This window comes from Enterobacter cloacae complex sp. R_G8 (genome assembly GCF_024599795.1).
In the GTDB taxonomy this organism is placed as follows: Bacteria; Pseudomonadota; Gammaproteobacteria; order Enterobacterales; family Enterobacteriaceae; genus Enterobacter; species Enterobacter dissolvens.
The window spans coordinates 2,292,560-2,349,513 of record NZ_CP102246.1 but is presented as its reverse complement, the minus strand read 5'-3'; the positions used below and the strand labels follow the sequence as shown (position 1 = coordinate 2,349,513).

Sequence of the window (56,954 nt, the reverse complement as noted above, 5' to 3'; positions counted from 1 at the left end):
TTGGGCGGTGATCTTTTTTCGCCGTGTTGACCTCCAGTTCATTACTGGCGGCAAAGGCTTTCGGTACGTCCGTCAACGCAACCCGATCCTGTGGACGTTTTGGCCCTGCCAGGCTTGCCTCGACGGAGCCCATATCCAGTTCAAGTGTGCTGGTAAATACCGGTTCATCGCCGGGATTGCGCCACATCCCCTGCGCTTTGGTATACGCCTCAACCAGTGCCACCTGCTCTTCGCTGCGGCCACTCAGGCGCATGTATTCGAGCGTGACATTATCGATAGGGAAAAAGCCGCAGGTAGCACCATACTCCGGCGCCATATTGGCGATGGTGGCACGGTCAGCAAGCGGCAATGAATCCAGCCCGTCACCGTAGAATTCGACAAATTTCCCTACCACGCCATGCTTACGCAGCATCTGCGTAACGGTCAGTACCAGGTCGGTGGCGGTAATGCCTTCCGACAGTTTGCCGGTAAGCTTAAAGCCCACCACATCAGGGATCAGCATCGATACCGGCTGGCCGAGCATGGCGGCTTCGGCTTCGATCCCGCCAACGCCCCAGCCCAGAACGCCCAGGCCGTTAATCATGGTGGTGTGCGAATCGGTGCCCACCAGGGTATCCGGATAGGCCACCCACTCTTTATCCTGCAATTCACTCCAGACCGCTTTGCCCAGGTATTCAAGATTCACCTGATGGCAGATCCCCGTACCGGGTGGAACGACGCTAAAGCGGCTAAAGGCCTGCTGCCCCCATTTGAGGAAGACGTAGCGTTCGTGGTTACGCTCCATCTCCAGACGCACGTTTTCGCCAAAGGCATCGTCGTCACCGAAGTGGTCCACGGTGACAGAGTGGTCGATAACGAGATCAACGGGAGAAAGCGGATTCACTTTTGCCGTATCGCCACCAAGGCGCTTCACCGCTTCACGCATTGCCGCTAAGTCAACCACGGCAGGTACCCCGGTAAAGTCCTGCATCAGGACCCTTGCTGGTCGATAGGCAATTTCTCTGTCAGCATGGGCATGCTTAAGCCATCCTGCCAGCGCCTGGATATCCTCAAGGGTGACAGAATCACCATCCTGCCAGCGTAAAAGATTTTCCAGTAAAACTTTCAAGGACTTGGGTAAACGCGAAATGTCCCCAAGCGTCCTGGCTGCCAGCGGCAGGCTGTAGTAGTGCCAGGTTTTATTTTCTGCCTGTAATGTGTCCTTACTGGCTTCGCGTAGGGTTACCGACATAAGCTCCTCCTTAATTACAGAGATGTCCTGACAATCATCAGGGCTGTAATTAAAGATAACACAAAGATGTCGTAACGTTTTGATAACAACCCGAAATGATAAATCCAGGAATGTTCCCGTTCAGGGGGTAAAACAAAAAACCCCGCCGAAGCGAGGTTTTACGATTTAGTGGAAGGCCAGCCAGATAAGCTGAGACCAGAACAGAATCGACGCGGAAAAAACGCCGAGCCATGACCAGTATTTCATAGACATCATGTTATTCATCATAGGGACACCAGGCATTATTATTAAAGGTTCCGAGGTCTGTCCTCAGTTCAATATTGCTGATGTGTATTTATTAAAGAGTACAAAAGCATTGAGCCGTTATTCAGACTATTTGCATCATTACGCAATTTACTAAATTATTGTTTTTTGGGTTCGTCTTCTGCGAACACATCAATAAACGCTTGCTGCTGCGGCGTCAGTTTCCAGGACGCGGGTACGGCAGTGGCAGGTGCTTTGCGCACTTTGTGGCCGCTGTCACGAAGCTGACACATCTGTTTAACTGTTTCTGTACGTACCGTCACTGCCATATTCAACCCCAATAGTTCCAGGCCAGGAGAGCAACCACCACCCAAAACAGGGCGGAGACGAGAAAGACCGCCAGCCAGGCTTTACGCTTGAGCGCTGGATCCCTTTGCGGTTCTTCACTTCCTGAAGGCATTGCTAACCTCATACAATCGATATCGCTTATCATTTAGAGACCAAACAATTGGTACAATTAATCATCTGTTGAGATAAATCCTAAAGAAACTTTAGCCGAAAAGCCAGTGAATTTACGTATCTATTGATGGGAAATATTCATTCTTTTGACCAGAAATAAATATTTGAAAGGAAATATTTGCGAAGCTAAAAATTAGTTCTACTTTTGTCGCCAATTCACGACATTATAACCTTACTGATTAAATGGTTAATGACATTATATGGCAGGAAACTGCAGATGATGATAATTCTAATTTAGCTTTGAGAGGTTATTTCGGTATCTTTCCTGGAGGGAAAGATACCGGGAGTGATTATTTTGCCGGAAGTTTGATGTCTTTAAACATCTCTTCGATATCTTCATTTGAACGTAATGCCACGGCCGTGTCGACGACATCACGCGTTAAATGTGGGGCAAAGCGCTGAATAAAATCATACATATAGCTACGCAGGAAGGTGCTACGGCGGAAGCCAATCTTGGTGGTGCTATGGCTGAAAATATCATGCGCATCAAGACGGACGAGGTCAGGGTCTGACACCGGATCGACTGCCATGCTGGCAATCACGCCCACCCCCAGTCCAAGCCGAACATAGGTCTTAATAACGTCAGCATCCGTTGCGGTAAAGACGATACGCGGCGTTAGTCCTGCCCGGTTAAAAGCCGTATCAAGCTCAGACCGCCCGGTGAAGCCAAAGGTATAGGTCACTAAAGGATACTGTGCCAGCTCTTCAATCGTCACCGACCCCTTGCCCGCCAGCGGGTGATCGGGCGTCACAACAATTGAGCGGTTCCAGTGGTAGCACGGGAGCATCACCAGATCGTCATACAGGTGAAGGGCTTCCGTCGCGATAGCAAAGTCCGCATTGCCCTTCGATACCGCCTCAGCGATTTGCGTTGGCGAGCCCTGATGCATATGGAGAGAAACTCGCGGATAACGTTCAATAAAGCCCTTGATGACGCCCGGTAGTGCATAACGCGCCTGGGTATGGGTGGTGGCAATATACAGCGAGCCTTTATCCGGCCAGGTATGCTCCCCCGCCACGGATTTTATGGCATCGACTTTAGAAAGGACTTCCCGCGCGATGCGGATAATCTCCTGTCCCGCGGGCGTCACCTGGGTGAGGTGTTTACCGCTACGAGCAAAAATCTGAATACCTAACTCATCTTCCAGCATGCGGACCTGCTTGCTGATGCCCGGCTGGGAGGTATATAGCCCCTCAGCGGTAGAAGAGACGTTAAGGTTGTGATTTACCACCTCAACGATATAACGAAGCTGCTGTAATTTCATGCCAGACCATCCGATTTAGCGCACGCGGTCAATCGCTTAAGACGATTTGATAATAAGAAAAGGGTTAACTATAACCACTATATCATTTATAGCCTGACTGTATAGTACGGAACAAAAAATAATAACAAGGTAATAAAAAAGGGCCGGAAGCCCGGCCCTTTAACAGGTAAGTTACGGTAAGGAAAGATTATTTCTTGCCTTCAACCCATTTGCCATCAACAAAGAATGCTGACCAGCCGGTTGCCTTACCCTCTTTCTCCGCCGCAACATACTGCTGCTTCGTTTTACGGCTAAAACGCACAACGGTTTTATTGCCTTCCGGATCCTGCTGTGGCGCATCGGCCAGATAGCGCAGTTTCTCAGGCAGGCGGTCGCGGAAACGGTACAACTCTTCCACCAGTGGCGCACGGGTTTCGCGCGATTTCGGGAAGGTGTTTGCCGCCAGGAACACGCCGGCAGCACCATCACGCAGCACGAAGTAAGCGTCGGACTTCTCGCACGGCAACTCTGGCAGCGGAACCGGATCTTCCTTCGGCGGCGCGACTTCACCGTTACGCAGGATTTTACGCGTATTCTTACACTCGTCGTTGGTACAGGCCATGTACTTACCGAAGCGCCCCATTTTCAGGTGCATTTCAGAGCCGCACTTCTCACACTCAACGATCGGGCCATCGTAGCCTTTAATGCGGAACTCACCCTCTTCGATCTCATATCCATCACAGGTCGGGTTATTACCGCAGACGTGCAATTTACGTTTTGGATCGATGAGGTAGCTGTCCATCGCGGTGCCGCATTTCTTACAGCGACGTTTGGCACGCAGGGCGTTGGTTTCCGCATCATCACCTTCCAGCACGTTGAGCACTTCGTTCTCAGGTACCAGGTTAATGGTGGTTTTGCAGCGTTCTTTCGGCGGCAGCGCGTAACCAGAACAACCCAGGAAAACGCCCGTGGTCGCAGTACGGATCCCCATTTTACGGCCGCAGGTTGGGCAGTCGATGCTGGTCAGGACCATCTGATTCGGCAGCATGCCGCCCTCTTCAGGGTCTTTTTCGGCTTTTTCAAGCTGGTTGGTAAAGTCGCTGAAGAAGCTGTCGAGAACCTTTTTCCACTCAGCCTGGTGGCTGGCAACCTGATCGAGGCTGTCCTCCATTTGCGCGGTGAAGTCGTAGTTCATCAGTTCGCGGAAGTTGGCTTCCAGGCGGTCAGTGACGATCTCGCCCATTTTTTCCGCATAGAAACGACGGTTTTCAACACGAACGTAACCGCGGTCCTGAATGGTCGAAATAATCGACGCATAGGTGGACGGACGGCCAATACCGCGTTTTTCCAGCTCTTTAACCAGAGACGCTTCGCTGAAACGCGCAGGCGGCTTGGTGAAGTGCTGGGCAGGCACGAGGTCGACCAGAGAGAGCTCATCCCCTTTGTTTACCGCAGGCAGCGTTCTGTCTTCGTCGCCTTTACGCAGGGCGGGCATCACTTTCGTCCAGCCATCGAAGCGCAGGATACGGCCACGCGCTTTCAGGCGGAAATCACCCGCGCCTACAGTCAGCGTGGTGGAGTCATACTGTGCAGGCGTCATCTGACAGGCCACGAACTGACGCCAGATGAGCTGATACAGCTTCTGGGCATCCGCTTCCATATCTTTCAGCGATTCGGCTAACACGGAGACGTCAGAAGGACGAATCGCTTCGTGCGCTTCCTGTGAGTTCTCCTTGCTGGCGTACTGGTTTTCACTCGCTGGCAGGTATTTCTTGCCGAAGTTGTCACTGATGTAGCCGCGCACCATGTTGACGGCATCCTGACTCAGGTTAGTCGAGTCAGTACGCATGTAGGTGATATAACCAGCCTCATAGAGACGCTGGGCCATCATCATGGTTTTCTTCACGCCATAACCCAGGCGCGTGCTCGCCGCCTGTTGCAGCGTAGACGTAATAAACGGCGCGCCAGGTTTGCTGCTGGTCGGTTTGTCTTCACGCTCAAGAACCTGATAGCGTGCTTTTTCCAGCAGCGCCACGGCAGCCATGGTCTGGTCACGGTTTTCTGGACGGAACGGTTTGTCATTCTGATGACTCACCTGCAGCGGCAGTGCATCTCCGCCTGGCGTGGTGACATTGGCATCCACTTCCCAGAACTCTTCCGGGACGAAGGCTTTAATTTCACGCTCACGCTCAACAACAAGACGCACGGCAACGGACTGCACACGCCCTGCGGACAGGCCGCGGGCAATCTTTTTCCACAGCAGTGGAGAAACCATGTAGCCCACAACGCGGTCCATGAAACGGCGTGCCTGCTGCGCGTTAACACGGTCAATGTTCAGTTCACCCGGCTTCTCAAACGCCTGACGAATCGCATTCTTCGTAATTTCGTTAAACACTACACGGCTGTAGCGTTTGTCATCACCCCCGATCACTTCCCGCAGGTGCCAGGCAATGGCTTCCCCTTCGCGGTCAAGGTCGGTTGCGAGATAGATGTGGTCTGCTTTTTCAGCAAGCTGCTTCAGCTCGTTAACGACTTTTTCTTTGCCGGGCAGCACTTCATAGTGTGCATCCCAGTTATGCCATGGGTTAACACCCATGCGGTTGACAAGCGCGCTACGTTCATCCTTTTTAGGCTTTTTAGCCCCTTTGGTGGAGGTAGAGTCTGCGCTCTTTTTGCTGGCTGAGCCACTGGTCGGCAAATCGCGGATGTGACCGACGCTGGACTTAACCACGTAGTCATTACCCAGATACTTATTGATCGTTTTGGCTTTTGCCGGGGACTCAACGATGACGAGAGCTTTACCCATATTCACCTTTACCTAATTTAATTCTTCCAGGAATACGCCGCATGTTGATTTCCCTTCCGCTGACGACGAGCCATTGATATTGCGACTGCGTCAGGGGATATCAACCCCTTTGTCTTACTGAACGTCAAAGCGTTAACGCCCAGGTGATTGAGTTATCGGGTATTTTTCTCACATCGGATGTAATTCGTGACGAATTCCCGCTTGAATGTCAAGCAATTCTGTTGCCAGAATGACGAAAGCGCACACTCTACCTGATAAAATTCGTTACGCAACTTTATTAGCATGCAAAAGCAAATCCCGCCAGCCAGGTCACCGCGCCTTACCCCCTCACATTACAGGGAAAATTTGCCCCCAAAGCGCCCCGGGCGTAGACTATTGTCACTGTTTAAGGAGTGGATTATGCAGAATACAACCCAACCGATTGATCGAGCCTCACTGCTTATCGAAGCAAATAAGCTGATTCGTGACCATGAAGACACCCTGGCGGGCATTGAAGCGACCGGCGTGGAACAACGTAACGGCGTGCTGGTATTCAGCGGCGAATACTTCCTTGACGAACAAGGGTTACCTACCCCGAAAAGCACCGCCGTATTCAATATGTTTAAATACCTGGCGCACACGCTTTCAGAGAAATATCACCTGGTCGATTAACGTAAAACGCGAGGCACTGGCCTCGCGTTTTTGTTTACAGCAACGGTTTTTGTCCGCGTTGCAACCAGCGGAGCAGCAGGCGATCCGCGCTTTCCGCCGCGCTATTCGTAAAGCGTTCAAGCAGTCGCTTACGCTGGGTAAAGCGCACGCCAACCAGTTCACGCCCTTCCATCAGATTCAACAGCAGGTCGTCACTGGTGCCCACTTCATCCACCAGTCCTTTTTCCTGCGCCTGCGTACCGTACCAGTGCTCACCTGTTGCCACCTGCTCAATATCAAGCGCCGGGCGCATACGGTGCACAAAGTCTTTAAAGAGGTGATGGGTTTCATTGAGATCTTCACGGAATTTCTGACGTCCTTCTTCCGTGTTCTCCCCCAGCAGCGTCAGGGTTCGTTTGTACTGACCCGCCGTATGTAATTCAATGTCGATCTCTTTGCTTTTCAGGAAGCGGTTAAAGTTCGGGATTTGCGCCACCACGCCGATGGAGCCAATAATAGAAAACGGCGCCGCGACAATTTTATCCGCCACGCAGGCCATCATATAACCGCCGCTCGCTGCGACTTTATCCACCGCAACCGTCAGCGGGATCTGTTTTTCACGCAGACGCTGTAGCTGCGAAGCCGCCAGCCCATAACCATGAACGACCCCACCCGGACTCTCGAGACGGACAACCACCTGATCCTGCGGTTTAGCCACGGCAAGCACAGCGGTGACTTCTTCACGCAGGGAGGCAACTTCATGGGCATCCATACTGCCTTTAAAATCGAGCACGTAGACGCGTGGTTTAGCCTTTTCCTGCGCTGCATTAAGCTTCGCTTTCGCTTTTGCCGCTTTGGCGTCCTGTTTATGCTTTTTCTTCTGCGCTTTGTGCCACAGTTTCTGTTGATGACTATCAAGCAGAGCCAGCGACATCTCTTCCTGCATCTCTTGATACTGTTCGCTCAGGCGGGTAATGCGTAACTCACCACGCTGACGTTTGCGCTGCGTCAGGTTGACAACCAGAACGGCAACCACCGCAATGGCAATCACCACCGTCGCGATTTTTGCCAAAAACAACCCATATTGAGAAAGTAATTCCACGCGTTCCACCTTGATTTAACCACGAATCTTTCACGGCAGTGTACAACAGCCCTGCCCATGCGTCTCGCTCGTGACATTACCTCTGCGAGCCGTCTTCAGGAATCCCCCGATTCTGGTTTAAATATTTGCAAATTGTTAATTTCACAGCAATGCGTCCTGTAGACTGATTGAATTCTCATGCTAATTCGGGCATAAAGCCGAAAAGTCATAAATGAAGGCGTCTTTAAGTTACTGTGCGCCAGGGAGTCACCGTGCATTATCAACCGCAAAAAAATCTGCTGCAGAACCGCATCATTCTTGTCACCGGTGCCAGCGATGGAATTGGCCGCGAAGCGGCACTCACGTACGCTGAATATGGCGCAAGCGTCATCCTTATTGGCCGTAACGAAGAAAAACTGAAAGGTGTGGCTCAGGAGATTGAAGCCGCAGGCGGCACTTCCGCCCGCTGGTATACGCTCGATCTGCTCACCTGCACACCCGCAACATGTCAGGAACTTGCCCAACGTATCAGCACCCACTACCCACGGCTGGATGGCGTACTGCACAATGCCGGCTTGCTTGGGGAAGTTCGCCCAATGGATGAACAGGATCCTGAGATCTGGCAGCAGGTCATGCAGGTCAATATCAACGGAACGTTTTTCCTGACCCAGGCACTGCTTCCTTTATTACTTAACTCTCATTCCGGCTCACTGGTGTTCACCTCCTCGAGCGTAGGACGCGAAGGTCGCGCAAACTGGGGGGCGTATGCCGTCTCAAAATTCGCGACCGAAGGGATGATGCAGGTGCTGGCGGAAGAGTATCAAAGCCGTCATCTGCGTGTGAACTGCATTAACCCAGGCGGAACGCGAACCAAAATGCGCGCCAGCGCCTTCCCGACGGAAGATCCACAGAAGCTTAAAACCCCGGCAGATATCATGCCACTCTATCTCTGGCTGATGGGCGATGACAGCCGCCGCAAAACCGGGATGACCTTTGATGCCCAGCCAGGCCGTAAACCCGGGATTTCGCAATGAGTGAAGAACGTCATCAGCAGCGCCAGCAGCGCCTGAAAGAACAGGTTGATGCCCGTGTTGCCGCTGCGCAGGACGAGCGCGGGATTATCATCGTGTTTACCGGCAACGGCAAAGGCAAAACCACCGCCGCGTTTGGCACGGCCACGCGCGCCGTAGGACACGGGCAGAAAGTGGGCGTGATTCAGTTCATTAAAGGCGAATGGCCCAACGGTGAACGTAATTTACTCGAACCGCTCGGGGTTGAATTCCAGGTGATGGCTACAGGATTTACGTGGGATACACAGAACCGGGAGACTGACACAGCCGCCTGTCTCGCGGTCTGGGAGCATGCCAAACGAATGCTGGCGGATCCCACGCTAAACATGGTGCTGCTGGATGAGCTCACCTACATGGTCGCCTACGACTATCTGCCGCTGGACGCCGTGCTGGAGGCGTTGAAGAACCGCCCGGCGCATCAGACGGTGATCGTCACGGGGCGAGGTTGTCATCGGGAGATTCTGGAGCTGGCAGATACCGTCAGCGAATTGCGCCCGGTGAAACATGCTTTTGATGCCGGTATCAAAGCGCAAATCGGTATTGATTACTAAGAAAAAAGCCCGGCGATGTTAGCCGGGCTTTTACTTTTTAACCGTTGTTATTACGGCTGCCAGCGCGGCGATTGTTGCTCACCTGGCTGTGACGTTTCACCGCACGGCGGATCTGGTTCGCCTTCATGCGACGACGATCTTTCTCTACCGCCACTTTTGAGGTGGTTTCTGGCGTCAGGCCAACCAGCTCACGCAAGTAGTTGGTCTGGGTCAGGTCCAGTTCGGTATACCCACCGCGTGGTAAACCTTTTGGCAGCAGAATGTCGCCATAGCGAACACGGATCAGACGGCTAACCTGCACCCCCACCGCTTCCCACAGACGACGTACCTCACGGTTACGGCCTTCGGTCAGGGTGACGTTGTACCACTGGTTGATGCCTTCGCCGCCGGTAAATTTGATCGTTTTGAACGCCGCAGGGCCGTCTTCCAGTTGGACGCCACGCGACAGGTCGCGCAGTTTGTTCTCATCAACCTGGCCAAACACGCGCACGGCGTATTCGCGTTCCACTTCACGGCTTGGGTGCATCAGACGGTTTGCCAGCTCACCATCCGTCGTGAACAACAGCAGACCGCAGGTGTTCACATCCAGACGGCCAACGGCAATCCAGCGTGCGCCACGCAGTTTAGGCAGACGGTCAAATACCGTCGGACGCCCTTCAGGGTCGTTACGCGTACACAGCTCACCTTCCGGCTTGTAGTACGCGAGCACGCGGCAGATCTGTTCAGCAGATTCTTTGACCGAGATAAGATGACCGTCGATACGGATCTTAAGCCCCGGAACGATTTCTACGCGGTCACCCAGCGTGGCGATTTTACCGTCCACACTCACGCGGCCGGCTTCAATAATGGCTTCGATTTCACGGCGTGAGCCGTGGCCGGCACGCGCCAGCACTTTCTGTAACTTCTCGCTCATTGAGCTTCCTCAGGTGTCGCCTTCACAGGCGTCGAATCAGGTCAAACCAGGGCCATGCCCCGATTTGATGGCCGCGTAGTATAGCTGCTTACACCCTTACAAGAAAGGCTTAACATCACCCACACCTTCACGAATCACTTCCGGTGCATCTTCAGTTAAGTCGACCACTGTGGTCGGCTGTTGGCCAAGATAGCCACCGTGAATAATCAGTTCAACCACCTTCTCCAGACGATCTTTAATCTCTTCCGGATCGGACTCGGTGAATTCACTGCCGGGCAGCATCAGCGAGGTCGAGAGCATCGGCTCGCCAAGGGTTTCCAGCAAGGCCTGGGCAATCGGGTTAGAGGGTACGCGCATCCCGATGGTTTTGCGCTTTTCCTGCAACAGACGGCGTGGAACTTCCTTAGTCCCTTTCAGGATGAAGGTGTAGTTGCCCGGCGTGTTATTTTTAATCAGACGAAATGCCACGTTATCAACATAAGCATAGGTCGACAATTCGGACAGGTCGCGACACATCAGGGTAAAGTTGTGGCCGTCCGGCAACTGGCGAATGCGGCAAATACGCTCCATCGCCCCTTTATCTTCAATCTTGCAGCCCAGAGCGTAACCCGAATCGGTCGGGTAGACGATAACGCCACCTTTTCGCACGATCTCCACGGCCTGATTAATCAGACGCGGCTGCGGGTTATCCGGATGAATATAGAAAAACTGACTCATACTTCCCTCTCTTCAAGTTGCTGTGGCTGTTCCCAGAGCTGCCAGACAGGATCGACGCCTGCGGGTAGCCAGAGCTTACGTCCCAGTTCGATCCACGCACAGGGCTGATGAAAATCTGAGCCTTGTGACGCCAGCAAACCGAACTGACGCGCGTAGGTCGCAAGCTGCGAACGCTCGTTGGGCGCCTGCTGACACTGGGCGACTTCCATCGCCTCGCCACCGCATTCGGCAAAATGCGCCAGCAGTCTTTTCAGCCATTTAGCAGAAAGATTATACCGCCCCGGATGGGCCAGCACGGCCTTACCGCCAGAATGATGAATCACATCAATAGCTTGTTTTATTGTACACCACTGTGGCGGAACGTATCCGGTTTTCCCGCGAGCCAGATAGCGTTTAAAGACATCCGCTATCGTCGTCGCCTTGCCCGCGTCCACCAGAAAACGGGCAAAATGGCCGCGCGTCACCGCACCACCGTTCGCCAGCTTTTGCGCACCTTCAAGTGCGCCCGGAATATGCGCCTTTTCAAGACGCTCACCGATCATTGCTGCACGCTGGTTGCGGCGCGTTTTTTGTTCTTGCAAAAACGCACACATTACCGGATGGTCTATATCGATATTCAGGCCAACAATATGAATTTCGTGATTCTCCCAGACGGTCGATATCTCGACGCCGGGAACCAGATTGAGCGCCAGACCGCTGCGGGCAATCTCAGCGCGCGCAGCCGGAATCGCATCGGTTGTATCGTGATCGGTTATGGCCAGCGTGCCGACACGCATCTCAACGGCACGATGAACCAACGCTTCGGGCGTCAGCAGACCATCAGAAGCCTGGGTATGGCTGTGTAAATCATAAATTACGGCGTAGGTGGTATCGCTCAAAGCACTTCCCGTCACAGGTTAAAGACATCTTAAAAGCCCATGATACCGACTTGCCACGAAATTCTGAAATCAAGGGTTGACAACACGCCATCGAACTAGTTAACTAGTACGCAAGTTCACACGAGAAAGGTATCTGAAAATGACTGCACATTTCACTCTGCACGGTTGGTGGCGCACTTCCTGACTTTCGGGCAGTGTCACACGTCTGCGTACAGCAAACAGATACCCGCCCGCTCACCAGCGGGCTTTTTTTTGAACAGAATAAATGAGAACAACATAATGCAAACAGCCAAACCACACCTCGAATTGCTGACCAGCGAGGCGGCCTATTGCCACAACCCAACCGCGCTGTTTCATCAGGTCTGCGGTGCGCGTCCAGCCACGTTGTTGCTGGAGTCCGCTGATATCGACAGCAAAGACGATCTCAAGAGCCTGCTGTTGGTCGACAGCGCACTGCGCATTACCGCGCTAGGTGACACTGTCACTATCAGGGCGTTGTCAGACAACGGTGCGGCCCTGCTGCCATTGCTGGATGCGAGCCTGCCTGCTGGTATCCAGAATGAACACCATCCGGAAATGCGGGTTCTGCACTTCCCGCCGGTGAGCCAGTTGCTGGACGAAGACGCGCGCCTTTGCTCTCTTTCCGTTTTTGATGCCTTCCGCCTGCTGCAAAATCTGGTCACCGTGCCGGAAGACGAGCGCGAAGCAATGTTCTTCGGCGGGCTGTTTGCCTACGACCTGGTAGCCGGCTTCGAAGATTTACCGGAGATCGAACAGGGTAACCGCTGCCCGGACTACTGCTTCTATCTGGCCGAAACCTTACTGGTGATCGACCACCAGAAAAAATACACCCGTATTCAGGCAAGCCTCTTCACGCCATCAGCAACGGAGAAAAAACGTCTTGAGCAGCGTATTGCGCAGTTACAGCTGCAAATGACTGAAGCGCCGCCTGAGTTGCCTGTACAGCGCGTCGAGAAGATGACCTGCGATGTTAATCAGAGCGACGATCAGTACGGTGCCGTGGTTCGCCAGATGCAAAAAGCGATTCGCGCCGGAGAAATTTTCCAGGTGGTTCCGTCCCGTCGTTTCTCTCTGCCCTGCCCGTCGCCGCTGGCGGCCTATGAGGTGTTGAAAAAGAGCAACCCAAGCCCGTACATGTTCTTTATGCAGGACAACGATTTCACCCTGTTTGGTGCGTCGCCAGAAAGCTCACTGAAATATGACGCTACCAGCCGCCAGATTGAGATCTACCCGATTGCCGGAACCCGTCCACGCGGCCGTCGCGCCGATGGAACACTGGATCGCGATCTCGACAGCCGTATCGAGCTGGAGATGCGTACCGACCATAAAGAGCTCTCCGAGCATCTGATGCTGGTAGACCTGGCCCGTAACGACCTGGCACGCATTTGTACCCCAGGGAGCCGCTACGTGGCGGATTTAACCAAAGTTGATCGTTACTCGTTTGTCATGCATCTGGTGTCCCGCGTGGTGGGCGAACTGCGCAGCGACCTCGACGTGCTCCACGCCTACCGCGCCTGTATGAACATGGGTACGCTGAGCGGCGCGCCGAAAGTCCGTGCTATGCAACTGATTGCTGCAGCTGAAGGACGCCGTCGCGGAAGCTACGGCGGTGCAGTGGGATATTTCACCGCCCACGGCGATCTGGATACCTGCATTGTGATCCGCTCCGCCTACGTCGAAGACGGTATCGCCACCGTGCAGGCGGGCGCAGGCATTGTTCTTGATTCTGTTCCGCAGTCTGAAGCTGACGAAACCCGCAGTAAAGCCCGCGCGGTATTGCGCGCCATTGCTACCGCACATCACGCACAGGAGATTTTCTGATGGCTGACATTCTGCTGCTCGATAACATCGACTCTTTTACCTATAACCTGGCAGATCAGCTGCGTGCGAATGGTCATAACGTCGTTATCTATCGTAACCATGTTCCGGCACAGACGCTGATAGACCGTCTGGCAACCATGCAAAACCCGGTGCTGATGCTCTCCCCTGGCCCCGGCGCCCCCAGCGAAGCAGGCTGTATGCCGGAGCTGCTGACCCGTATGCGCGGTAAACTGCCGATTATCGGCATCTGCCTGGGTCACCAGGCGATAGTGGAAGCCTATGGCGGCTACGTGGGTCAGGCAGGCGAAATTCTGCATGGCAAAGCCTCCAGCATTGAACATGACGGCCAGGCGATGTTTGCTGGGCTGCCTAATCCACTGCCGGTTGCGCGTTACCACTCGCTGGTAGGCAGTAACATCCCTGCCGGCCTGACCATTAACGCCTCGTTTGAAGGGATGGTGATGGCCGTGCGCCACGATGCGGATCGCGTCTGCGGCATGCAGTTCCATCCGGAGTCGATTCTCACGACCCACGGCGCGCGTCTGCTGGAGCAGACGCTGGACTGGGCGTTGCAGAAACTGGAGCAGACCAACACGCTGCAACCGATTCTTGAAAAACTGTATCAGGCGCAGACCCTGAGCCAGCAGGAGAGCCACCAGCTCTTCTCCGCCGTGGTTCGCGGTGAGCTGAAACCTGAACAGCTGGCGGCCGCGCTGGTAAGCATGAAAGTGCGTGGCGAAAGCCCGCAAGAAATTGCCGGTGCCGCCACGGCCCTGCTCGAAAATGCCGCCCCCTTCCCACGCCCGGATTATCAGTTCGCGGATATCGTCGGCACCGGGGGAGATGGCAGCAACAGCATCAATATCTCCACCGCCAGCGCCTTCGTGGCAGCAGCGTGTGGCCTGAAAGTGGCGAAACACGGTAACCGCAGCGTCTCCAGCCGCTCGGGGTCATCCGATTTGCTGGCTGCCTTCGGTATTAACCTGGATATGAACGCCGAACGCTCCCGTGAAGCGCTGGACGATTTGGGCGTCTGCTTCCTGTTTGCGCCGAAGTATCACACTGGTTTCCGCCACGCGATGCCGGTTCGCCAGCAGCTTAAAACGCGCACGCTGTTTAACGTGCTGGGGCCACTGATCAACCCGGCTCATCCGCCGCTGGCACTGATCGGCGTTTACAGCCCGGAGCTGGTCCTGCCGATTGCAGAAACCCTGCGCGTGCTCGGTTATCAGCGCGCGGCAGTGGTTCACAGCGGGGGGATGGATGAAGTGTCGCTTCACGCGCCAACCCTGGTCGCGGAACTGCGCGACGGCGAGATCCTGAGCTACCAGCTTGAAGCCGCTGACTTTGGTTTAACGCCATATCACCAGGAGGCACTGGCAGGCGGCACGCCAGAAGAAAACCGTGACATTCTCACGCGCTTATTACAAGGTAAGGGAGAGGTCGCCCATGAGGCTGCCGTGGCAGCCAACGTCGCCATGCTGATGCGATTGCACGGCGAGGAGGACCTCAAAGCCAACGCACAAAAAGTTCTGGACGTACTGCGCTCTGGTGCAGCTTACGATCGCGTTACCGCACTTGCGGCAAGAGGGTAAAGAATGCAGACCGTTTTAGCGAAAATCGTTGCCGATAAGGCCATCTGGGTGGAAGCCCGCAAAGCGCAGCAACCGCTTGCCAGTTTTCAGAACGACGTCGTCCCAAGCAGCCGTCGTTTCTATGATGCCCTGCAGGGCGCGCGCACCGCATTTATTCTTGAGTGCAAAAAAGCGTCCCCATCGAAAGGCGTTATCCGCGAGGATTTCGATCCGGCGCGTATTGCCGGCATTTATAAGCATCATGCGTCCGCGATCTCCGTGCTGACGGATGAGAAATATTTCCAGGGCAGCTTTGATTTTCTGCCTGTGGTCAGCGGCATCGCGCCGCAACCGATTCTGTGCAAAGACTTTATTATCGACCCGTATCAGATCTGGCTGGCGCGTTTTTACCAGGCTGACGCCTGCCTGCTGATGCTCTCAGTGCTCGACGATGAGCAGTATCGCCAGCTGGCTGCGGTAGCACACAGCCTCAACATGGGCGTGCTGACCGAGGTGAGCAACGAAGAGGAGCTGGAGCGCGCTATTGCACTGCAGGCCAAAGTGGTTGGGATCAATAACCGCGATCTGCGCGATCTGTCAATTGACCTGAACCGTACGCGCCAGCTGGCACCGCGTCTGGGTTCTGGCGTGACCGTTATCAGTGAATCCGGGATAAACAGCTACGCCCAGGTGCGCGAACTGAGCCACTTCGCCAACGGTTTCCTGATTGGCTCCGCGATGATGGCACATGACGATCTCAATGCCGCTGTGCGTCGCGTGCTGTTGGGTGAAAACAAAGTGTGCGGCTTAACCCGCGAACAGGATGCCCAGGCCGCTTATGAGGCGGGGGCTATTTACGGCGGGCTGATCTTTGTGGACTCCTCTCCTCGTGTTGTGAGCGATGAGCAGGCACGCAAGGTGATCGCGGCCGCCCCACTCAGCTATGTGGGCGTCTTCCGTAACGCTGATATTGCTGACGTGGCGGCAAAAGCCGAAGCGTTATCCCTGAGCGCAGTACAGTTGCACGGTGATGAAGATCAGGCGTACATCGATGCCCTGCGTGACGTGCTGGCTCCTCAGGTTCAGATCTGGAAAGCGCAGAGCGTCGGCAGTGTCCTCCCCGCGCGTAACCTGAATCATGTTGATAAATACGTGCTCGATAACGGCCAGGGCGGTACAGGCCAGCGTTTTGACTGGTCACTGCTGAACGGTGAAGTGCTGGACAATGTCCTGCTGGCGGGTGGACTTAGCCCGGATAACTGTGTGGAAGCAGCCAAAACCGGCTGCGCAGGCCTCGATTTCAATTCAGGCGTAGAGTCGCAACCGGGCATCAAAGATGCCAGTAAGCTGGCCTCGGTATTCAAAACTCTGCGTGCATATTAAGGAAGAAAAAATGACGACATTACTAAACCCGTATTTTGGTGAGTTCGGTGGAATGTACGTTCCGCAGATCCTGATGCCCGCGCTGCGCCAGCTGGAAGAAGCGTTTGTGAGCGCACAGAAAGACCCAGCGTTTCAGGCTGAATTTACTGACCTGCTGAAAAACTACGCGGGACGTCCAACGGCGTTGACCAAATGCCGTAACCTGACCGCTGGCACCAAAACCACGCTGTACCTCAAGCGTGAAGACCTGCTGCACGGTGGCGCGCATAAAACCAACCAGGTGTTAGGACAGGCGCTGCTGGCAAAACGGATGGGCAAAACCGAGATCATCGCCGAAACCGGTGCGGGTCAACACGGTGTGGCATCGGCACTGGCCAGCGCCCTGCTCGGCCTGAAATGCCGCATCTATATGGGAGCGAAAGACGTTGAGCGTCAGTCTCCAAACGTGTTCCGTATGCGTCTGATGGGTGCAGAAGTGATCCCGGTGCACAGTGGTTCAGCCACGCTGAAAGATGCCTGTAACGAAGCGCTGCGCGACTGGTCTGGCAGCTATGAAACCGCGCACTACATGCTTGGCACGGCCGCTGGCCCACACCCGTTCCCGACTATCGTGCGTGAATTCCAGCGCATGATTGGTGAAGAGACCAAAGCCCAGATCCTTGAAAAAGAAGGTCGTCTGCCGGATGCGGTGATCGCCTGCGTGGGCGGGGGATCAAACGCTATCGGGATGTTCGCTGATTTTATCGACGAAACCCGTGTTGGTCTGATTGGCGTGGAGCCTGCTGGTCACGGGATTGAAACCGGTGAGCACGGCGCACCGCTGAAACATGGCCGCGTGGGAATCTACTTCGGCATGAAAGCGCCGATGATGCAGACCGATGAGGGCCAGATTGAAGAGTCGTACTCTATCTCTGCCGGTCTGGACTTCCCGTCCGTCGGGCCACAGCATGCGTTCCTGAATAGCACCGGACGCGCGGACTACGTCTCCATTACCGATGACGAAGCGCTGGACGCGTTTAAGACGCTGTGTCGTAACGAAGGGATCATCCCGGCGCTGGAGTCCTCGCATGCCCTGGCGCACGCGCTGAAAATGATGAAAGCAAATCCGGAAAAAGAGCAACTGCTGGTCGTTAACCTTTCCGGTCGCGGTGACAAAGATATCTTCACCGTTCACGATATTCTGAAAGCACGAGGGGAAATCTGATGGAACGCTATGATAACGCATTTGCACAACTGAAATCCCGCCAGGAAGGCGCGTTCGTTCCCTTCGTCACCCTGGGCGATCCGGGCCCGGAGCAGTCGCTAAAAATTATCGACGCCCTGATAGAAGCCGGTGCCGATGCGCTGGAGCTGGGGATCCCTTTCTCTGATCCTCTGGCGGATGGCCCGACCATTCAAAACGCCACCCTGCGTGCCTTTGCCGCGGGTGTGACTCCAACGCAGTGTTTTGAGATGCTGGCCGCGATCCGTCAGAAGCACCCGACCATTCCGATTGGCCTGCTGATGTATGCCAACCTGGTCTTTAACCGCGGAATCGACGAATTTTATGCCGAGTGCGCGCGGGTCGGCGTTGACTCCGTGCTGGTGGCCGACGTCCCGGTTGAAGAGTCTGCACCATTCCGCCAGGCGGCTATGCGTCACAACGTAGCGCCGATTTTCATCTGCCCGCCAAACGCGGATGACGAACTGCTGCGCCAGATTGCCTCTTACGGCCGGGGTTACACCTACCTGCTCTCCCGCGCGGGCGTGACGGGTGCAGAGAACAAAGCCGCGCTGCCGCTGCACCATCTGGTAGAAAAACTGGCTGAATACCACGCAGCACCTCCGCTGCAGGGATTCGGGATTTCATCCCCGGATCAGGTTACGGCGGCAATTGACGCAAAAGCGGCAGGCGCGATCTCCGGCTCTGCTATCGTCAAAATCATTGAGAAGAACGTGGACAAGCCCGAGCAGATGCTGACTGAACTCAAAGCATTTGTTACGGCGATGAAAGCCGCAACGCGTAAAGCATGACCCTTCCACCGTCTGGCGACTCAGCCAGACGGCCTTCCTCTTATATTCCCGCTATCACTTAAGCGTTATGCCAAAATTGATCCCATCGATATTTTCGGCGTGAATGGCTTTTCAAACCTTGCCGTAAGCGTATGATTTGGTCTCTTTTCGGCTTTAAACCTTCTGAGTTCAGAGGCTTACTCATGTCATGGCAATACTTCAAACAGACTTACCTGGTTAAGTTCTGGTCACCTGTACCGGCCGTCATCGCGGCGGGGATCCTTTCCACCTACTATTTCGGCATTACCGGCACCTTCTGGGCCGTGACCGGCGAGTTCACCCGCTGGGGTGGACAACTGCTGCAACTCGCTGGCGTGCATACCGAAGAGTGGGGTTACTTTAAGCTCATTCACCTGGATGGCACACCGCTGACCCGCATCGACGGTATGATGATTATCGGCATGTTCGGGGGCTGTTTTGCCGCCGCGCTGTGGGCTAACAACGTTAAGTTGCGAATGCCTAAAAGCCGGATACGCGTTATGCAGGCGATTGTCGGCGGCATGATTGCCGGGTTCGGCGCCCGTCTGGCGATGGGGTGTAACCTGGCCGCTTTCTTTACCGGCATTCCACAGTTTTCGCTGCACGCCTGGTTTTTTGCTGTCGCCACGGCGATTGGCTCGTACTTTGGCGCTAAGTTTACCCTTCTGCCGCTGTTCCGCATTCCGGTCAAAATGGTGAAGGTCAGCGCTGCCTCGCCGCTGACGCAAAAGCCTTCGCAGGCGCGTCGTCGTTTTCGTCTCGGCATGCTGGTCTTTTTCGCCATGGTCGCCTGGGCGCTCTGTACGGCGCTCAACCAGCCTAAGCTGGGCCTGGCCATGCTGTTCGGTGTCGGTTTCGGCCTGCTGATAGAACGTGCGCAGATCTGCTTCACCTCGGCGTTTCGCGATATGTGGATCACCGGCCGTACGATGATGGCCAAAGCGATTATTGCGGGTATGGCGGTAAGCGCCATTGGCATCTTCAGCTATGTGCAGCTGGGTGTTGAGCCGAAAATCATGTGGGCTGGTCCGAACGCGGTGATTGGCGGCCTGCTGTTTGGCTTCGGAATTGTACTGGCTGGCGGGTGTGAAACCGGCTGGATGTACCGCGCAGTTGAAGGTCAGGTGCATTACTGGTGGGTAGGTCTGGGGAACGTTATCGGCTCAACCCTGCTGGCCTGGTACTGGGACGATTTGTCCCCGGTGCTGGCCACGAACTGGGACAAGGTGAATCTGCTCAGCACGTTTGGCCCGCTCGGCGGGCTGCTGGTGACCTACATCCTGCTGCTGGTCGCTTTTTTACTGGTTGTCGCGCAAGAGAAACGTTTCTTCCGCCGTGCCACGGTTAAACCTGAACCCCAGGAGAATGCAGCATGAAAGAGATTGTGCCTGACTACCGCCTTGATATGGTCGGTGAACCGTGTCCTTACCCGGCTGTCGCCACGCTTGAAGCGCTCCCGCAGCTTCAAAAAGGGGAAATTCTGGAAGTGGTGAGCGACTGCCCGCAGTCCATCAACAACATTCCTCTGGATGCCAAAAACCACGGCTACACCGTACTGGATATTCAGCAGGATGGCCCGACCATTCGCTATCTTATCCAGAAGTAAACCGCCAGGTGACGGGGGGCTTCCCCCCGTCAAAAAAGCTGCCTCACCTCCCATTTTAATGGCAAGCACAGCGCCATTAATAATGGCAGCACTACACTTAAAGTGGATAAAAAACAAACAGGAGGTGAGGTATGTTTAATTCAATTTTAGTCCCTGTCGATATCTCTGAAAGTCGTCTGACCGAACAGGTGATTCCCTATGTTCAGGCAAACGCAGCAATCGGTAACGGTAAAATCCATTTTCTGACGGTAGTGCCTTCTTTCCCTTACTATTCATCGCTTGGGCTGGCGTATTCGGTTGAAATGCCAAAGCTGGCGGAGATTCAGGAGGAAGCCCTTACGAAGCTCAAAGAGATGGTTAAGCAGTTCAATTTACCTACCGATCGTGTGGAGACACACGCCATTTCAGGTGCGCCTAAAGATCAGATCCTGAAGCTGGCTGACAGTATCAACGCTGACCTCATTATCATTGCGTCCCATCGACCGGACATCACAACCTACCTTTTAGGTTCAAACGCGGCGGTTGTGGTACGCCACGCAAAATGCCCGGTGCTGGTTGTACGCTAGAGAGTCTGGTGAGAAACTTAAGCCCCGGATTCCGGGGCTTATTTAAAACGTTGTACAATAAAATAATTTCGATAAACGGACTTAACAATGAAAAAAGTAGTGATGCTGGTATGCCTTGCCACAGCAATAACGGGCTGTGCTCCTCTCGCGCCTGAAGGTTGTCAGAAGAAAACCGCTCTCGACTCGTGCTCCTATAAGCAGTCCGGTAAAGTCTCCGATAAGGATATCTATGGTCAACAGGCTGCCGCGATAAAGCAAGCGCTGGACTCGGCGCTGGCCGATCCACACGCCTGGAATGGTAAGCGATGCAACATGCATCTCGACTTTACCGTCGACGGGCTACTGCAGAACCTGGAGATAAAAGGCGGAGACAAAGCGTATTGCCAGGCTTTAGCCGACGCGGCAAAACGAGCCACCTTCCCGCCCTTCACAGACGAGCGTGTATTTCAGGATATGGGTTCTGCCCGCTGGAACATGGAGGGGCAACCGTAGAGGTAAGCCGACAGAAAGACTGGCCATGTTCTGGCCAGTCCCGGAAGCTAGAATCAGAAACGGTAGCCCGCAGAGAACATAAACACCCACGGATCCAGACGGGTGCTGATGCTTTGTTGCTGTCCGCCCGCCTTGAAGCGCACATCGGTATCAATATCCATATACCAGACCGAGGCGTTAATTAACCAGTCGCGGTTAATGAGATAGTCCATCCCCACCTGTCCTGCCACGCCCCACGAATCTTTCAGGCTGAGATCGGTCAGTCCGGCCTCTTTACCGGTATCGTTGAATTTCTCATCGAAGAAGGTGGTGTAGTTCACGCCCGCGCCAATATAAGGACGCAGTTTGCTGCTTGAGTCACCAAAGTACCACTGCGCCATCAGCGTTGGCGGCAGATGGTGCACCGTGGCGATATCACCGGTTGGGCCTAAACCGACGCGATGACGGAATGGCGTCGCCGCAAGAAGTTCAACGCCGATGTTATCCGTCGCCATATACGTGAACGTTAAACCTAACTGGGTATTGTTGCTGACGTTAAAGCCGCCCATGCCCAGTACGTTATCAGAACCTTCTGTCGGACGTACCGTCGCCGAACCGGCACGAATAAAGAATTCACCTGCTTCATGCGCATACGCGCCGCCAGAGAGACTGCTTAAGATAAGGGCTGCCACCGCTAATTTTTTCATATCCGCTCCATCGTTGTGGTTTTAATTGCGGATGAGAATATACTCACAAAAGGGTAATAAGTGATCTGTCACAGATCACATTAAAACCAGTAAGTTAACATTCATTGATCTGGGTTAATTTTTGGTGACACACCATAAAGCGATAAGTTGTTCCTACGTCAATTTTTGGCATTTCCCGGTTACAAAATTTTCTCTTTTTCCCCTCTTGCTCTTCTGATGGCGGCTGGATAATTTAGCGCTCTCACAATGTGATTTGATGCGTTCTTTTTTGCAGGTGTGCCATGAGTGATATGAACCCGTGCATGACGTGCGGAGCCTGTTGTGCGTATTTTCGAGTCTCTTTCTACTGGGCCGAAGCCAGCGATGGCGGCGGTACTGTTCCGGTTCATCTCACTGAACCGTTATCCCCCTTTCTGCGATGCATGAGCGGTACGAATCAAAAGCAGGCCCGCTGTGTGGCGCTACACGGTGAGCCAGGCGTGTCGACCCGCTGTTCCATCTATGCGGATCGCCCCAGCCCGTGCCGGGAGTTTGCGATGTCTGGTGAAGATGGACAGGTCAACGACGCCTGTAATCGTGCCCGCGCGCGCTTCGGATTACCGCCGCTTTACAAAGATATGCTTTTCCATACAAGCCTTGATGCTGCCACGACCGCGTTATCCGGTGTACAATCGCTGGCTAATTAACACCTGCAATACTCAAGGAGAGTGCATGTCTATCACGGCGAAGTCTGTCTACCGTGACACGGGAAACTTTTTCCGCAATCAGTTCGTAACCTTTTTGCTGATCGCGTTGTTATGTGCCTTTATTACGGTGGTGCTGGGTCACGCGTTCTCTCCGAGTGAAGAACAGATAGCCAGCCTCAGCCAGGGCGACCACCTTGCAGGTAGCGTGGGGTTGTTTGAGCTGGTGCAAAACATGACGCCGGAGCAGCAACAAATTTTGCTGCGAGCGTCTGCAGCATCAACCTTCTCGGGTCTGATCGGCAATGCCATTCTGGCGGGCGGCGTCCTGCTGATGATTCAACTGGTTTCCGCCGGTCATCGTGTCAGCGCCTTACGGGCGATCGGTGCCAGTGCGCCGGTATTGCCTAAGCTGTTTATTCTTATCTTTTTAACCACCCTGCTGGTGCAAATGGGCATTATGCTCGTTGTGGTTCCGGGTGTGTTGCTGGCTATCGTCCTCGCGTTTGCTCCGGTGATGGTGGTACAGGACAAAATGGGGATCTTTACCGCGATGCGCAGCAGCGTCAGACTGGCATGGGCGAATATGCGTCTGGTTGCACCGGCCGTGATTGGCTGGCTTCTGGCCAAAACGCTCCTGCTGCTGTTTGCACCTAACTTTGCCGTACTCACGCCAAATGTAGGTGCGGTGGTGGCAAATACGCTGAGCAACCTGATATCAGCGGTACTGCTGGTCTATCTGTTCCGCCTGTATATGTTAATTCGTCAGTAATCCTGAGGCCGGGTACATCGCTGTACCAGGTCCTACACAGAAGATGGAATCACAGAATGAAGCAGTTTCTTGATTTTTTACCGCTGGTCGTGTTTTTCGCGTTTTATAAGCTGTATGACATTTATGCGGCCACGATGGCGCTGATCGTGGCTACCGCTATCGTGCTGATCTACAGCTGGGTTCGCTATCGTAAAGTCGAAAAAATGGCCCTGATTACGTTCGCGCTGGTGGCCGTGTTCGGTGGGCTGACCCTGTTCTTCCACAATGATGAATTTATCAAATGGAAGGTCACGGTGATTTACGCGCTGTTTGCGGGTGCATTACTGATCAGCCAGTGGGTAATGAAAAAGCCGCTGATCCAGCGCATGCTGGGTAAAGAGCTGACGCTGCCGCAGGAAGTGTGGTCTCGTCTGAATATTGCCTGGGCGCTGTTCTTTATTCTCTGCGGTCTGGCAAATATCTACATCGCTTTCTGGCTGCCGCAGAATATCTGGGTCAACTTCAAGGTCTTTGGCCTGACGGCGCTGACGCTTATCTTTACCCTGTTAAGCGGCGTTTATATCTACCGGCATATGCCGCAGGATGATAAGCACTGATGAATGACCGACCAGAACGTACGCGGCATGCGTTCTGGTCTATTCTCTCCAGCCGAAAATCATAGTAGCATCCCGCCTGAAGTCTTCCGTTACGAGTTTAAAACAATGACAACAAATGACGCCCCTCAGGGCGAACTGGTTTTACGCACACTGGCAATGCCCGCGGACACCAATGCCAATGGCGATATTTTTGGCGGCTGGCTGATGTCGCAGATGGATATGGGCGGCGCAATTCTGGCAAAGGAGATCGCCCATGGGCGTGTGGTCACCGTGAGAGTGGACGGCATGACCTTCCTGCGCCCGGTCGCAGTGGGTGATGTGGTTTGCTGCTACGCGCGCTGTGTTAAGCGCGGCAACACGTCGATTTCCATCAATATCGAAGTCTGGGTGAAAAAAGTCTCTTCTGAACCGATTGGACAGCGTTATAAAGCGACAGAAGCGCTGTTTATTTATGTGGCAGTCGACAGCGAGGGTAAACCCCGACAGCTGCCTCAGGCCTGATTGACAGGCAAAAAAAAGCCTCCTTTCGGAGGCTTTTCTTATTCCATCTGTGCCCCGCCGTTCAGGCGGAAAACAATATTAACGATCAACCCACTGCCCGGCTTACCTGGCTCATAACGCCATCTGCGCATCGCCGATTTCACTTCGCGCTCAAACATATTAGAAGGTTGAGCAGACAAGATTTCAACGTTATCAACCCGGCCATCCGGGGTCACGTCAAATTTAACCCGCACACGACCTTCAATGCGCAACGCCTGAGCGCGAGCCGGATATTGAGGCTGATTACGGCTTACGGCACGCGGGCCCGCTGGCGCGGTTGTCGTCGGTTTTGCGGTGGCTGGCGTGTTATTCATCACCGGCCGTGAAGGCGCTGTGTTTTCTACCGTCTGCGTGGCGCGCGGTTCAATCGGACGTTCTTCGCGTTTAGGACGTTCCTCCACCTTTTTCACCGGTTTTGGCTTCGGCTTCGGTTTTGGTTTAGGTTCAGGTTTGTGGATCACCACCGGCGCTTCTTTTGGCGGTTCCGGAACAGGCTCGGGTTCTGGCTCCGGCTCAGCAACCGGCTGTGGCGGAGGAGGTGCAACCTGCGGCGGCTCAAGATCCGCAGGCGAAACCATCGTCACTGAAATTGGCTGCGAGGGAGCTGGCATTTCAATAACCTGATGAACCGAGGTATAGAGCAAACCCGCCACAACAGCACCGTGAATCACGACAGAAAGCAACGTCGGCCAGGGAAAGCGGCGAGGTAAATCAAGGGTCATCGAAGTCATAATCATCAACGTTAAAAAACCGAACTGTGATTTTAAATGCAAATAGCAATCATATTCAATAAGACACTTTGTTCTGGCGCAATTTAAGCGCTGAAGAGGCCAAAAAAGAGGCACTCAGATCAGGGTATTAACAATGTTTTTATTTTACATTGCACGCAGTTGTCCTTTCACATAACGTTACTGACACTTTTAATGGTTAAGGAGCTTCACCGTGTTTTACGTGATTTACTCTGAAGATGTCGCAGATTCCCTGGAAAAACGCCTGTCTGTACGCCCTGCCCATCTGGCACGCTTACAGTTGCTGCAGGATGAAGGCCGTTTACTGACCGCTGGCCCAATGCCAGCTGTCGACAGCAACGATCCTGGCGCTGCCGGTTTTTCTGGATCTACGGTGATTGCCGAGTTTGAATCCCAGGAGGCCGCTCAGGCCTGGGCTGACGCCGATCCGTATGTGGCAGCAGGTGTGTACGCGAAAGTGACTGTTCGGCCGTACAAGAAAGTGTTCTGATACAAAAGCGGCTCCGAAACGGAGCCTTTTTATGGCGGTGGTTATGCATCTCTGCGCCGGGTAAATTGCTGTTCCGTGATAAGGCTTCCCCACTGGTCGCCTTCCCACTCTTTTGCCAGCGTGAAACCAAATGACTCATACAGACGTCGGGCAGTAGTCAGCTTATTGAACGTCCATAGATGCACAGCAGAAAATCCGACACTGTCGCAAAAAAGTATGGCTTCGTTCAGTAATTTTTTCCCCGCACCATGCCCCCGACAGCCGTCGTCGATAATAAACCAGCGCAGATGGGCTTCACCCTGCTCTAAATCCTCGCCATCAATGGCTACCGACCCCACGATCCTGTCGTTCAACACCGCCAGCCATATCTGATTACAGGGTTTGTCCAGTCGGCCACTAAACTCAGCCAGCCCGGAGGCCACTTTGGCCTCAAAGAAGCGACCAAAATTATGCTCGCGCGCGTAGTAACTCCCGTGCATCTCTGCGATGCGGCCAATCATGCCGGGAAGATAACCCTGCACAATTTTCAGCTCATCCGGGCGAGTGTCGACCCCCGTCTCGCGACACGCCAGCAGCGCATTGGCATACAGAGATAGCCCCTGAGATATGATCTGCTGCTGGGCAGGCTGCAGGGACTGTATTGCTGAGACAACTCGCTCGTTGCTATAGGCATTGATTTTATTGACCGTATCACGGCCCTTCCCGGTTAGCCTGAGGCTCTTCGTTCTGGCATCTTCCGTTGACACCACCTCTTCAAGTTCGCCTGCAGCAATCAGGCGAGCCAGCATACGGCTGACGCTCGATTTCTCCAGCCCCAGTAACTGCACCAGTTGACCCGCCGTCATCTCTTTGCGTAATGCGATTTCGACGAGAGTGTGGACTGCCGAGGGTGAGTAATTTGTTGAGGCCAGGGTTGAAGCCATAAAACCTAACTCTCGCACCATAAGACGCGAGGAACGACGGATGACGCTGACTACGGGGGGTTCGCTGTGCATAGTATTTCCTCACCATTTAGTTGTACTATACAACTAAATGGTGAGGGGCTGTCAAACAGAATAAAAAAGGCTCCCTCAGGAGCCTTTCATTCAATCAATGCAGCGACGCTAATCTGGCCGCAAACCCGACAAACAACAGTCCTATCAGGCCGTTCCCTAGTTTTGCCAGTTTCTTTTTCGTTTTCAGATAACGCGTGACAAAAGCGCCTGAGAAGATCAGGAAGCTCATATACATAAAGCTGATTAACTCAAGCGTGGTCGCGAGGATCAGGAAAGAGGTTCCGGTGTTTTTCGCATTCACGTCAATGAACTGAACAAAGAACGAGACGTAGAAAAGAATCGCTTTTGGATTTGTGAGGCTCAGTACCAGCGAGCGTTTCATGATCATACTGGCAGGCTCGGTACCGCTTTCCTGCGTATTATTTTGACGGTTCACCACCGACCAGAGCATTTTGGCCCCCAGCCAGAGCAGATAAAACGCCCCGAGATAGCGTACGATATTAAACAGCACCGGGGTGGTCTGGATTAACGCGGCAACGCCCGCCCAGGCAAGGAACATCAAGACGGCATCGCCAATAAACACGCCGGTGGCGGCGAGATACCCTTTTTTAACGCCATGACCAATCCCTGTTTTCAGCACAAACAAGGTATTCGGCCCTGGCACCAGTACGATAAAAAATGCGCCGACAACGTACGTCCAGAAATTCAGTACACCAAACTCCGCAAACACTTCTCCCTCCTTTTGCTCAACACAACAGGAATAGCGCGGCAAAAACGCGATTCCCAAAAAATCAGACGCCATAAAATCATTGGGCACCTTTCGGTGCCCTGATGGATCTCAGATATCCTGGACTGCGAACAGCAACGCATTGCGGTGCCGGGTCAGTCCACACTTTCTGATGGCGTGTATACGCATATTGCGGCGGGATTGAGCTTCCAGCCAACGAGCCTTACGACGACTCACCTGTCGCAACATGCGCCAGCGCCCTACTTCAGTTCTACTGCGCTTCATGTCTACAACTCTTTCTCTAACACTTTTTCTCTAAAAGAAAGGCCATTATAAACCCAACCCCGCGGCAAACCAGCGCTTTTACCTGGCGTTTTTATTTGCCAGATGATTCCTGATGCGTACACTCATAACAATACGCTTTCAAAAGGATTTTTTTACCTATGACAACCTTCTACACCGTGGTGAGTTGGCTGGTCATTCTGGGATACTGGCTGTTAATCGCGGGTGTGACATTACGCATCCTGATGAAGCGCAGAGCCGTACCCTCTGCCATGGCCTGGCTTCTGATAATCTATATCCTGCCGCTGGTGGGAATTATTGCCTATCTCTCTTTCGGTGAGCTTCATCTGGGTAAGCGCCGTGCCGAGCGAGCCCGCGCCATGTGGCCTTCGACCGCCAAATGGCTCAACGATCTTAAAGCCTGTAAACATATCTTTGCCGAGGAGAACAGCAGTGTCGCTTCCTCGTTATTTAAGCTGTGCGAACGGCGGCAAGGTATTGGAGGCGTGAAAGGCAATCAGCTACAGCTGCTAACCTCTTCCGATGATGTCATGCAGGCGTTGATCCGCGATATTCAGCTGGCCCGTCACAATATCGAGATGGTGTTCTATATCTGGCAACCCGGTGGGATGGCCGACCAGGTGGCGGAATCGCTGATGGCTGCCGCACGTCGGGGCATTCACTGCCGCCTGATGCTGGACTCCGCAGGCAGTGTCGCCTTCTTCCGCAGCCCCTGGGCCGGGATGATGCGTAATGCCGGCATCGAAGTGGTTGAGGCGCTGAAGGTTAATCTGCTACGTGTGTTTCTTCGCAGGATGGATCTTCGCCAGCACCGCAAGATGATCATGATCGATAACTATATTGCCTATACCGGCAGCATGAACATGGTTGACCCCCGCTTCTTCAAGCAGGACTCGGGAGTCGGCCAATGGGTTGATCTGATGGCGAGGATGGAAGGGCCTATCGCCACCTCCATGGGGATTGTCTATTCCTGTGACTGGGAGATAGAAACCGGCAAGCGTATTCTCCCGCCGCCACCGGATGGCAATATCATGCCGTTTGAAGAGGCCAGCGGTCATACCATCCATACCATTGCCTCCGGGCCGGGTTTCCCGGAGGATCTCATCCATCAGGCTCTGCTAACGGCCACTTACGCAGCGCGTGAGTATCTGATCATGACCACGCCCTACTTCGTACCCAGCGATGACCTGCTGCACGCAATCTGCACTGCGGCACAGCGCGGTGTTGATGTCAGCATTATTCTGCCGCGCAAAAATGACTCGCTTCTGGTGGGCTGGGCCAGCCGCGCGTTCTTTAGCGAACTGCTTGCCGCCGGGGTAAAAATCTACCAGTTTGAAGGCGGGCTCCTGCATACCAAAAGCGTCCTCGTGGACGGTGAGTTAAGTCTGGTGGGCACGGTAAACCTGGATATGCGCAGCCTGTGGTTAAACTTTGAAATCACGCTGGTCATTGATGATGCCGGATTCGGCGGTGACCTGGCCGCGGTGCAGGACGATTATATCTCCCGTTCGCGCCTGCTGGATGCCCGGCTGTGGGTAAAACGTCCGCTGTGGCAGAGAATTGCCGAACGACTGTTTTACTTCTTTAGTCCGTTGCTGTAAAACGTGCCCAACGATGTTAAACAGGTAGTCATCATGGAAATGGATCTGAACAATCGCCTGACCGAAGACGAAACGCTCGAGCAGGCTTATGACATTTTTCTCGAACTGGCGGTTGATAACCTCGATCCCGCAGACGTGATCCTCTTCAATCTGCAGTTCGAAGAGCGCGGCGGCGCCGAGTTATTCGATCCTGCTGAAGACTGGGCTGAGCACGTGGATTTCGATCTGAATCCTGACTTCTTTGCCGAAGTGGTGATTGGGCTGGCAGATGAAGATGGTGGCGAAATTAATGACATTTTCGCCCGCGTGCTGCTGTGCCGCGAGAAAGACCATAAGCTGTGCCACATCATCTGGCGCGAATAATAAAAGGCTGCGAATGCAGCTTTTTTATTTACTCCGGTAACTCGCTCCCGCAACGGTTACAGTACCGGGCGCTAAGCTCATGTTCAGCCTGGTGACAGCGCGGACATTTTCGCTGCAGTTTGCGGCTCTGAAATGCACTACTCATATGCGTGGTAATAAGCCCTGTCGGAATGGCAATCACCGAATACCCAATCAGAATCAGCACCGAAGCGACAATACGCCCAAGCGGCGTATGCGGCGTGATGTCTCCATAACCAACGGTTGTGACGGTGACAATTGCCCAGTAGACGGAGGCGTTCAGCGTCGTGAAGCCATATTTTGGCCCTTCGATCAGATACATCAGCGCGCCGAAAACAATCATGACAATGGCAATAAACGAATAAAACAGAATGAGCTGATGCCGCGCGCTCATAATTGCGCTCCAGAACACCCGTAATGACGGCATAAAACGCAGCAGTTTCAGAATACGTAATACCCGAATAACGCGCATCGCTCGCCAGGCAAATACATAGCTCAGGCTAATCTCCGGCCACAACCACATTACATAAAGCGGCAGGACGGTGGCTAAATCAATAAATCCCCAGAAACTGAAGACATATCTGGCCGGGTTGGGCCAGCAGACAACACGCAGCAGATATTCAGCTGTAAAGACCAGGGTAATGATCAGTTCGATCCAGACAAAAACATGCCATTCATCATAGGTCAGGTGATACTGCGTCCCGGCCCCCGATTCATAGAAGATAACCACCACGCTGAGCAGCGCAAACAGCCCACATAGCCCTTCGAAGCGGCGTCCGGATACCGTTTTCGGATCGAATAAAAAATGATAAAGCCGCCGACGGGCTGAGGTGAATATACTCGACACGGTAACCTCGCAAAAAATAAGGGCTGACATCATGTCAGCCCTTGCGATTATAACGGGTCTACTTTGAGGCAGGAAACCGCATGTCGGAAACTGCCCTCCAGAACCGGACGTGTTTTCGCACATTCCGGCCCGGCCAGTGGACATCGCGTACGGAATACGCAACCTGATGGCGGGTTAATCGGCGACGGCAACTCGCCTTCCAGCAGTTGGATGGTTTTATTTTTTTCCAGATCGGGATCGGGAATTGGCACCGCGGACATCAGCGCTTTGGTGTAAGGGTGCAGTGGGTTGTGGTACACCTCATCATAGGTGCCCAGCTCCACGGCATGACCCAGGTACATGACCAGTACGCGGTCAGAAATGTGTTTCACCACCGCCAGGTCGTGCGCAATGAAGATCAACGACAGCCCCATCTCGCGCTGCAGCTTCTGCAGCAGGTTTACCACCTGTGCCTGAATGGAGACGTCCAGCGCGGAAACGGGCTCATCACAGATGATCAGCTTAGGCTCAAGGATTAACGCACGGGCAATACCAATACGCTGACACTGACCGCCGGAAAACTCATGCGGATAGCGGTTGATGAGGTTTGGCAGCAGCCCCACTTTCATCATCATCGCCTTAACGCGATCGCGTACTTCCTGACGCGGCATCTTCGGATGGTAGGTCCGCAGCGGCTCGGCAATGATTTCGCCAATGGTCATACGCGGGTTTAAGGACGCCAGCGGGTCCTGGAATATCATCTGGATATCGCTGCGTACGTCGCGCCACTCATCGGGTTTCATCCCCAGCAGATCTTTACCCAGCCACGCTACTTTACCGCCGGTTGCTTTCACCAGGCCGATAATGGCACGCGCAAAGGTCGATTTGCCGCAGCCGGACTCTCCCACCACGCCCAGGGTTTCCCCTTCATACAGACGAAGCGTTACGCCATCCACCGCTTTCAGGGTCTTCGGCGGTTGCCAGAACCACTGTTTACCGTCCTTGATGTCGAAATGCACCTTCAGGTCGGCGATTTCAAGCAGCACATTTCTTTTTTCATCTAATGCGTTCATACCAGCTCCTCCTGCGGCTTAAAGCAGGCGCGCAGACGGCCTGGTGCAAACTCTTCCAGCGGCGGAGCGCTGTTACAGATTTCCATCGCATGCGGGCAGCGCGGCTGGAACGGACAGCCTTTCGGCAGACGCAGCAGGTTTGGTGGGTTGCCCGGAATGGTCAACAGGGATTCCCCTTCGGCATCAAGACGTGGCACCGCATTCAACAGACCAATCGAGTACGGATGCGCAGGCTGATAGAACACATCGCGCGCTTTGCCATATTCCATGGTCCGACCGGCATACATCACCAGCACTTTGTCACAGATGCCCGCAACCACGCCTAAGTCGTGAGTGATCATGATAATCGCCGTGTTGAACTCACGCTTAAGCTCGTTCAGCAGGGTCATGATTTGCGCCTGAACGGTCACATCCAGCGCGGTGGTGGGTTCATCGGCAATCAGCAGTTTTGGACGACACAGCAGCGCCATGGCAATCATCACACGCTGGCGCATACCGCCAGAGAACTCATGCGGGAACATGCGCATGCGCTTTCGTGCTTCCGGCATTTTGACCGCATCAAGCATTTTAACGGACTCTTCAAAGGCTTCGGCTTTGCTCAACCCTTTGTGCAGCATCAGGACTTCCATCAGTTGCTCACCGACGCGCATGTACGGGTTCAACGAGGTCATCGGATCCTGGAAAATCATCGAAATCTGCTCGGCACGGAGCTTGTTCAGCTCATGCTCAGGCAGATTGAGGATCTCACGCCCGTTAAATTTGGCGGAACCGCCAATCACACCGTTAGCCGCCAGCAGCCCCATCAGCGCGAACGCCGTCTGAGATTTACCGGAACCGGATTCGCCCACGATACCCAGCGTTTCACCCGCGCGCAGGTTGAAGTTGAGATCGTTTACGGCGGTGACATCCCCGTCCGGCGTCTTGAAGGTAACGCGGAGATCGTTTACATCCAGCAGAAGGTCGCTTCGCTGTTGCGCCTGTGGCGCAGTTGCCGTTTCAATAATTGTCATGACGGCGCTCCTTAACGGTCTTTCGGGTCGAGGGCATCACGCAGGCCATCGCCGATAAAGTTGAAACAGAACAGAGTGACGACCAGGAAGCCCGCCGGGTATAACAGCAGCCACGGTGAAACTTCCATTGAGTTTGCACCATCACTCAGCAGCGCACCCCAGCTACTCAGAGGCTCTTGCGTACCCAGACCCAGGAAGCTCAGGAATGATTCAAACAGGATCATACTTGGCACCAGCAGCGAGGCATACACCACCACCACGCCCAGCACGTTCGGAACGATGTGGCGGACAACGATATTCCCTGTCGAGACGCCACCCACCTGCGCCGCTTCGATAAACTCTTTGCGTTTAAGGCTCAGCGTCTGGCCACGAACAATACGCGCCATGTCCAGCCAGGAGACCATCCCGATGGCCACGAAGATCAACAGGATGTTCTGACCGAAGAAGGTCACCAGCAGGATCACGAAGAACATGAACGGGAAGGAGTTTAAAATTTCCAGCAGACGCATCATGACCGAGTCCACTTTCCCGCCGAGATAACCGGAGAGCGAGCCATAGAGCGTGCCGACAATCACGGCCACCAGCGCCGCAGCGATCCCCACCATCAGTGAGATACGGCCACCGATGGCGACGCGCACCAGCAGGTCGCGGCCGGATGAATCCGTACCAAAGTAGTGGCCGGACTCCATATCAGGGGCACTGGACATCATGCCCCAGTCAGTATCGAAATAGGTGAATTGCGACAGCATCGGTGCCAGGGTCACAAACAGCGCGATAAGCACCAGAACAATCAGACTGGCGACCGCCGCGCGGTTATGCATAAAGCGACGGCGGGCGTCCTGCCAGAGGCTACGACCTTCTACTTCCAGTTTTTCACTGAAGTTTTCCAGCGCCTCGCTGTTTTTCTTACTCAACATCATGGCGTGCTCCAGTTAGTAACGGATTTTCGGGTCGATAACGGCATACAGCACATCGACAACAGCGTTAAAGAGAATGGTCAACGCTCCCACGAGGATCGTCAGGCTCAGTACCAGCGAATAGTCGCGGTTGAGTGCGCCGTTAACGAACAGCTGACCAATACCCGGCAGGCCGTAGATGGTTTCAATAACCATTGAACCCGTAATGATACCGACGAACGCAGGTCCCATGTAAGAAAGCACCGGCAACAGGGCTGGCTTGAGCGCATGACGGAAAATAATCCGGCGCATCGGCAACCCTTTCGCACGCGCGGTACGGATGAAGTTAGAATGTAATACTTCAATCATCGAACCACGGGTGATACGCGCGATACTGGCGATGTACGCCAGAGAAAGTGCCACCATCGGTAAAATCATGAACTTCAGTGCCCCGCCGTTCCAGCCGCCGCCGGGCAGCCATTTCAGCGTGATGGCAAATATCATCACCAGTAATGGCGCGACAACGAAGCTGGGGATGACCACCCCGGTCATTGCGCCCCCCATTACCGTATAATCCCATTTGGTATTTTGTCTGAGCGCGGCGATAACGCCTGCGGTGACCCCGAGAACAACGGCCAATAAGAATGCTGCAGCACCCAGTTTTGCCGATACCGGGAAGCTGGACGCCACCAGGTCGTTAACGGAATAGTCTTTATATTTGAATGACGGCCCGAAATCGCCATGCGCCAGTTGCTTCAGATAGTTGAAGTATTGCGTGGAGATAGGATCGTTTAAATGATATTTCGCTTCGATGTTCGCCATCACTTCAGGTGGCAGCGTACGTTCACCCGTGAATGGACTTCCCGGCGCGAGACGCATCATAAAGAAGGAAATTGTAATTAGAATAAATAACGTTGGTATCGCTTCTAAACAGCGACGCAGGATAAATTTCAACATTGCCCGTACCTTCTGGCGTGTGCCTGATGAATGTTACAAAGTAGACACAGTGGGGCAAGCCACGCCCGCCCCACGTATTGCCATTAATGCTTGATAATATAAAGATTCTTAACGGAAATATTATCCAACGGGTCTTTACCGGTATAACCCCCAACCCACGGTTTCACCAGACGGGCGTTCACGTAGTAGTAAACCGGTACAATTGCCGAGTCTTTATCGAGCTGTTGTTCTGATTTAGCGTACAGGTCTGCACGTTTTGCATCGTCAGTAACCTGCAGCGTTTCAGCGATCAGCTTATCGAATGCCGGGCTCTTATAGTGCGCGGTGTTGTTCGAGCTGTCGCTGAGCATGGTATTCAGGAAGGATGTCGGTTCATTATAGTCCGCACACCAGCCTGCACGCGCAACATCAAAGGTGCCCTGATGGCGGGTATCCAGGAAGGTTTTCCACTCCTGGTTTTCCAGCTTAACGTTGGCACCCAGGTTTTTCTTCCAGATAGAGGCAACGGCAATAGCCAGTTTTTTGTGCAGATCGGACGTGTTGTACAGCAGGTTAAACGTCAGTGGCTTATCTGCGGTATATCCCGCTTCGGCCAGCAGCTTTTTCGCTTCTTCGTTACGTTTTTCCTGTGACCACTTGAACCACTCAGGCTCAACCAGTTTCATGCCATCGGTATACGGCGGGGTGTAGCTGTACGCTGGCAGATCGCCCTGGTTTTTCACTTTGTTAACGATAATATCGCGATCCAGTGCCAGCTTCAGCGCAGTTCGGACACGTACGTCGGTGAACGGTGCTTTCTGGTTGTTAATTTCGTAGTAGTAGGTGCACAGATACGGATCGACATGTACTTCTTTCGGGATCTCTTTTTTCAGTTTCTGGAACAGTTCAATCGGCATGTTGTTATAGGTCATGTCGATCTCGCCGCTGCGGTAGCGGTTAACGTCAGTCACTTCTGAAGAGATTGGCAGGTAGGTTACCTGATTAATCACGGTTTTCGCGTTATCCCAGTATTGCGGGTTACGCTCCAGAACCATACGTTCGTTGACCACCCAGTCTTTCAGTTTATAAGCACCGTTGGTCACGATATTGGCAGGCTGGGTCCATTTTTCACCGAATTTTTCCACTGCGGATTTTGGTACCGGGGAGACGGACGGGTGGACAAGCAGCTTATAGAAGTACGGAACAGGTTCGCTCAACGTCACTTCAAACGTATTCGCATCGATCGCTTTTACACCCAGATCGGTGACCGGTTTTTTACCAGCGATGATGTCATCGATATTGGCGATATGGCCATACTGCAGGTAGCTCGCATACGGAGAGGCGGTATTTGGATTCGCCAGACGCTGCCAGCTATAGACGAAATCTTCGGCGGTAACCGGCGTACCGTCGGACCATTTCGCATCTTTACGCAGATGGAAGGTCCAGACTTTGAAATCTTTGTTTTCCCACTTTTCGGCGACGCCCGGTGCCGGGTGGCCTTCTACGTCAGTCACCAGCAGCCCTTCAAACAGGTCGCGGTTGACGTTTGACTCAGGAACGCCCTCAATTTTATGCGGGTCAAGAGACTGAACTTCCGCCCCGTTGTTACGTACCAGCGTCTGCTTCTCAGCCAGCTGTACCCCTGCAGGGACGTCCGCAGCCATTGCAGCGTTGCCCGCGATTAGCGCAGTTAAAATCCCCGCCGCTACCAGATTTTTTTTTGTGATGATGGACATTGTGTTGGTACTCCACTCATTATAATTACTGGCCTTCGCCAGCTGTGTAATCCCCTGTTGGGGCCTGTACAGCGCAGGAGTTTTTTTTGCTGCTGTCAGGTTCTTTTTTTTACTTCTTGCTATCACCGACTTCTTTATTACTGACCGCTCGTATGGCCGTCTTGCGTCGATTCTTGACACGTCTCCCCTGTCTGAGACATGTACTGGATATTCGCGAAGATGACTTTATGAAAATAATTCTCATCTTCTTGTTTTATGCTGCAAAATATTAGGCCGGAAAGTATCAAAAGGCGTAAACGCACGCCAATACATTTTGCAAATTTGTTAAGCAATTCTCTTTTACGACGAGTCCCAAATCTTTGAGGGCAGCCTTGCCTGACATTGAATAACGAAAAAGGCTCAATTATTCAATATGATAGAGAAAACGTTCTCTGCGAGCGCGTCGCTGCGCTATCATCGAGTGGTTTTGTACAAAAACTTAACAATTGGTTATTATTTAGCACATTCCTCTAAGGGAGCGTTGAAATTACTAATATCATTTCGGTTATCTCTCAGCAAGCCCAAGAGTATCATGTGAGTAAAATAACAGAGTGATTGAAGAATTTCTGTGCAGGCGGGTAACGGTAAAATATATAACTTCTTGAAATGCAAGGAATGAACATTATTAGTAGAATTTATTATGACATGTAAGCATTTCAACTTTATTTATATGATTTGCTGATATTCACGTAAAAAAACGGAGCCGTTGGCTCCGTTCTTTCATATGAAATGTCAGTGCAAAAGTCCCGGAAAAATGCTCTTAATACCGGTGACGATGAATTCTATGCCCAGCGCCATCAATAGCAGACCCATGATACGGGTAATGACGTTGATACCCGTCTGCCCCAGCAAGCGCACCAGCCAGGGCGCCATGCGGAACACTCCCCAACAGCAGAGAGCAAAAACAGCGATGGCGACAGAAAAGCCAACCAGGTGCATCCAGTTGTGGTAGCGCGTTCCCCAGACAATCGTCGAACTGATCGCGCCGGGACCGGCCATCAGAGGCAACGCCAGCGGGACCACCCCAATGCTCTCGCGGATGGCGGTTTCTGACTTCTCCTGTTTGTTCTGCTTATCTTCCCCCAGCTTACCGCTGATCATCGACATGGCGATAGTCACCACCAGGATCCCACCCGCAATCCGGAAAGAATCAATTGAGATACCGAACACCTGAAGGATGGCATCCCCAAGATAAAGGGAGGTCAACAGAATAATCGCGACCGACAGGTTTGCGGTGAGATTGGTTTTGTTCCTTGCCGCCGCCGTCTGGTAACTGGTCATACTAATGAAGACAGGTATGATCCCCACCGGGTTAACCAATGCAAACAAACCAATAAAAAACTTAAAATATGTAGGAAAATCAAAGAGCGATAAGATCACATTTTGCTCCGCTTTTGCGTATGCCCCGGGGCTGACAGGAGTCAGTCAAAATCGCGCTGAAGATACGCTTTTTATGCGCATACTTCACCAGAAATCTGCGCCAAAACGTTATCATTTCATGATGTTAAATATTTGTATAAGCAATGATAGCGCCACTTCCAATAGTTACTTAATTATTTAACACTGGAATAATCTCAAAGAAATAACCCTGCTGAAAGGTATCAGCTTGGGGGAAAATTGACGCAGATCATGATTTCCGTACTCAGAAGTGAGTAATCTTGCTTACGCCCCCAGGGAGATCACCTGTCAAAAAGGGATGATGCTAAGGTAAGGCTCTTTTAGTAAATTAGTGTACTGGAGCAGGAAGTAACCCATTGTTTTACTGTGTGTTACGCAAGTCGTATCGGCTCTGTCTATACTGTGTGACGTATCGAGCGCTGGTTTACTAAAAGAGTTTAAACATTATCAGGAGAGCATTATGGCTGTTACCAATATCGCTGAACTGAACGCCCTCGTCGAGCGCGTTAAAAAAGCCCAGCGTGAATATGCCAATTTCACCCAAGAACAGGTTGATAAAATCTTCCGCGCGGCCGCTCTGGCTGCTGCAGATGCTCGAATCCCTCTCGCTAAAATGGCCGTAGCCGAATCCGGCATGGGTATCGTTGAAGATAAAGTGATCAAAAACCACTTCGCTTCAGAGTATATCTATAACGCCTATAAAGATGAGAAAACCTGTGGCGTACTGTCTGAAGACGACACTTTCGGTACTATCACCATTGCAGAACCTATCGGCATTATTTGCGGTATCGTTCCAACCACTAACCCAACGTCTACCGCTATCTTCAAATCTCTGATCAGCCTGAAGACCCGTAACGCAATTATCTTCTCTCCGCACCCACGTGCGAAAGACGCGACCAACAAAGCAGCAGACATTGTTCTGCAGGCTGCAATTGCTGCTGGCGCACCAAAAGATCTGATCGGCTGGATTGACCAACCGTCTGTTGAACTGTCCAACGCACTGATGCACCACCCGGACATTAACCTGATCCTGGCGACCGGTGGTCCTGGCATGGTTAAAGCTGCATACAGTTCCGGTAAACCTGCTATCGGTGTAGGCGCGGGTAATACCCCAGTGGTTATTGATGAAACAGCCGATATCAAACGTGCTGTTGCGTCTGTACTGATGTCCAAGACCTTCGACAACGGCGTTATCTGTGCTTCTGAACAGTCTGTTGTTGTCGTTGACTCCGTTTACGAAGCTGTTCGCGAACGTTTTGCCAGCCACGGCGGCTACCTGCTGCAGGGCAAAGAGCTGAAAGCGGTTCAGGATATCATCCTGAAAAATGGCGCACTGAACGCGGCTATCGTTGGCCAGCCAGCGTATAAAATCGCTGAACTTGCGGGCTTCACTGTTCCAGCGACCACCAAAATTCTGATCGGTGAAGTTAAAGTTGTCGACGAAAGCGAACCATTCGCTCACGAAAAACTGTCCCCTACTCTGGCCATGTATCGCGCGAAAGATTTCGAAGACGCGGTAGAGAAAGCAGAGAAACTGGTTGCGATGGGCGGTATCGGCCACACTTCTTGCCTGTACACTGACCAGGACAACCAGCCAGAGCGTGTTGCTCACTTCGGTCAGAAGATGAAAACCGCACGTATCCTGATTAACACCCCTGCATCTCAGGGTGGTATCGGCGACCTGTACAACTTTAAACTCGCACCTTCCCTGACTCTGGGTTGTGGTTCCTGGGGTGGTAACTCCATCTCTGAAAACGTTGGTCCAAAACACCTGATCAACAAGAAAACCGTTGCTAAGCGAGCTGAAAACATGTTGTGGCACAAACTTCCGAAATCTATCTACTTCCGCCGTGGTTCTCTGCCAATCGCGCTGGATGAAGTGATTACTGATGGCCACAAACGTGCGCTCATCGTGACTGACCGTTTCCTGTTCAACAACGGTTACGCTGACCAGATCACTTCTGTTCTGAAAGCCGCTGGTGTGGAAACTGAAGTGTTCTTTGAAGTTGAAGCTGACCCAACCCTGAGCGTTGTTCGCAAAGGTGCCGAACTGGCTAACTCCTTCAAACCAGATGTGATTATCGCACTGGGTGGTGGTTCCCCAATGGACGCCGCGAAAATCATGTGGGTGATGTACGAGCATCCAGAAACCCACTTCGAAGAACTGGCACTGCGCTTTATGGACATCCGTAAACGTATCTACAAGTTCCCGAAAATGGGTGTAAAAGCGAAAATGATCGCGGTAACCACCACTTCCGGTACAGGTTCAGAAGTTACACCGTTCGCAGTAGTAACAGATGACGCAACGGGTCAGAAATACCCACTGGCTGACTATGCACTGACTCCAGATATGGCCATCGTTGATGCCAACCTGGTGATGGATATGCCGAAATCACTGTGTGCATTCGGTGGTCTGGACGCCGTCACCCACGCCCTGGAAGCGTATGTTTCCGTACTGGCTTCTGAGTTCTCTGACGGTCAGGCTCTGCAAGCGCTGAAACTGCTGAAAGAAAACCTGCCAGCGTCTTACAACGAAGGGTCTAAAAACCCGGTCGCCCGTGAACGTGTCCACAGTGCGGCAACCATCGCCGGTATCGCGTTTGCGAACGCCTTCCTCGGGGTTTGCCACTCAATGGCTCACAAACTGGGTTCACAGTTCCACATTCCTCACGGTCTGGCGAACGCCCTGTTGATCAGCAACGTTATCCGTTATAACGCGAATGACAACCCAACCAAGCAGACTGCTTTCAGCCAGTACGACCGTCCGCAAGCACGTCGTCGTTACGCTGAAATCGCAGACCACCTGGGTCTGAGTGCACCGGGCGACCGTACTGCCGCGAAGATCGAGAAACTTCTGGCATGGCTGGAAAGCCTGAAGGCTGAACTGGGTATTCCAAAATCTATCCGCGAAGCGGGTGTTCAGGAAGCTGACTTCCTCGCACACGTTGATAAGCTGTCTGAAGATGCATTCGATGACCAGTGTACTGGTGCGAACCCGCGCTACCCACTGATCTCCGAGCTGAAACAGATCCTGCTGGATACGTTCTACGGACGTGAGTTCAAAGAAGGTGACGTTGCAGCTGTGAAAACAGAAGCACCAGCCATTAAAGTTGACAAAAAAGCGAAGAAAAGCGCCTGATTGACAACGTGATAAAAAACCCGCCATTGGCGGGTTTTTTTATGTCCGGATATCAGGCATTTTACCTGACCCGAAACACTACTTCCGGTTGTCGTGCTGTATCGCCGTCAGTGAGCCTACAGACAACGCTTCTTTATAATGCTTACGGCAGACCGACACATAACGTTCATTGCCTCCTATCACCACCTGCTCACCATCTGCATAGGGTTTTCCGGCTTGATCGAGCCGAAGCACCATACTGGCTTTGCGACCGCAAAAACAGATGGTTTTCAATTCGACCAGTTTATCGGACCAGGCAAGCAAATACTGGCTACCGGCAAATAGCTCACCGCGGAAGTCCGTGCGCAATCCGTAGCAGAGAACGGGAATATCAAGTTCATCAACAACCTCAGAAAGCGCATGAACCTGTTCACGCGTCAGGAACTGGCTCTCATCTACCAGAACGCAATGAATGGGCTGGGTAGTATGCTCTGCACGAATATCCTGCAACAGGTCCGTTTGCGGGTTAAACAGTCTGGCCGGTGACGAAAGACCGATTCTGGAACTCACCTTACCGGCGCCAAAGCGATCGTCGATTTCAGCAGTGTAAACAACGGTACGCATCCCTCGTTCCTGATAATTGTAGGAGGATTGCAGTAACGCCGTGGATTTACCGGCATTCATTGCCGAATAGTAGAAATAAAGTTGTGCCATTGGCCGTCAAACCCTAATCAATGTGTAATATTCCCGATGAATCATTGTACCATATTTTGTCTGGTCATCAGCGATACACCACACAGTCTATGGGGTTCTCTACGGTGTTAACCGCCGGAAATTTACGAAAATAATGCGATAAAACAGCAGGTAAACTGATTCAGCACGCGCAATATGTCTCGATCCCGCTAAAGATAACACTTCTTTTTATACTGGAATCACCGTTCATTAAAATTCACTATTTATTAACTATTTTTGCCTTTGCAACGCGGGCAGAAACTAATACAAAAGGCTGATATTTATCCGCTGCAACTATAATTCCTGCGGTAAATGTCACAAAAAAAAGATGCAACCGAACGGGTTAAGCAGCTAAGCGTGATAACAAGCGAGCCTGTCAGGTGATGAAATTTAAGTTAGCGTAATTAATAATAGCGGCCATAATTCCATATTTTTTGAATTCCTTACATTCCCACCTATTGCACAACTGAATTTATCGCTCTATTATTAGGACAACAAACCACCCCCCATTATAAGTTTGAGATTACTACAATGAGCGAAGCACTTAAAATTCTGAACAACATCCGTACTCTTCGTGCGCAGGCAAGAGAATGCACCCTGGAAACGCTTGAAGAAATGCTGGAAAAATTAGAAGTTGTAGTTAATGAACGTCGCGAAGAAGAAAGCGCTGCTGCTGCTGAAATCGAAGAGCGTACGCGTAAACTGCAGCAATATCGTGAAATGCTGATTGCTGATGGTATCGATCCAAATGAATTGCTGAACAGCATGGCTGCAGCTAAGACCGGTACTAAAGCAAAACGCGCTGCTCGTCCGGCTAAATATAGCTATGTAGACGAGAACGGCGAAACGAAAACCTGGACTGGCCAGGGTCGTACTCCTGCTGTTATCAAAAAAGCCATGGATGAGCAAGGTAAACAGCTGGACGACTTCCTGATCAAGGATTAATCCTAACGTATTCAGAAAAATCCCGCTTAATGCGGGATTTTTTTTACCCGCAATTTCCACAAACATCCCCTTACATGCCGTCATATTGGGACATAGCGCTATTTAATGTTCCTTACAGACCAGGGTTACAGCCGTGAGTTTTGGGCATAAAAAAACCGGTGGGCATCGCCTCACCGGTCTTGATCATTCGCAGACGGGGTTATTTTTTAATACCCACGCTTTCTTTCAACCAGGCTTTAAATTCTTCACCCAGTGAATTGTGGCGGATGCCATATTCAACAAAGGCCTGCATATAACCGAGTTTATTACCGCAGTCATGGCTCTTACCTTTCATATGGTAAGCTTCAACTGTCTCTTTCTCGATCAGCATATCGATGGCATCAGTCAGCTGGATCTCATCCCCTGCTCCTGGAGGCGTCTTCGCCAGCAGTGGCCAGATTTCTGCGCTCAGGACATAGCGACCAACTACCGCCAGATTAGACGGCGCGACATCGGCTTTAGGCTTCTCTACGACGCCCACCATTGGTACGCTTTCACCCGGTTCCAGATTAACGCCTTTGCAGTCAACCACACCGTAAGCGGTGACGTCGTCGACAGGCTCAACCATAATCTGGCTGCTACCCGTTTCGTCGAAGCGTTTGATCATCTCGGCCAGGTTATCCTGAGAGAGGTCGGATTCGTATTCGTCCAGAATAACGTCTGGCAGAATGACCGCGACAGGCTCATTACCCACAACAGGATGTGCACACAGTACTGCGTGGCCCAGACCTTTAGCCAGCCCCTGACGTACCTGCATAATGGTGACGTGTGGAGGGCAAATAGACTGAACTTCTTCTAACAGCTGACGCTTAACACGTTTTTCCAGCATGGCTTCAAGTTCGAAACTGGTATCAAAATGGTTTTCGATAGAGTTTTTAGATGAATGCGTAACCAGCACAATTTCAGTGATGCCGGCTGCGATACATTCGTTTACGACATACTGAATTAATGGCTTATCAACCAGTGGCAGCATTTCTTTAGGAATTGCCTTAGTTGCTGGTAACATCCTGGTCCCCAATCCCGCTACCGGGATGACGGCCTTTCTGACTTTCGAATTTAGGGCAGCCATTCAAATTCTCCTGAGCTGTTCAAGTTTTGAACTTTTATGCATTAAATAACGCGTTGAGTATATCAGCCTCATCCCACAGTCCGGGTCTGAAAAGAACGCGTTGCCGATCAATTAGGATAAATACGCATGAATCTGGGCAGCGATAGTAGCACTCCCCGCAAAACACAGGTAAAGCAATCTTAAAATTAAAATCCAACTGCTTATTCCGTGGACAACATTAACCGCAACCGTCCCCCGGCGCCCCAAATTTGGCACTGCCAGGAGGAACAGCGATGGCTAATTTGATTAAGATAAGCCGTACCCAATGTCCCCAGCGGCACACCGTTGCTAACCTGAATATGATGTTCCCCGGTATTCAGTGAGGCGTTCAGACCTGCTGACACGAGGATAAGATTTTTCAATCCACTGTGGTAATAACCTACCAACAGGGGAAATTGTCCTGGTAAATTGGCCTGGCGAAAAAGCTGGTTAACTTGTTTCAGCAAACTGCCTAACTCAGGAAGCCGTTGCCCCTGATGCGATAACTGCTCCTGCAACAGACCGTTAAATAGCGCACGAAGTAATAACGCCGCTAATACACCATTATCGCCTGCACGGGTGACATCCAGGGAATAAAACGCAAGATCCGAATCCGACAGTGGCGCAATATCCAACACCAGTCCGGGCTGGTCAGCAGCCACCAGCTGACGATAATTTATTCGACAATGTGAAAAAGTTTGTTGTACCGGTGGCTGAAGTTCCTGCAACAGCTTCGCCGCGGCAGGCGGATCACTGACCAGTGCATCCCAGTCCTGGAAAAGGCGCTCCTCTTCCTCAACGCGGGAATTAAACATATTCGGATAAAGGCATGCCAGCACCGTTTCACGCAACCGGTTCAGATCTTTTACTGGTTTCAGCAGAATATCCTGCACCCCCAGACGCAATGCTTTGGCAATATCCGCCATATTTTCCGTCGCGGAGATCACCAGAATGGGGGTCTGGTTACCCTCATTACGCAGATGTTCAACCAGCTTCAGGCCATTCATCCGCGGCATTGCGATATCACAGATCATCAGATCGGGCGTGATACTGACCATTTTTTCCAGCGCGTCGACACCATCTTCAGCCAGGGCAGTGGTTGCCCCCAGCGAGGATAACCACGAATCCAGTAGCGATCGGAAAACGGGCTCGTCTTCAACAATCAAAATGTGTTTTCCGGCCAATGGCTGCGTCATGGTTCCTCCCCTGGCTGACAGTTACTAAATAGTGGCATGCTATCGGCACTATCGCCTGTCAGATTTTGCTGAAGTAGTCAAAAAAAGGTACTTAACGTGCTGTTCGCACAAATGGCAATAATTCGTCCATTTTCTTTTCGACGGCTAAAGATCCCGCTGCGATGGCGGCCTCAGCCCGATGGAAATCAAGGGTAGAGATTTGTGGACAATAGGGTTGAATCAGAATATCCGGTGGGTCGCCCGCCATACGGTTACGTTTCAGGCGGTTTTCAAGCACCTGGATGGACGTCGTCATGATCTCAATTGCCGTCGGCGCGGTTACCGAGCGGCGTGCAGCCATACGACCAATGCGACCGCGTAAGCGTTCATGCCAGGCCAGTTTCTCGCCCTCAGCATCTTCACTTTGCAGATTGACAGGCATGAGGTCTTGTTGCATCAGGTGAGCGTCGTGCTGTAAATCGACGGCAATCACAATATCAGCCCCCATCGCACGAGTCAGAGAGATTGGCACTGGGTTAACGACCCCGCCATCAACAAGCCAATAGCCGTTATGCGGGACAGGTGCCATTAGCCCCGGCATGCTGCAGGAGGCACGAACGGCAAGGTGGATATCCCCTTCGGTCAGCCAAAGCTCACGCCCCGTGCTGAGATTCGTCGCCACGGCGCCGAAAGGCATCTGACAGTCGTTGAAATCCTGGAGAGGCATAATCTGACGGAACTGGTTAAAGACGCGTTCACCGCGAAGCAACCCGCCGCGCTGCCACGAAAGGTCCATCAGGCGCAGCACGTCCCAATAGCTGAAGGATCGCACCCAGGTTTCGAGTTCCGGCAGTTTTCCACACGCATAGGCGGACCCCACCAGCGATCCAATCGAGCACCCTGCAACAATATCGACATCGACGCCCATCTGGTTTAAGGCATTTATCACGCCGATATGTGACCATCCGCGGGCTGCACCTGAGCCCAGCGCCAGTCCAATTTTAACCTTTCTCATTAGCCCTGTTTTACTTCCCCTGGATTCCCGACATAGCGTCGACGCAACAGCTCAGTTAACATGGTGCTACCCGAAGCGTTTTACGCCCTTAATTTTTTGTTCCAGGAAGAGAATCGTGTCTCAACTCTGCCCCTGTGGTAGCGCTCTGGAGTATAGCCTATGTTGCCAGCGATATCTTTCTGGCGATCAGGTTGCACCAGACCCATCACACCTTATGCGTTCACGTTATACCGCTTTTGTGATCAAAGACGCAGACTACCTGATTAAAACCTGGCACCCCACCTGCCAGGCCGCCGGTTTCAGACAGGAGATCGAAGCCGGGTTCGCCAATACCCAGTGGCTCGGTCTTACGGTTTATGAATCCGCACCCGGCAGTCACGACAACGAAGGTTACGTCAGCTTTGTCGCCCGGTTTACTGAACACAATAAATCTGGCGCGATTATCGAGCGTTCCCGATTCTTAAAGGAAAGCGGGCAATGGTATTATATTGACGGAACGCGCCCACAGTTTGGTCGTAACGATCCCTGCCCTTGTGGTTCAGGTAAAAAATTTAAAAAGTGTTGCGGGCAGTAACGCCCGACAACCGAGACTTCGCAAATACTCAAACAGGATTTCCCGGCGATGCAATCACTACAACGTAAAGTTCTGCGCACCATCTGTCCCGATCAAAAAGGGCTGATCGCACGAATTACCAACATCTGTTACAAACATGAACTGAATATCGTGCAGAACAACGAATTCGTTGACCACCGTACCGGTCGTTTCTTTATGCGTACCGAACTGGAAGGTATTTTCAACGACACCACTCTGCTTGCCGATCTGGACAGCGCGCTGCCAGAGGGCTCCGTGCGCGAGTTGACGCCTGCGGGACGTCGTCGCATCGTGATTCTGGTGACCAAAGAAGCGCACTGCCTGGGCGATCTGCTGATGAAAGCAAACTACGGCGGTCTGGATGTCGAAATCGCCGCCGTTATCGGTAACCACGAGACGCTGCGTACGCTGGTTGAACGTTTTGATATTCCGTTCGAACTGGTGAGCCATGAAGGCCATACGCGTGAAGAGCACGACAACCTGATGGCTGAGGCTATTGAAGCACATAGCCCTGACTACGTTGTCCTGGCGAAATACATGCGCGTGTTAACGCCCTCCTTCGTGGCACGTTTTCCGAACAAGATAATCAACATTCACCACTCCTTCCTGCCCGCCTTTATTGGTGCGCGTCCCTACCATCAGGCCTATGAACGTGGCGTGAAGATCATCGGCGCAACGGCGCACTATGTGAATGACAATCTGGATGAAGGCCCGATCATTATGCAGGACGTGATTCATGTGGATCACACCTACACGGCGGAAGATATGATGCGTGCCGGACGTGATGTCGAGAAGAACGTTCTGAGCCGTGCACTGTATCAGGTGCTGGCGCAGCGCGTATTCGTTTACGGTAACAGAACGATCATTCTTTAATCGACTGAGAAATGAATTGGTTAGCTTTACAGCTTTGCGCGTAAAAATCAGGCAACCAGTTTATTTTTCTTGTGCTAACGCTTTACAGGGGCGTGTCATTTGATATGATGCGCCCCGCTTCCAGCAGGAAGCAGGCCAGTAAAAGCATTACCCCGTGGTGGGGTTCCCGAGCGGCCAAAGGGAGCAGACTGTAAATCTGCCGTCATCGACTTCGAAGGTTCGAATCCTTCCCCCACCACCATTTCTCAGCAAGACCTCAAAATTTGAATTACCCCTGGTGGGGTTCCCGAGCGGCCAAAGGGAGCAGACTGTAAATCTGCCGTCATCGACTTCGAAGGTTCGAATCCTTCCCCCACCACCATCAATTCAAAAAAATCATAACAAAACCAAACTGAGCACACTTTCGTAGGCCGGGTAAAGCGCAGTCGCCATCCGGCGACAGACGACTACATCGGCGGCAAGCGTCGCTTCACCGGCGAGCTCTTCACGATCGACGTATTACACTGGGCATGCTCCGACAGACCATCCAGCAACACATCCAGTTGCTCAATTGACCGCACCGCTAACCGGATAACAAAACAGTCTTCACCAGTCACTTTGTCGCTCTCTATGCACTCCGGCATCGCCTGAATGTACTTATCCACTTTATGTAACAATCCTGGCAACGGGCGAACCCGCACCAGTGCCTGCAGCGTATAGCCTAACGCCGCCAGATTCACCCGTGCACCATACCCCTGAATCACACCACGCTCTTCCAGCCTTTTCAGGCGTTCTGCCGTGCTGGGCGAGGTCAGACCGATACGGCCGCTGAGTACCTTGAGCGACATACGCGCATCTTCCACCAGACAAGCCAAAATTTGTCGATCGATATCATCGAGAAGGTATTCCATCGTTTTCACCTAATTTTAAAAAGCCATTCGCGTATTTAACCTTATCTCAACCCTGTAAAACCCGACAGCAATTTTCGACAATAGCGTCACCAACCAGGAGGTGAATGATGCGTGATTTACATAAAGGCGTCTGGCAAATGAGCCTGGCGATGTTAATTTCCGGCTCGATTGGCGCGTTTGTTTTACTCTCCGGACTACCAGTGTCAGAAGTGGTTTTCTGGCGCTGTCTGATAGGCGCGATCGCACTGTTCATTTTCATTCGAATGAGCCAAAAGCCCTTTAGTCCCCTCACCCGCACTTCTCTGCTGTTGGCTATTCTGGGTGGGGTAGCATTAGTGGTGAACTGGCTGCTGCTGTTCGCGGCCTATGAACGTATTTCGATTGGCCTTTCCACTGTGGTCTATAACACTCAGCCCTTTATGCTGGTGATGATGGGTATGTTTTTAGGCGAACGCGTCAGTCTGGTCAAATGGGGCTGGCTGCTTCTCGCCTTCGGTGGGGTGGTGATTTTACTCTCCAGCGAACTCTCCGGAACGCATGGCTCTGGCTGGCTCGCGGGGATTGGTCTGGCACTGGGTGCGGCCTTCTTCTACGCGTTGACGGCGATAATTGCCCGCAAACTGAAATCCATCGCGCCACAGCATATAGCCTTTATTCAGGTGCTGACAGGCGTGGTAATGCTACTGCCGTTTGCCCATATGCCCGCCTTGTCCGCTGATTTTCCGTGGCCAATTTTACTGACGCTGGGCATTGTCCATACCGGTATCATGTATCAGCTGCTGTATAGCGCCATCCAAAAACTTCCGACGCCCATTACCGGTTCACTGTCCTTTATCTATCCGGTAGTGGCGATCGTTGTCGATAATGTGGTCTTCGGGCATTCGCTGGATATTACCCAACTGGCGGGCGGCGCGTTGATCCTGTTTGCTGCGGCGGGCAATAACCTGGGCTGGGGCGAAAAAAAACCCCGCGAATGCGGGGTTAGTATCAAAACGACAAATTAGCGACGGGCACGCACAATCTGGTATTTGCGCGTCAGGTACTCCACCGGCGCGCTCCAGATGTGCACCAGACGAGAGAACGGGAACAGCACAAACAGGGTCATACCCAGCACCAGGTGCAGGCGGAAGATAAACGCCACCCCGTCCAGATGTTCAGATGCACCACCGTGGAAGGTCACTACGGACTGCGCCCATCCCACCAGCTTCATCATCTCGCTGCCGTCCATATGCTGCGCCGAGAATGGAATGGTCAGCAGACCCAGTGCGCACTGAACCATCAGCAGAGAGAGGATCAGGATATCCGCCGTGGTCGTAGTAGCCCGCACGCGCGGGCTGAACAGACGGCGTTTGAGCAGCAGCAGACCACCCACCAGGGTCATCACGCCGCAAGCGCCACCGGCGATCATCGCCATCTTCTGCTTCACTTCGATGGGCAGCCACGCTTCATACATCCAGTGTGGCGTCAGCATCCCCAGGAAGTGACCGGCAAAAATCCCCAGAATACCGATGTGGAACAGGTTAGACGCAACGTGCATCCCTTTGCGATCCAGCATCTGGCTGGAGGCAGCACGCCAGGTGTACTGGCCATAGTCATAACGCAGCCAGCTTCCCACCAGGAACACGGTGCCCGCGATATACGGGTAAATGTCAAAGAAGAACATATTCAGGAAGTGCATTAGTGCCGTCCTCCGTTAGAGATATTCAAATATTGCGGGGCAACCGCGCCGGCAAAACGGCGCTGGTGAGCCGAAATTTCAGATTCGCCGCAACTCTGGTCAGCAAAGAATTTCACCTGCTCTTCTTCCCAGACCGCATCCAGCGCCTGTGGCGTGTCATCGCGGGCTTCGTCCGCAATTTTCTCCGCCACTTTTTCACTGTCGACCGAGGCATTCGCCAGCTTCACCAGCACCCCGAACAGCGCCGCATAGCGGCTCTCGCGCTGCTGAAGACGGGCGCTGAGCAACGCCAGAATCGGCGCGATGTCCTGCAGACCACCCAGCGCCTCTTCTTTTGGCAACTGCGCCAGATACTCCAGGTACAGCGGCAGATGATCCGGCAGCTCGCGACTGTCAAGCTGCAGGCCGTGCTGCTCGTACTGGGCCATCAGATCCACCATTGCCTGCCCCCGATCGCGGGATTCACCGTGAACGTGTTCAAACAGCAGCAGCGAGGTTGCGCGACCGCGATCAAACAGCTGACTGTAATCCGCCTGCGCATCAAGAAGATCGCGCGCTAACAGGTCGCGGAGGAAAACGCCCAGTGTCTGGGCATCTTCTTTATCCAGGTTTTCAGAGGACGCGAGTGCATCAAAGAGTTCCTGCTGATGCTGCGCCAGCGCAGCATCCGGGTACTCCAGCAGACGCGAAACAATCACGAGTTCAATCATGGGTGCGGCTCCGTTTTGCTGGTCACATCCATGGCATCGATGCGGCGGCTGTTGAACAGGTTGAATTTGCTGTCAGACCCGTGGCAACCGTCGCCAAAGCTAAAGCCACAACCGTTTTTCTCCGGGAAGGCTTCACGCGCCAGCTCACGATGGCTGCTCGGTACCACGAAACGGTCTTCGTAGTTGGCAATGGCCAGGTAGCGGTACATCTCCTGCGCCTGCGCTTCGGTCAGGCCGACCTCTTCCAGCGCACGGGTGTCGGTCACGCCGTCCACGGTTTCCGCACGTTTGAAGTGGCGCATCGCCAGCATACGTTTCAGCGCCAGCAGCACCGGCTGGGTATCGCCTGCGGTCAGCAGGTTTGCCAGGTACTGAACCGGGATACGCAGGCTCTCCACGTCCGGCAGAATGCCGTTGCTGCCCAGCTCGCCTGCATCCGCGGCTGACTGAATCGGCGACAGAGGCGGCACGTACCAGACCATCGGCAGCGTGCGGTATTCCGGATGCAGCGGCAACGCCAGCTTCCAGTCCATCGCCATTTTGTAGACCGGAGACTGCTGCGCGGCATCGATGACGCTTTGCGGAATACCGTCTTTCAGCGCCTGTTCAATCACTTTCGGATCGTTCGGGTCAAGGAATACGTCCAGCTGACGCTGATACAGATCTTTCTCGTTCTCGGTGCTCGCGGCATTTTCAATCGCGTCCGCGTCATACAGCAGCACGCCGAGGTAACGAATACGGCCTACGCAGCTCTCGGAGCAGACGGTCGGCATCCCGGCTTCGATACGCGGGTAGCAGAAGATGCACTTCTCAGACTTACCGCTCTTCCAGTTGAAATAGATTTTTTTGTACGGGCAGCCGGTGATGCACATACGCCAGCCGCGGCACTTGTCCTGGTCGATCAGGACGATGCCATCCTCTTCACGTTTGTAGATGGCACCGCTCGGGCAGGTCGCCACGCACGCCGGGTTGAGGCAGTGCTCGCACAGGCGCGGCAGGTACATCATGAAGGTGTTTTCGAACTGGCCATACATCGCCTTCTGCATGTTTTCGAAGTTCTGGTCTTTGGCGCGTTTTTCGAACTCGCCGCCCAGAATTTCTTCCCAGTTTGGACCGCTGGTAATTTTGTCCATGCGCTGACCGGTGATCAGCGAGCGAGGACGGGCAATTGGCTGGTGCTTACTTTCCGGCGCGTTATGCAGGTTCTGGTAGTCGTAGTCAAACGGCTCGTAATAATCTTCGATACCCGGCAGATGCGGGTTGGCGAAGATTTTACCCAGCAGCATCGCACGGTTACCCATGCGCGGCTGCAGCTTACCATTGATTTTACGGATCCAGCCACCCTTCCACTTCTCCTGGTTTTCCCAGTCGGTCGGGAAGCCGGTACCCGGCTTGCTTTCCACGTTGTTGAACCAGGCGTATTCCATCCCTTCGCGGCTGGTCCAGACGTTCTTACAGGTGACTGAGCAGGTATGACAGCCGATGCATTTATCCAGATTCAGCACCATGCCGACTTGTGAACGAATTTTCATTTTACGCTCTCCTGTACCTGGTCATTACCTTCGCCGTCTAACCAGTTAATATTTTTCATCTTACGTACCACCACGAACTCATCGCGGTTAGACCCTACCGTGCCGTAGTAGTTAAAGCCGTAGGCCAGCTGTGCATAGCCACCGATCATGTGCGTCGGCTTCGGCGTAATACGGGTCACGGAGTTGTGAATACCGCCGCGCTGCTCGGTGATCTCTGAACCCGGCAGGTTCACGATACGTTCCTGCGCGTGGTACATCATGGTCATCCCGGCCGGTACGCGCTGGCTCACCACCGCACGCGCCGTCAGGGCACCGTTGCTGTTGAACACTTCGATCCAGTCGTTATCTTCAATACCCAGATCTTTGGCATCCGCTTCACTCATCCAGACAATCGGACCACCGCGCGACAAGGTCAGCATCAGCAGGTTGTCGCTATAAGTAGAGTGGATCCCCCACTTCTGGTGCGGCGTCAGGAAGTTCAGCGCCTTCTCCGGGTTACCGTTCGATTTCGCGCCCATTACCGCTTTCACGGAGCGGGTGTCGATTGGCGGACGGTAAACCAGCAGGCTTTCACCGAAGTCACGCATCCACTGGTGATCCTGATACAGCGACTGACGACCGGACAGAGTACGCCATGGGATCAGCTCGTGAACGTTGGTATACCCGGCGTTATAAGAGACATGTTCATCTTCCAGGCCAGACCAGGTCGGGCTGGAGATAATTTTGCGCGGCTGCGCCTGAATATCGCGGAAGCGGATTTTTTCGTCTTCTTTGTTGAGCGCCAGATGCGTGTGGTCGCGGCCGGTGAATTCACTCAGCGCTTTCCAGGCCTTCACGGCAACCTGGCCGTTGGTTTCCGGCGCCAGGGTCAGGATCATCTCTGCCGCATCAATCGCCGTGTTCAGCATTGGCTGGCCTTTGGCCGGGCCGTCCGCTTTGGTGTAATTGAGCTTGCGCAGCAGATCCATTTCGCTCTGGGTGTTCCAGGCAATCCCTTTCCCACCGTTACCGATTTTTTCCATCAGCGGGCCGATAGAGGTAAAGCGCTCATAGGTCGCCGGGTAGTCACGTTCCACCGGAATAATGTGCGGCGCCGTTACGCCCGGGATCAGGTCACACTCGCCTTTTTTCCAGTCCTTCACATCCAGCGGCTGCGCCAGTTCGGCGGCGGAGTCGTGCTGGATAGGCAGCGTCACCACGTCGGTCTCTTTGCCCAGGTGCCCTACGCAGACTTCAGAGAATTTCTTCGCGATGTCCTTGTAGATATCCCAGTCGCTTTTTGATTCCCACGCCGGGTCAACGGCCGCGGACAGCGGATGAATAAACGGATGCATATCCGAGGTATTCATGTCGTCTTTTTCATACCAGGTGGCGGTAGGCAGCACGATATCGGAGTACAGGCAGGTACTGGAGAGACGGAAGTCGAGGGTCACCACCAGATCCAGCTTGCCGTCGAGACCGTTGTCTTTCCACTCTACTTCTTCCGGCTTCACGCCACCCTGCTTGCCAAGATCTTTGCCCTGAATACCGTTTTCGGTACCGAGCAGGTATTTCAGCATGTACTCGTGGCCTTTACCGGACGAGCCCAGCAGGTTGGAGCGCCAGATAAACAGGTTACGCGGATGATTTTTACCGTTTTCCGGCTGCTCTGCCGCAAAACGGATTGAACCGTCTTTCAGGGATTTAACGGTGTAATCCACCGGCGACATCCCCGCTTTCTTCGCCTCTTCTGCAATGCGCAGCGGGTTTGTACCCAACTGAGGCGCGGACGGCAGCCAGCCCATGCGTTCAGCGCGGACATTGAAGTCGATCAGGTGGCCGCTGTAGCGGGATTTATCCGCCATCGGCGACAGCAGCTCCTGCGCGGTAACCGTCTCGTAGCGCCACTGGCTGGAGTGGTTATAGAAATAAGAGGTGCTGTTCATATGACGCGCTGGACGCTGCCAGTCGAGGGCAAACGCCAGCGGCTGCCAGCCGGTCTGCGGACGCAGTTTTTCCTGGCCCACGTAGTGCGCCCAGCCGCCACCGCTCTGACCGACACAGCCGCAGAAGATCAGCATATTGATCAGGCCGCGATAGTTCATATCGAGGTGATACCAGTGGTTCAGACCGGCACCGACGATAATCATCGAGCGACCATGAGTCTTATCGGCGTTTTCTGCGAATTCACGGGCGATACGGGTGATCTGCGCACGCGGTACGCCGGTGATCTGCTCCGCCCAGGCTGGCGTATACGCTTTCACATCGTCATAGCTGGTCGCGCAGTTTTCATCGTTCAGACCACGCTCCAGGCCATAGTTAGCCAGGGTCAGGTCATACACGGTGGTCACCAGGGCGCTGGAGCCGTCGGCCAGCTGCAGGCGTTTCACCGGCAGTTTGTGCATCAGGACGTTCTGTAGCTCAACCTTGTTGAAATGTTCAGAACCTTCGCCGCCGAAGTACGGGAAGCCCACTTCGGCGATCTCATCCTGGCTGCCCAGCATGCTCAGACGCAGCTCGGTCTCTTCGCCGGTTGTACCGTTACGTTGTTCAAGGTTCCATTTGCCCTTCTCACCCCAGCGGAAGCCGATTGAACCGTTTGGCACCACCAGTTCGCCGTTGCTGTTATACGCGACGGTTTTCCACTCAGGGTTGTTTTCCTGGCCCAGCGCGTCCACCAGATCGGCAGCACGCAGCGTACGGCCCGCGGCATAGTAACCGTCGCGCTCTTCCAGCATCACCAGCATTGGCATGTCGGTATAACGACGCACGTAATCGGTGAAGTACTGGCTTGGTTTATCGAGGTGGAATTCACGCAGCATGACGTGGCCCATCGCCAGCGCCATCGCCGAGTCAGTACCCTGTTTAGGCGCCAGCCACAGATCACACAGCTTGGCAATTTCGGCGTAGTCCGGGGTCACCGCAACGGTTTTGGTGCCTTTGTAACGGACTTCAGTAAAGAAGTGCGCGTCCGGGGTTCGGGTCTGCGGTACGTTTGAGCCCCAGGCGATAATGTAGCTGGAGTTATACCAGTCGGCAGACTCCGGCACGTCGGTCTGCTCACCCCAGGTCTGTGGAGACGCTGGCGGCAGGTCGCAGTACCAGTCGTAGAAGCTCAGACAGGTTCCCCCAATCAGGGAAAGATAGCGCGCACCGGAAGCGTAAGAGACCATCGACATCGCCGGGATCGGCGAGAAGCCTGCCACGCGATCAGGACCGTAAGTTTTGACGGTATAGACGTTAGAGGCGGCAATCAGCTCATTCACCTCTTTCCAGGAGGAGCGAACAAAACCACCGCGGCCACGCGCCTGCTTGAAGCTTTTCGCTTTGTCGGCGTCTTCGATGATGGATGCCCACGCCTCTACCGGATCGCTGTGCTGCACCTTCGCTTCACGCCACATTTTCATCAGGCGCTTGCGCATCAGAGGATATTTAAGACGGTTCGCACTGTAGAGATACCAGGAGTAGCTGGCACCACGCGGGCAGCCACGCGGTTCATGGTTCGGCATATCCGGGCGGGTGCGCGGATAGTCGGTCTGCTGCATTTCCCAGGTCACCAGACCGTTTTTAACGAAAATCTTCCAGCTACACGAGCCAGTGCAGTTCACGCCGTGGGTCGAACGGACGACTTTGTCATGCTGCCAGCGCTGGCGGTAACCGTCTTCCCAGTCCCGGTTGGTATCCAGAACCTGGCCGTGCCCATCGGCAAAAGTTTCACCCTTCTGTTTGAAGTAGCGAAACCGGTCCAAAAATTTGCTCATCGGGTATCTCCTGTGTGGAGCCTGTGGCTCTCTAAATCGACATTGCTGATTTGCAGCGAAAGTAACGTCCTGTAAGAAAGGGAGAATTGATAACGATCAAGACGGAGGGGGACTATGAAGTGAGGTGTTATAACGAATACCACCAAAGCGGTAGCATTTTTATTTTTATATCATGATGATTTTTAGAGGTATTTTTTATTTATCGTACAATAAGCCCGCCTGTTTTTAACATCTCGGGTATTAAGGGGTAGGCTCGGCTGAAAAGCGATGGCGATCACAGCGTTACCTGCAGGCGGAATGTTTAAAAGCAATGAGTATGTTGTAACTATTGAGAGGATAAAAAAAACGCGACCCGAAGGTCGCGTAAACGGATAATCAAACTTACTTATTTTTATTGGAATTACGGCCATATACCAGCCACGTGATCGCGACGCAGGCAATATAGAACACGAGGAAAACTTTCATGGCGCCAGCCGGGGAGCCGGTCAGGTCCAGCGAGATCCCGAACGCTTTTGGAATAAAGAAGCCACCGATTGCACCAATCGCGGAGATAAAGCCCAGCGCTGCCGCCGTATCCGTTGCCGCTTCGCGCATGGCCTGTTCTTCGCTACCGCCCTGCGCTTTCACGCGGTCCATGGTCAGCTTACGGAAAATCACGGAAATCATCTGGAAGGTGGAGGCACTGCCCAGCCCGGCCGTCAGGAACAGCACCATAAACACGCCGAAGAAGGCGATGAAGTTCCCCCCCTGGCCGTCGGCTGGCAGCGTCAGGAACAGCAGCGCACAGAATACCGCCATCACAACGAAGTTAATCAGCGTCACGCGGGTCCCGCCCAGACGGTCAGAGATCATACCGCCCAGCGAACGCGCCAGCGCACCAATAAACGGCCCAAAGAAGGCGAACTGCAGGATCTGTACTTCCGGGAACTGGGTTTTCGACAGCATGGCAAAGCCCGCGGAGAAACCAATGAACGAGCCGAAGGTCGCAAGATACAGCAGCGCCATCACCCACAG

General features: G+C 53.2%; 57 protein-coding genes, 2 tRNA genes and 1 other annotated feature (2 of these 60 running past the window's edge). Of the genes, 27 read left to right on the top strand and 32 right to left on the bottom strand.

What is annotated here, in order from left to right; translation table 11 throughout:
* From acnA to topA, 6 genes are all read right to left on the bottom strand, one after another.
* Window positions 1-1,231: the 5' portion of an aconitate hydratase AcnA gene (acnA, locus tag NQ842_RS11130; protein WP_257256840.1), read on the bottom strand. Its footprint begins 1,445 nt before the window's first position; only the first 1,231 of its 2,676 coding nucleotides appear in the window; its start codon is at window positions 1,229-1,231; the stop codon falls past the left edge of the window.
* A 165-nt stretch (window positions 1,232-1,396) separates the two neighbouring features.
* On the bottom strand, window positions 1,397-1,495 hold the full coding sequence (ymiC, locus tag NQ842_RS11125; RefSeq protein WP_014832221.1) for a small membrane protein YmiC: 99 nt from the start codon (window positions 1,493-1,495) through the stop codon (window positions 1,397-1,399).
* A 137-nt stretch (window positions 1,496-1,632) separates the two neighbouring features.
* A complete protein-coding gene (locus NQ842_RS11120; RefSeq protein ID WP_072095078.1) occupies window positions 1,633-1,767 on the bottom strand; it encodes a hypothetical protein in 135 nt (44 codons plus the stop codon).
* A 38-nt stretch (window positions 1,768-1,805) separates the two neighbouring features.
* Entirely contained in the window at window positions 1,806-1,946 is a 141-nt protein-coding gene (locus NQ842_RS11115; RefSeq protein ID WP_216595843.1) for a YmiA family putative membrane protein, read from the bottom strand.
* Window positions 1,947-2,283: 337 nt separating this feature from the next.
* Window positions 2,284-3,258 (bottom strand): HTH-type transcriptional regulator CysB, encoded by a 975-nt coding sequence (gene cysB, locus NQ842_RS11110; protein ID WP_006175683.1) that lies wholly within the window; start codon window positions 3,256-3,258, stop codon window positions 2,284-2,286.
* 187 nt (window positions 3,259-3,445) lie between these two features.
* A complete protein-coding gene (gene topA / locus NQ842_RS11105; RefSeq protein WP_046887713.1) occupies window positions 3,446-6,043 on the bottom strand; it encodes a type I DNA topoisomerase in 2,598 nt (865 codons plus the stop codon).
* Window positions 6,044-6,442: 399 nt separating this feature from the next.
* Here topA and NQ842_RS11100 point away from each other — a divergent pair, with 399 nt between their 5' ends.
* Window positions 6,443-6,694 carry a YciN family protein gene (locus tag NQ842_RS11100; RefSeq protein ID WP_003856804.1) on the top strand — a complete coding sequence of 84 codons (252 nt, stop codon included), beginning with the start codon at window positions 6,443-6,445 and terminating at the stop codon, window positions 6,692-6,694.
* Window positions 6,695-6,728: 34 nt separating this feature from the next.
* Here the strand turns inward: NQ842_RS11100 and sohB are convergent, their stop codons facing one another.
* A complete protein-coding gene (gene sohB, locus NQ842_RS11095) occupies window positions 6,729-7,775 on the bottom strand; it encodes a protease SohB (RefSeq protein ID WP_257256839.1) in 1,047 nt (348 codons plus the stop codon).
* A 251-nt stretch (window positions 7,776-8,026) separates the two neighbouring features.
* On the opposite strand from sohB, the gene NQ842_RS11090 reads away from it, so the two are divergent.
* Window positions 8,027-8,788 (top strand): YciK family oxidoreductase, encoded by a 762-nt coding sequence (locus NQ842_RS11090; RefSeq protein ID WP_257256838.1) that lies wholly within the window; start codon window positions 8,027-8,029, stop codon window positions 8,786-8,788.
* Window positions 8,785-9,375: a cob(I)yrinic acid a,c-diamide adenosyltransferase gene (cobO, locus tag NQ842_RS11085; protein WP_014832226.1), complete on the top strand. Its 591-nt coding sequence runs from the start codon at window positions 8,785-8,787 to the stop codon at window positions 9,373-9,375. Before NQ842_RS11090 ends, cobO begins: the two co-directional genes overlap by 4 nt.
* Before the next feature lie 37 nt (window positions 9,376-9,412).
* Here cobO and rluB read toward each other — a convergent pair whose 3' ends face one another.
* The 3 genes from rluB to rnm all read right to left on the bottom strand — a co-directional run bounded on the left by rluB (window position 9,413) and on the right by rnm (window position 11,883).
* Window positions 9,413-10,288, bottom strand: a complete 876-nt coding sequence (gene rluB / locus NQ842_RS11080) for a 23S rRNA pseudouridine(2605) synthase RluB (protein ID WP_063411395.1) — start codon at window positions 10,286-10,288, stop codon at window positions 9,413-9,415.
* A 96-nt stretch (window positions 10,289-10,384) separates the two neighbouring features.
* On the bottom strand, window positions 10,385-11,005 hold the full coding sequence (locus NQ842_RS11075) for an L-threonylcarbamoyladenylate synthase (protein ID WP_003856793.1): 621 nt from the start codon (window positions 11,003-11,005) through the stop codon (window positions 10,385-10,387).
* Window positions 11,002-11,883, bottom strand: coding sequence for an RNase AM (rnm, locus tag NQ842_RS11070; protein ID WP_014832228.1), 882 nt, complete (start codon window positions 11,881-11,883; stop codon window positions 11,002-11,004). The genes NQ842_RS11075 and rnm overlap by 4 nt, the downstream gene beginning before the upstream one ends.
* Before the next feature lie 139 nt (window positions 11,884-12,022).
* Here rnm and trpL point away from each other — a divergent pair, with 139 nt between their 5' ends.
* The 10 genes from trpL (at window position 12,023) to NQ842_RS11025 (ending at window position 21,377) form a co-directional block, all read left to right on the top strand.
* Window positions 12,023-12,067, top strand: coding sequence for a trp operon leader peptide (gene trpL, locus NQ842_RS23400; RefSeq protein ID WP_106993556.1), 45 nt, complete (start codon window positions 12,023-12,025; stop codon window positions 12,065-12,067).
* Window positions 12,044-12,137, top strand: a sequence feature (Trp leader region). Its footprint overlaps the gene before it by 24 nt.
* A 25-nt stretch (window positions 12,138-12,162) precedes the next feature.
* Window positions 12,163-13,725, top strand: coding sequence for an anthranilate synthase component 1 (locus tag NQ842_RS11065; protein ID WP_257256837.1), 1,563 nt, complete (start codon window positions 12,163-12,165; stop codon window positions 13,723-13,725).
* On the top strand, window positions 13,725-15,320 hold the full coding sequence (trpD, locus tag NQ842_RS11060) for a bifunctional anthranilate synthase glutamate amidotransferase component TrpG/anthranilate phosphoribosyltransferase TrpD (protein WP_047361576.1): 1,596 nt from the start codon (window positions 13,725-13,727) through the stop codon (window positions 15,318-15,320). Before NQ842_RS11065 ends, trpD begins: the two co-directional genes overlap by 1 nt.
* A 3-nt stretch (window positions 15,321-15,323) precedes the next feature.
* The gene (gene trpCF, locus NQ842_RS11055; protein ID WP_257256836.1) at window positions 15,324-16,682 is read left to right on the top strand and encodes a bifunctional indole-3-glycerol-phosphate synthase TrpC/phosphoribosylanthranilate isomerase TrpF; all 1,359 of its coding nucleotides are present in this window, start codon (window positions 15,324-15,326) and stop codon (window positions 16,680-16,682) included.
* A 10-nt stretch (window positions 16,683-16,692) separates the two neighbouring features.
* Complete coding sequence (trpB, locus tag NQ842_RS11050; protein ID WP_014832232.1) at window positions 16,693-17,886, top strand: tryptophan synthase subunit beta; 1,194 nt, start codon at window positions 16,693-16,695, stop codon at window positions 17,884-17,886.
* Window positions 17,886-18,695, top strand: coding sequence for a tryptophan synthase subunit alpha (gene trpA / locus NQ842_RS11045; RefSeq protein ID WP_046889826.1), 810 nt, complete (start codon window positions 17,886-17,888; stop codon window positions 18,693-18,695). The genes trpB and trpA overlap by 1 nt, the downstream gene beginning before the upstream one ends.
* 182 nt (window positions 18,696-18,877) lie before the next feature.
* Window positions 18,878-20,089 carry a selenium metabolism membrane protein YedE/FdhT gene (yedE, locus tag NQ842_RS11040; protein ID WP_125366051.1) on the top strand — a complete coding sequence of 404 codons (1,212 nt, stop codon included), beginning with the start codon at window positions 18,878-18,880 and terminating at the stop codon, window positions 20,087-20,089.
* Window positions 20,086-20,319, top strand: coding sequence for a sulfurtransferase-like selenium metabolism protein YedF (gene yedF, locus NQ842_RS11035; RefSeq protein ID WP_013096288.1), 234 nt, complete (start codon window positions 20,086-20,088; stop codon window positions 20,317-20,319). Before yedE ends, yedF begins: the two co-directional genes overlap by 4 nt.
* A gap of 131 nt (window positions 20,320-20,450) precedes the next feature.
* Window positions 20,451-20,885 carry a universal stress protein UspF gene (gene uspF / locus NQ842_RS11030; RefSeq protein WP_257256835.1) on the top strand — a complete coding sequence of 145 codons (435 nt, stop codon included), beginning with the start codon at window positions 20,451-20,453 and terminating at the stop codon, window positions 20,883-20,885.
* Between the two features lie 87 nt (window positions 20,886-20,972).
* Window positions 20,973-21,377: a cell envelope integrity TolA C-terminal domain-containing protein gene (locus NQ842_RS11025; protein ID WP_014832235.1), complete on the top strand. Its 405-nt coding sequence runs from the start codon at window positions 20,973-20,975 to the stop codon at window positions 21,375-21,377.
* 53 nt (window positions 21,378-21,430) lie between these two features.
* Here NQ842_RS11025 and ompW read toward each other — a convergent pair whose 3' ends face one another.
* Window positions 21,431-22,063, bottom strand: coding sequence for an outer membrane protein OmpW (gene ompW / locus NQ842_RS11020; protein WP_013096285.1), 633 nt, complete (start codon window positions 22,061-22,063; stop codon window positions 21,431-21,433).
* A gap of 281 nt (window positions 22,064-22,344) precedes the next feature.
* On the opposite strand from ompW, the gene NQ842_RS11015 reads away from it, so the two are divergent.
* The 4 genes from NQ842_RS11015 to yciA all read left to right on the top strand — a co-directional run bounded on the left by NQ842_RS11015 (window position 22,345) and on the right by yciA (window position 24,615).
* Complete coding sequence (locus NQ842_RS11015) at window positions 22,345-22,749, top strand: YkgJ family cysteine cluster protein (RefSeq protein WP_014832236.1); 405 nt, start codon at window positions 22,345-22,347, stop codon at window positions 22,747-22,749.
* A 25-nt stretch (window positions 22,750-22,774) separates the two neighbouring features.
* Window positions 22,775-23,518: a YciC family protein gene (locus NQ842_RS11010; protein ID WP_014832237.1), complete on the top strand. Its 744-nt coding sequence runs from the start codon at window positions 22,775-22,777 to the stop codon at window positions 23,516-23,518.
* A gap of 56 nt (window positions 23,519-23,574) precedes the next feature.
* On the top strand, window positions 23,575-24,114 hold the full coding sequence (locus tag NQ842_RS11005; protein WP_013096282.1) for a septation protein A: 540 nt from the start codon (window positions 23,575-23,577) through the stop codon (window positions 24,112-24,114).
* A 105-nt stretch (window positions 24,115-24,219) separates the two neighbouring features.
* Complete coding sequence (gene yciA / locus NQ842_RS11000; RefSeq protein ID WP_013096281.1) at window positions 24,220-24,615, top strand: acyl-CoA thioester hydrolase YciA; 396 nt, start codon at window positions 24,220-24,222, stop codon at window positions 24,613-24,615.
* A 38-nt stretch (window positions 24,616-24,653) separates the two neighbouring features.
* On the opposite strand, the gene tonB is transcribed toward yciA, so the two are convergent.
* Complete coding sequence (gene tonB, locus NQ842_RS10995; RefSeq protein ID WP_014832238.1) at window positions 24,654-25,376, bottom strand: TonB system transport protein TonB; 723 nt, start codon at window positions 25,374-25,376, stop codon at window positions 24,654-24,656.
* Window positions 25,377-25,596: 220 nt separating this feature from the next.
* Here tonB and NQ842_RS10990 point away from each other — a divergent pair, with 220 nt between their 5' ends.
* Window positions 25,597-25,893, top strand: a complete 297-nt coding sequence (locus NQ842_RS10990) for a YciI family protein (protein WP_014832239.1) — start codon at window positions 25,597-25,599, stop codon at window positions 25,891-25,893.
* 41 nt (window positions 25,894-25,934) lie between these two features.
* On the opposite strand, the gene NQ842_RS10985 is transcribed toward NQ842_RS10990, so the two are convergent.
* The 3 genes from NQ842_RS10985 to NQ842_RS10975 form a co-directional block, all read right to left on the bottom strand.
* The gene (locus NQ842_RS10985; RefSeq protein WP_118282820.1) at window positions 25,935-26,888 is read right to left on the bottom strand and encodes a helix-turn-helix domain-containing GNAT family N-acetyltransferase; all 954 of its coding nucleotides are present in this window, start codon (window positions 26,886-26,888) and stop codon (window positions 25,935-25,937) included.
* Window positions 26,889-26,982: 94 nt separating this feature from the next.
* Window positions 26,983-27,618, bottom strand: a complete 636-nt coding sequence (leuE, locus tag NQ842_RS10980; RefSeq protein WP_014832241.1) for a leucine efflux protein LeuE — start codon at window positions 27,616-27,618, stop codon at window positions 26,983-26,985.
* Between the two features lie 108 nt (window positions 27,619-27,726).
* Window positions 27,727-27,900: a YciY family protein gene (locus tag NQ842_RS10975; protein WP_086379783.1), complete on the bottom strand. Its 174-nt coding sequence runs from the start codon at window positions 27,898-27,900 to the stop codon at window positions 27,727-27,729.
* 158 nt (window positions 27,901-28,058) lie between these two features.
* On the opposite strand from NQ842_RS10975, the gene cls reads away from it, so the two are divergent.
* Both cls and NQ842_RS10965 read left to right on the top strand, forming a co-directional pair.
* The gene (cls, locus tag NQ842_RS10970) at window positions 28,059-29,519 is read left to right on the top strand and encodes a cardiolipin synthase (protein WP_046889821.1); all 1,461 of its coding nucleotides are present in this window, start codon (window positions 28,059-28,061) and stop codon (window positions 29,517-29,519) included.
* Between the two features lie 33 nt (window positions 29,520-29,552).
* Entirely contained in the window at window positions 29,553-29,882 is a 330-nt protein-coding gene (locus NQ842_RS10965) for an HI1450 family dsDNA-mimic protein (protein WP_014832243.1), read from the top strand.
* 28 nt (window positions 29,883-29,910) lie between these two features.
* Here NQ842_RS10965 and NQ842_RS10960 read toward each other — a convergent pair whose 3' ends face one another.
* From NQ842_RS10960 to NQ842_RS10930, 7 genes are all read right to left on the bottom strand, one after another.
* Window positions 29,911-30,780, bottom strand: a complete 870-nt coding sequence (locus NQ842_RS10960) for an ion transporter (RefSeq protein ID WP_047361568.1) — start codon at window positions 30,778-30,780, stop codon at window positions 29,911-29,913.
* 14 nt (window positions 30,781-30,794) lie between these two features.
* Complete coding sequence (gene oppF / locus NQ842_RS10955) at window positions 30,795-31,799, bottom strand: murein tripeptide/oligopeptide ABC transporter ATP-binding protein OppF (RefSeq protein ID WP_014832245.1); 1,005 nt, start codon at window positions 31,797-31,799, stop codon at window positions 30,795-30,797.
* A complete protein-coding gene (locus NQ842_RS10950; protein WP_013096273.1) occupies window positions 31,796-32,809 on the bottom strand; it encodes an ABC transporter ATP-binding protein in 1,014 nt (337 codons plus the stop codon). Before NQ842_RS10950 ends, oppF begins: the two co-directional genes overlap by 4 nt.
* Before the next feature lie 11 nt (window positions 32,810-32,820).
* A complete protein-coding gene (gene oppC, locus NQ842_RS10945; protein WP_014832246.1) occupies window positions 32,821-33,729 on the bottom strand; it encodes an oligopeptide ABC transporter permease OppC in 909 nt (302 codons plus the stop codon).
* A gap of 12 nt (window positions 33,730-33,741) precedes the next feature.
* Window positions 33,742-34,662 carry an oligopeptide ABC transporter permease OppB gene (gene oppB / locus NQ842_RS10940; protein ID WP_125366045.1) on the bottom strand — a complete coding sequence of 307 codons (921 nt, stop codon included), beginning with the start codon at window positions 34,660-34,662 and terminating at the stop codon, window positions 33,742-33,744.
* Between the two features lie 83 nt (window positions 34,663-34,745).
* Window positions 34,746-36,377, bottom strand: a complete 1,632-nt coding sequence (gene oppA, locus NQ842_RS10935; protein WP_014832248.1) for an oligopeptide ABC transporter substrate-binding protein OppA — start codon at window positions 36,375-36,377, stop codon at window positions 34,746-34,748.
* 771 nt (window positions 36,378-37,148) lie between these two features.
* A complete protein-coding gene (locus NQ842_RS10930) occupies window positions 37,149-37,796 on the bottom strand; it encodes a YchE family NAAT transporter (RefSeq protein WP_014832249.1) in 648 nt (215 codons plus the stop codon).
* A gap of 478 nt (window positions 37,797-38,274) precedes the next feature.
* Between NQ842_RS10930 and adhE the strand changes: the two genes are divergently transcribed.
* On the top strand, window positions 38,275-40,953 hold the full coding sequence (gene adhE, locus NQ842_RS10925) for a bifunctional acetaldehyde-CoA/alcohol dehydrogenase (protein WP_046889818.1): 2,679 nt from the start codon (window positions 38,275-38,277) through the stop codon (window positions 40,951-40,953).
* A 78-nt stretch (window positions 40,954-41,031) separates the two neighbouring features.
* Here the strand turns inward: adhE and tdk are convergent, their stop codons facing one another.
* Entirely contained in the window at window positions 41,032-41,646 is a 615-nt protein-coding gene (gene tdk / locus NQ842_RS10920) for a thymidine kinase (RefSeq protein WP_046887703.1), read from the bottom strand.
* Between the two features lie 549 nt (window positions 41,647-42,195).
* On the opposite strand from tdk, the gene hns reads away from it, so the two are divergent.
* Window positions 42,196-42,609, top strand: coding sequence for a histone-like nucleoid-structuring protein H-NS (hns, locus tag NQ842_RS10915; RefSeq protein WP_008502781.1), 414 nt, complete (start codon window positions 42,196-42,198; stop codon window positions 42,607-42,609).
* Between the two features lie 199 nt (window positions 42,610-42,808).
* Here the strand turns inward: hns and galU are convergent, their stop codons facing one another.
* From galU to rssA, 3 genes are all read right to left on the bottom strand, one after another.
* Window positions 42,809-43,717: a UTP--glucose-1-phosphate uridylyltransferase GalU gene (galU, locus tag NQ842_RS10910; protein WP_014832252.1), complete on the bottom strand. Its 909-nt coding sequence runs from the start codon at window positions 43,715-43,717 to the stop codon at window positions 42,809-42,811.
* Between the two features lie 200 nt (window positions 43,718-43,917).
* Entirely contained in the window at window positions 43,918-44,931 is a 1,014-nt protein-coding gene (gene rssB / locus NQ842_RS10905) for a two-component system response regulator RssB (RefSeq protein ID WP_014832253.1), read from the bottom strand.
* A gap of 91 nt (window positions 44,932-45,022) precedes the next feature.
* A complete protein-coding gene (gene rssA, locus NQ842_RS10900) occupies window positions 45,023-45,925 on the bottom strand; it encodes a patatin-like phospholipase RssA (RefSeq protein WP_014832254.1) in 903 nt (300 codons plus the stop codon).
* Window positions 45,926-46,040: 115 nt separating this feature from the next.
* On the opposite strand from rssA, the gene NQ842_RS10895 reads away from it, so the two are divergent.
* From NQ842_RS10895 to NQ842_RS10880, 4 genes are all read left to right on the top strand, one after another.
* Window positions 46,041-46,499, top strand: a complete 459-nt coding sequence (locus NQ842_RS10895; protein ID WP_063411406.1) for a YchJ family protein — start codon at window positions 46,041-46,043, stop codon at window positions 46,497-46,499.
* A 48-nt stretch (window positions 46,500-46,547) separates the two neighbouring features.
* Window positions 46,548-47,390: a formyltetrahydrofolate deformylase gene (gene purU / locus NQ842_RS10890; protein ID WP_050861320.1), complete on the top strand. Its 843-nt coding sequence runs from the start codon at window positions 46,548-46,550 to the stop codon at window positions 47,388-47,390.
* A gap of 156 nt (window positions 47,391-47,546) precedes the next feature.
* A tRNA-Tyr gene (locus NQ842_RS10885) sits at window positions 47,547-47,631 on the top strand.
* 35 nt (window positions 47,632-47,666) lie between these two features.
* A tRNA-Tyr gene (locus NQ842_RS10880) sits at window positions 47,667-47,751 on the top strand.
* A gap of 85 nt (window positions 47,752-47,836) precedes the next feature.
* Here NQ842_RS10880 and NQ842_RS10875 read toward each other — a convergent pair.
* A complete protein-coding gene (locus NQ842_RS10875; RefSeq protein ID WP_014832257.1) occupies window positions 47,837-48,280 on the bottom strand; it encodes an Lrp/AsnC family transcriptional regulator in 444 nt (147 codons plus the stop codon).
* A 107-nt stretch (window positions 48,281-48,387) separates the two neighbouring features.
* Here NQ842_RS10875 and NQ842_RS10870 point away from each other — a divergent pair, with 107 nt between their 5' ends.
* Complete coding sequence (locus NQ842_RS10870) at window positions 48,388-49,284, top strand: DMT family transporter (protein WP_046887698.1); 897 nt, start codon at window positions 48,388-48,390, stop codon at window positions 49,282-49,284.
* Here the strand turns inward: NQ842_RS10870 and narI are convergent.
* From narI to NQ842_RS10845, 5 genes are all read right to left on the bottom strand, one after another.
* Window positions 49,281-49,958, bottom strand: coding sequence for a respiratory nitrate reductase subunit gamma (narI, locus tag NQ842_RS10865; RefSeq protein ID WP_013096259.1), 678 nt, complete (start codon window positions 49,956-49,958; stop codon window positions 49,281-49,283). The two genes, NQ842_RS10870 and narI, sit on opposite strands and share 4 nt — an antisense overlap.
* Entirely contained in the window at window positions 49,958-50,668 is a 711-nt protein-coding gene (gene narJ / locus NQ842_RS10860) for a nitrate reductase molybdenum cofactor assembly chaperone (protein ID WP_038419837.1), read from the bottom strand. Before narJ ends, narI begins: the two co-directional genes overlap by 1 nt.
* On the bottom strand, window positions 50,665-52,200 hold the full coding sequence (narH, locus tag NQ842_RS10855) for a nitrate reductase subunit beta (protein WP_013096257.1): 1,536 nt from the start codon (window positions 52,198-52,200) through the stop codon (window positions 50,665-50,667). The genes narJ and narH overlap by 4 nt, the downstream gene beginning before the upstream one ends.
* Window positions 52,197-55,940 (bottom strand): nitrate reductase subunit alpha, encoded by a 3,744-nt coding sequence (locus tag NQ842_RS10850; protein ID WP_038419839.1) that lies wholly within the window; start codon window positions 55,938-55,940, stop codon window positions 52,197-52,199. Before NQ842_RS10850 ends, narH begins: the two co-directional genes overlap by 4 nt.
* Before the next feature lie 381 nt (window positions 55,941-56,321).
* Window positions 56,322-56,954: the end of a NarK family nitrate/nitrite MFS transporter gene (locus NQ842_RS10845; RefSeq protein ID WP_047361565.1), read on the bottom strand. The gene runs 765 nt beyond the window's last position; only the last 633 of its 1,398 coding nucleotides appear in the window; its start codon lies beyond the right edge, outside the window — the gene reads right to left on this strand; the stop codon is at window positions 56,322-56,324.

Excerpts from the sequence above, each read along its gene's own strand:
- ymiC (WP_014832221.1), bottom strand. The coding sequence starts at position 1,495 with ATGAATAACATGATGTCTATGAAATACTGGTCATGGCTCGGCGTTTTT.
- NQ842_RS11120 (WP_072095078.1), bottom strand. The coding sequence starts at position 1,767 with ATGTGTCAGCTTCGTGACAGCGGCCACAAAGTGCGCAAAGCACCTGCC.
- NQ842_RS11115 (WP_216595843.1), bottom strand. The coding sequence starts at position 1,946 with ATGAGGTTAGCAATGCCTTCAGGAAGTGAAGAACCGCAAAGGGATCCA.
- cysB (WP_006175683.1), bottom strand. The coding sequence starts at position 3,258 with ATGAAATTACAGCAGCTTCGTTATATCGTTGAGGTGGTAAATCACAAC.
- topA (WP_046887713.1), bottom strand. The coding sequence starts at position 6,043 with ATGGGTAAAGCTCTCGTCATCGTTGAGTCCCCGGCAAAAGCCAAAACG.
- NQ842_RS11100 (WP_003856804.1), top strand. The coding sequence starts at position 6,443 with ATGCAGAATACAACCCAACCGATTGATCGAGCCTCACTGCTTATCGAA.
- cobO (WP_014832226.1), top strand. The coding sequence starts at position 8,785 with ATGAGTGAAGAACGTCATCAGCAGCGCCAGCAGCGCCTGAAAGAACAG.
- rluB (WP_063411395.1), bottom strand. The coding sequence starts at position 10,288 with ATGAGCGAGAAGTTACAGAAAGTGCTGGCGCGTGCCGGCCACGGCTCA.
- NQ842_RS11075 (WP_003856793.1), bottom strand. The coding sequence starts at position 11,005 with ATGAGTCAGTTTTTCTATATTCATCCGGATAACCCGCAGCCGCGTCTG.
- NQ842_RS11065 (WP_257256837.1), top strand. The coding sequence starts at position 12,163 with ATGCAAACAGCCAAACCACACCTCGAATTGCTGACCAGCGAGGCGGCC.
- trpD (WP_047361576.1), top strand. The coding sequence starts at position 13,725 with ATGGCTGACATTCTGCTGCTCGATAACATCGACTCTTTTACCTATAAC.
- trpCF (WP_257256836.1), top strand. The coding sequence starts at position 15,324 with ATGCAGACCGTTTTAGCGAAAATCGTTGCCGATAAGGCCATCTGGGTG.
- trpB (WP_014832232.1), top strand. The coding sequence starts at position 16,693 with ATGACGACATTACTAAACCCGTATTTTGGTGAGTTCGGTGGAATGTAC.
- trpA (WP_046889826.1), top strand. The coding sequence starts at position 17,886 with ATGGAACGCTATGATAACGCATTTGCACAACTGAAATCCCGCCAGGAA.
- yedE (WP_125366051.1), top strand. The coding sequence starts at position 18,878 with ATGTCATGGCAATACTTCAAACAGACTTACCTGGTTAAGTTCTGGTCA.
- yedF (WP_013096288.1), top strand. The coding sequence starts at position 20,086 with ATGAAAGAGATTGTGCCTGACTACCGCCTTGATATGGTCGGTGAACCG.
- uspF (WP_257256835.1), top strand. The coding sequence starts at position 20,451 with ATGTTTAATTCAATTTTAGTCCCTGTCGATATCTCTGAAAGTCGTCTG.
- NQ842_RS11025 (WP_014832235.1), top strand. The coding sequence starts at position 20,973 with ATGAAAAAAGTAGTGATGCTGGTATGCCTTGCCACAGCAATAACGGGC.
- ompW (WP_013096285.1), bottom strand. The coding sequence starts at position 22,063 with ATGAAAAAATTAGCGGTGGCAGCCCTTATCTTAAGCAGTCTCTCTGGC.
- NQ842_RS11015 (WP_014832236.1), top strand. The coding sequence starts at position 22,345 with ATGAGTGATATGAACCCGTGCATGACGTGCGGAGCCTGTTGTGCGTAT.
- NQ842_RS11010 (WP_014832237.1), top strand. The coding sequence starts at position 22,775 with ATGTCTATCACGGCGAAGTCTGTCTACCGTGACACGGGAAACTTTTTC.
- NQ842_RS11005 (WP_013096282.1), top strand. The coding sequence starts at position 23,575 with ATGAAGCAGTTTCTTGATTTTTTACCGCTGGTCGTGTTTTTCGCGTTT.
- yciA (WP_013096281.1), top strand. The coding sequence starts at position 24,220 with ATGACAACAAATGACGCCCCTCAGGGCGAACTGGTTTTACGCACACTG.
- tonB (WP_014832238.1), bottom strand. The coding sequence starts at position 25,376 with ATGACCCTTGATTTACCTCGCCGCTTTCCCTGGCCGACGTTGCTTTCT.
- NQ842_RS10985 (WP_118282820.1), bottom strand. The coding sequence starts at position 26,888 with ATGCACAGCGAACCCCCCGTAGTCAGCGTCATCCGTCGTTCCTCGCGT.
- NQ842_RS10975 (WP_086379783.1), bottom strand. The coding sequence starts at position 27,900 with ATGAAGCGCAGTAGAACTGAAGTAGGGCGCTGGCGCATGTTGCGACAG.
- cls (WP_046889821.1), top strand. The coding sequence starts at position 28,059 with ATGACAACCTTCTACACCGTGGTGAGTTGGCTGGTCATTCTGGGATAC.
- NQ842_RS10965 (WP_014832243.1), top strand. The coding sequence starts at position 29,553 with ATGGAAATGGATCTGAACAATCGCCTGACCGAAGACGAAACGCTCGAG.
- NQ842_RS10960 (WP_047361568.1), bottom strand. The coding sequence starts at position 30,780 with ATGATGTCAGCCCTTATTTTTTGCGAGGTTACCGTGTCGAGTATATTC.
- oppF (WP_014832245.1), bottom strand. The coding sequence starts at position 31,799 with ATGAACGCATTAGATGAAAAAAGAAATGTGCTGCTTGAAATCGCCGAC.
- NQ842_RS10950 (WP_013096273.1), bottom strand. The coding sequence starts at position 32,809 with ATGACAATTATTGAAACGGCAACTGCGCCACAGGCGCAACAGCGAAGC.
- oppC (WP_014832246.1), bottom strand. The coding sequence starts at position 33,729 with ATGATGTTGAGTAAGAAAAACAGCGAGGCGCTGGAAAACTTCAGTGAA.
- oppB (WP_125366045.1), bottom strand. The coding sequence starts at position 34,662 with ATGTTGAAATTTATCCTGCGTCGCTGTTTAGAAGCGATACCAACGTTA.
- oppA (WP_014832248.1), bottom strand. The coding sequence starts at position 36,377 with ATGTCCATCATCACAAAAAAAAATCTGGTAGCGGCGGGGATTTTAACT.
- adhE (WP_046889818.1), top strand. The coding sequence starts at position 38,275 with ATGGCTGTTACCAATATCGCTGAACTGAACGCCCTCGTCGAGCGCGTT.
- tdk (WP_046887703.1), bottom strand. The coding sequence starts at position 41,646 with ATGGCACAACTTTATTTCTACTATTCGGCAATGAATGCCGGTAAATCC.
- hns (WP_008502781.1), top strand. The coding sequence starts at position 42,196 with ATGAGCGAAGCACTTAAAATTCTGAACAACATCCGTACTCTTCGTGCG.
- galU (WP_014832252.1), bottom strand. The coding sequence starts at position 43,717 with ATGGCTGCCCTAAATTCGAAAGTCAGAAAGGCCGTCATCCCGGTAGCG.
- rssB (WP_014832253.1), bottom strand. The coding sequence starts at position 44,931 with ATGACGCAGCCATTGGCCGGAAAACACATTTTGATTGTTGAAGACGAG.
- rssA (WP_014832254.1), bottom strand. The coding sequence starts at position 45,925 with ATGAGAAAGGTTAAAATTGGACTGGCGCTGGGCTCAGGTGCAGCCCGC.
- purU (WP_050861320.1), top strand. The coding sequence starts at position 46,548 with ATGCAATCACTACAACGTAAAGTTCTGCGCACCATCTGTCCCGATCAA.
- NQ842_RS10875 (WP_014832257.1), bottom strand. The coding sequence starts at position 48,280 with ATGGAATACCTTCTCGATGATATCGATCGACAAATTTTGGCTTGTCTG.
- NQ842_RS10870 (WP_046887698.1), top strand. The coding sequence starts at position 48,388 with ATGCGTGATTTACATAAAGGCGTCTGGCAAATGAGCCTGGCGATGTTA.
- narI (WP_013096259.1), bottom strand. The coding sequence starts at position 49,958 with ATGCACTTCCTGAATATGTTCTTCTTTGACATTTACCCGTATATCGCG.
- narJ (WP_038419837.1), bottom strand. The coding sequence starts at position 50,668 with ATGATTGAACTCGTGATTGTTTCGCGTCTGCTGGAGTACCCGGATGCT.
- narH (WP_013096257.1), bottom strand. The coding sequence starts at position 52,200 with ATGAAAATTCGTTCACAAGTCGGCATGGTGCTGAATCTGGATAAATGC.
- NQ842_RS10850 (WP_038419839.1), bottom strand. The coding sequence starts at position 55,940 with ATGAGCAAATTTTTGGACCGGTTTCGCTACTTCAAACAGAAGGGTGAA.